This window comes from Microbacterium sp. ZKA21 (assembly GCF_050434165.1).
Lineage (GTDB): Bacteria > Actinomycetota > Actinomycetes > Actinomycetales > Microbacteriaceae > Microbacterium.
The window spans coordinates 114,835-172,505 of sequence record NZ_JBNPVV010000007.1; the positions used below are offsets into that span (position 1 = coordinate 114,835).

General features: G+C 68.4%; 52 protein-coding genes and 1 tRNA gene (2 of these 53 only partly in view). 13 read left to right on the forward strand and 40 right to left on the reverse strand.

Annotated elements, in window-relative coordinates:
* The 10 genes from M2317_RS14620 to M2317_RS14665 form a co-directional block, all read right to left on the reverse strand.
* On the reverse strand, positions 1–445 hold the 5' portion of the coding sequence (locus M2317_RS14620) for a hypothetical protein (RefSeq protein ID WP_429461351.1). It extends 245 nt beyond the left edge of the window; 445 of the gene's 690 nt are visible here — the first part of the coding sequence; the start codon lies at positions 443–445; its stop codon lies off the left edge, out of view.
* Entirely contained in the window at positions 445–1,200 is a 756-nt protein-coding gene (locus tag M2317_RS14625) for a terminase large subunit domain-containing protein (RefSeq protein WP_429461353.1), read from the reverse strand. Before M2317_RS14625 ends, M2317_RS14620 begins: the two co-directional genes overlap by 1 nt.
* Positions 1,197–1,616, reverse strand: coding sequence for a hypothetical protein (locus M2317_RS14630; protein ID WP_429461355.1), 420 nt, complete (start codon positions 1,614–1,616; stop codon positions 1,197–1,199). The genes M2317_RS14625 and M2317_RS14630 overlap by 4 nt, the downstream gene beginning before the upstream one ends.
* Before the next feature lie 64 nt (positions 1,617–1,680).
* Entirely contained in the window at positions 1,681–1,965 is a 285-nt protein-coding gene (locus tag M2317_RS14635; RefSeq protein ID WP_429461357.1) for a hypothetical protein, read from the reverse strand.
* Between the two features lie 107 nt (positions 1,966–2,072).
* Positions 2,073–2,507, reverse strand: coding sequence for a hypothetical protein (locus tag M2317_RS14640; protein WP_429461359.1), 435 nt, complete (start codon positions 2,505–2,507; stop codon positions 2,073–2,075).
* 19 nt (positions 2,508–2,526) lie between these two features.
* Positions 2,527–3,360, reverse strand: a complete 834-nt coding sequence (locus M2317_RS14645; RefSeq protein ID WP_429461361.1) for a helix-turn-helix domain-containing protein — start codon at positions 3,358–3,360, stop codon at positions 2,527–2,529.
* Positions 3,361–3,550: 190 nt separating this feature from the next.
* Entirely contained in the window at positions 3,551–3,781 is a 231-nt protein-coding gene (locus tag M2317_RS14650) for a hypothetical protein (RefSeq protein WP_429461363.1), read from the reverse strand.
* Positions 3,781–4,476, reverse strand: a complete 696-nt coding sequence (locus tag M2317_RS14655) for a hypothetical protein (RefSeq protein ID WP_429461365.1) — start codon at positions 4,474–4,476, stop codon at positions 3,781–3,783. The genes M2317_RS14650 and M2317_RS14655 overlap by 1 nt, the downstream gene beginning before the upstream one ends.
* On the reverse strand, positions 4,469–4,771 hold the full coding sequence (locus M2317_RS14660) for a hypothetical protein (protein WP_429461367.1): 303 nt from the start codon (positions 4,769–4,771) through the stop codon (positions 4,469–4,471). Before M2317_RS14660 ends, M2317_RS14655 begins: the two co-directional genes overlap by 8 nt.
* Positions 4,772–4,819: 48 nt before the next feature.
* A complete protein-coding gene (locus M2317_RS14665; protein WP_429461369.1) occupies positions 4,820–5,008 on the reverse strand; it encodes a hypothetical protein in 189 nt (62 codons plus the stop codon).
* A 127-nt stretch (positions 5,009–5,135) separates the two neighbouring features.
* Between M2317_RS14665 and M2317_RS14670 the strand changes: the two genes are divergently transcribed.
* Complete coding sequence (locus M2317_RS14670; RefSeq protein ID WP_429461371.1) at positions 5,136–5,804, forward strand: helix-turn-helix domain-containing protein; 669 nt, start codon at positions 5,136–5,138, stop codon at positions 5,802–5,804.
* A complete protein-coding gene (locus M2317_RS14675; protein WP_429461373.1) occupies positions 5,797–7,032 on the forward strand; it encodes a tyrosine-type recombinase/integrase in 1,236 nt (411 codons plus the stop codon). Before M2317_RS14670 ends, M2317_RS14675 begins: the two co-directional genes overlap by 8 nt.
* 41 nt (positions 7,033–7,073) lie before the next feature.
* On the opposite strand, the gene M2317_RS14680 is transcribed toward M2317_RS14675, so the two are convergent.
* Positions 7,074–7,155: transfer RNA gene (locus M2317_RS14680), tRNA-Tyr, on the reverse strand.
* 86 nt (positions 7,156–7,241) lie between these two features.
* Positions 7,242–8,165 carry a carbohydrate kinase family protein gene (locus M2317_RS14685; RefSeq protein ID WP_429461375.1) on the reverse strand — a complete coding sequence of 308 codons (924 nt, stop codon included), beginning with the start codon at positions 8,163–8,165 and terminating at the stop codon, positions 7,242–7,244.
* 68 nt (positions 8,166–8,233) lie between these two features.
* On the opposite strand from M2317_RS14685, the gene M2317_RS14690 reads away from it, so the two are divergent.
* Positions 8,234–8,881 (forward strand): hypothetical protein, encoded by a 648-nt coding sequence (locus tag M2317_RS14690; protein WP_429461377.1) that lies wholly within the window; start codon positions 8,234–8,236, stop codon positions 8,879–8,881.
* 325 nt (positions 8,882–9,206) lie between these two features.
* On the opposite strand, the gene rpoC is transcribed toward M2317_RS14690, so the two are convergent.
* The 6 genes from rpoC to M2317_RS14720 all read right to left on the reverse strand — a co-directional run bounded on the left by rpoC (position 9,207) and on the right by M2317_RS14720 (position 22,241).
* Entirely contained in the window at positions 9,207–13,082 is a 3,876-nt protein-coding gene (gene rpoC / locus M2317_RS14695) for a DNA-directed RNA polymerase subunit beta' (protein ID WP_429461379.1), read from the reverse strand.
* A 48-nt stretch (positions 13,083–13,130) separates the two neighbouring features.
* Positions 13,131–16,628 (reverse strand): DNA-directed RNA polymerase subunit beta, encoded by a 3,498-nt coding sequence (locus M2317_RS14700; protein ID WP_429461381.1) that lies wholly within the window; start codon positions 16,626–16,628, stop codon positions 13,131–13,133.
* 206 nt (positions 16,629–16,834) lie between these two features.
* The gene (locus tag M2317_RS14705) at positions 16,835–18,523 is read right to left on the reverse strand and encodes an ABC transporter ATP-binding protein (RefSeq protein WP_429461383.1); all 1,689 of its coding nucleotides are present in this window, start codon (positions 18,521–18,523) and stop codon (positions 16,835–16,837) included.
* Positions 18,524–18,543: 20 nt separating this feature from the next.
* Entirely contained in the window at positions 18,544–19,494 is a 951-nt protein-coding gene (locus M2317_RS14710) for an ABC transporter permease (protein ID WP_429461385.1), read from the reverse strand.
* Entirely contained in the window at positions 19,491–20,495 is a 1,005-nt protein-coding gene (locus tag M2317_RS14715) for an ABC transporter permease (protein ID WP_429461387.1), read from the reverse strand. Before M2317_RS14715 ends, M2317_RS14710 begins: the two co-directional genes overlap by 4 nt.
* 72 nt (positions 20,496–20,567) lie before the next feature.
* Positions 20,568–22,241 carry an ABC transporter substrate-binding protein gene (locus tag M2317_RS14720; protein ID WP_429461389.1) on the reverse strand — a complete coding sequence of 558 codons (1,674 nt, stop codon included), beginning with the start codon at positions 22,239–22,241 and terminating at the stop codon, positions 20,568–20,570.
* Positions 22,242–22,439: 198 nt separating this feature from the next.
* On the opposite strand from M2317_RS14720, the gene M2317_RS14725 reads away from it, so the two are divergent.
* Positions 22,440–23,258, forward strand: coding sequence for a hypothetical protein (locus M2317_RS14725; RefSeq protein ID WP_429461391.1), 819 nt, complete (start codon positions 22,440–22,442; stop codon positions 23,256–23,258).
* Positions 23,259–23,267: 9 nt separating this feature from the next.
* Entirely contained in the window at positions 23,268–24,155 is an 888-nt protein-coding gene (locus M2317_RS14730; protein WP_429461393.1) for a TIGR01777 family oxidoreductase, read from the forward strand.
* Here M2317_RS14730 and M2317_RS14735 read toward each other — a convergent pair.
* Genes M2317_RS14735 through M2317_RS14750 form a run of 4 tightly spaced genes read right to left on the reverse strand, consistent with a single transcriptional unit; the run spans position 24,145 to position 28,749 of the window.
* The gene (locus M2317_RS14735) at positions 24,145–25,611 is read right to left on the reverse strand and encodes a glycoside hydrolase family 3 N-terminal domain-containing protein (RefSeq protein ID WP_429461395.1); all 1,467 of its coding nucleotides are present in this window, start codon (positions 25,609–25,611) and stop codon (positions 24,145–24,147) included. The two genes, M2317_RS14730 and M2317_RS14735, sit on opposite strands and share 11 nt — an antisense overlap.
* Positions 25,608–26,441: a carbohydrate ABC transporter permease gene (locus M2317_RS14740; RefSeq protein WP_429461397.1), complete on the reverse strand. Its 834-nt coding sequence runs from the start codon at positions 26,439–26,441 to the stop codon at positions 25,608–25,610. The genes M2317_RS14735 and M2317_RS14740 overlap by 4 nt, the downstream gene beginning before the upstream one ends.
* A complete protein-coding gene (locus tag M2317_RS14745) occupies positions 26,438–27,415 on the reverse strand; it encodes a carbohydrate ABC transporter permease (RefSeq protein ID WP_429461399.1) in 978 nt (325 codons plus the stop codon). Before M2317_RS14745 ends, M2317_RS14740 begins: the two co-directional genes overlap by 4 nt.
* A 35-nt stretch (positions 27,416–27,450) precedes the next feature.
* The gene (locus M2317_RS14750) at positions 27,451–28,749 is read right to left on the reverse strand and encodes a sugar ABC transporter substrate-binding protein (RefSeq protein WP_429461401.1); all 1,299 of its coding nucleotides are present in this window, start codon (positions 28,747–28,749) and stop codon (positions 27,451–27,453) included.
* Positions 28,750–28,886: 137 nt separating this feature from the next.
* Between M2317_RS14750 and M2317_RS14755 the strand changes: the two genes are divergently transcribed.
* The 3 genes from M2317_RS14755 to M2317_RS14765 all read left to right on the forward strand — a co-directional run bounded on the left by M2317_RS14755 (position 28,887) and on the right by M2317_RS14765 (position 30,904).
* A complete protein-coding gene (locus M2317_RS14755; protein WP_429461403.1) occupies positions 28,887–29,747 on the forward strand; it encodes a spermidine synthase in 861 nt (286 codons plus the stop codon).
* 202 nt (positions 29,748–29,949) lie between these two features.
* Positions 29,950–30,369, forward strand: coding sequence for a hypothetical protein (locus M2317_RS14760; protein ID WP_429461405.1), 420 nt, complete (start codon positions 29,950–29,952; stop codon positions 30,367–30,369).
* Between the two features lie 46 nt (positions 30,370–30,415).
* Positions 30,416–30,904, forward strand: coding sequence for a SprT-like domain-containing protein (locus tag M2317_RS14765; protein WP_429461407.1), 489 nt, complete (start codon positions 30,416–30,418; stop codon positions 30,902–30,904).
* Between the two features lie 126 nt (positions 30,905–31,030).
* Here M2317_RS14765 and M2317_RS14770 read toward each other — a convergent pair whose 3' ends face one another.
* The 10 genes from M2317_RS14770 to M2317_RS14815 form a co-directional block, all read right to left on the reverse strand.
* The gene (locus M2317_RS14770; protein WP_429461408.1) at positions 31,031–31,693 is read right to left on the reverse strand and encodes a 2-phosphosulfolactate phosphatase; all 663 of its coding nucleotides are present in this window, start codon (positions 31,691–31,693) and stop codon (positions 31,031–31,033) included.
* Between the two features lie 122 nt (positions 31,694–31,815).
* Positions 31,816–33,285: an FtsX-like permease family protein gene (locus M2317_RS14775; protein WP_429461410.1), complete on the reverse strand. Its 1,470-nt coding sequence runs from the start codon at positions 33,283–33,285 to the stop codon at positions 31,816–31,818.
* Complete coding sequence (locus M2317_RS14780; protein ID WP_429461412.1) at positions 33,282–34,043, reverse strand: ABC transporter ATP-binding protein; 762 nt, start codon at positions 34,041–34,043, stop codon at positions 33,282–33,284. The genes M2317_RS14775 and M2317_RS14780 overlap by 4 nt, the downstream gene beginning before the upstream one ends.
* A gap of 81 nt (positions 34,044–34,124) precedes the next feature.
* Entirely contained in the window at positions 34,125–34,760 is a 636-nt protein-coding gene (locus M2317_RS14785; RefSeq protein ID WP_429461414.1) for a response regulator, read from the reverse strand.
* Complete coding sequence (locus M2317_RS14790) at positions 34,757–35,989, reverse strand: histidine kinase (protein WP_429461415.1); 1,233 nt, start codon at positions 35,987–35,989, stop codon at positions 34,757–34,759. Before M2317_RS14790 ends, M2317_RS14785 begins: the two co-directional genes overlap by 4 nt.
* Before the next feature lie 59 nt (positions 35,990–36,048).
* Complete coding sequence (locus tag M2317_RS14795) at positions 36,049–36,840, reverse strand: class I SAM-dependent methyltransferase (protein ID WP_429461417.1); 792 nt, start codon at positions 36,838–36,840, stop codon at positions 36,049–36,051.
* A gap of 110 nt (positions 36,841–36,950) precedes the next feature.
* A complete protein-coding gene (locus M2317_RS14800) occupies positions 36,951–38,096 on the reverse strand; it encodes an AMP-binding protein (protein ID WP_429461419.1) in 1,146 nt (381 codons plus the stop codon).
* A gap of 6 nt (positions 38,097–38,102) precedes the next feature.
* Positions 38,103–39,014, reverse strand: coding sequence for a 1,4-dihydroxy-2-naphthoyl-CoA synthase (locus M2317_RS14805; RefSeq protein ID WP_429461421.1), 912 nt, complete (start codon positions 39,012–39,014; stop codon positions 38,103–38,105).
* A 69-nt stretch (positions 39,015–39,083) separates the two neighbouring features.
* Complete coding sequence (locus M2317_RS14810; RefSeq protein WP_429461423.1) at positions 39,084–40,079, reverse strand: permease prefix domain 1-containing protein; 996 nt, start codon at positions 40,077–40,079, stop codon at positions 39,084–39,086.
* Position 40,080: 1 nt separating this feature from the next.
* A complete protein-coding gene (locus M2317_RS14815; RefSeq protein WP_429461425.1) occupies positions 40,081–40,413 on the reverse strand; it encodes a PadR family transcriptional regulator in 333 nt (110 codons plus the stop codon).
* A gap of 78 nt (positions 40,414–40,491) precedes the next feature.
* Between M2317_RS14815 and M2317_RS14820 the strand changes: the two genes are divergently transcribed.
* Both M2317_RS14820 and M2317_RS14825 read left to right on the forward strand, forming a co-directional pair.
* Positions 40,492–41,502, forward strand: coding sequence for a GNAT family N-acetyltransferase (locus M2317_RS14820; RefSeq protein WP_429461427.1), 1,011 nt, complete (start codon positions 40,492–40,494; stop codon positions 41,500–41,502).
* A 99-nt stretch (positions 41,503–41,601) separates the two neighbouring features.
* Positions 41,602–42,579 (forward strand): o-succinylbenzoate synthase, encoded by a 978-nt coding sequence (locus tag M2317_RS14825; RefSeq protein ID WP_429461429.1) that lies wholly within the window; start codon positions 41,602–41,604, stop codon positions 42,577–42,579.
* 50 nt (positions 42,580–42,629) lie between these two features.
* Here the strand turns inward: M2317_RS14825 and M2317_RS14830 are convergent, their stop codons facing one another.
* Complete coding sequence (locus M2317_RS14830; protein WP_429461431.1) at positions 42,630–43,259, reverse strand: TetR/AcrR family transcriptional regulator; 630 nt, start codon at positions 43,257–43,259, stop codon at positions 42,630–42,632.
* A 128-nt stretch (positions 43,260–43,387) separates the two neighbouring features.
* Between M2317_RS14830 and M2317_RS14835 the strand changes: the two genes are divergently transcribed.
* Both M2317_RS14835 and M2317_RS14840 read left to right on the forward strand, forming a co-directional pair.
* Entirely contained in the window at positions 43,388–46,144 is a 2,757-nt protein-coding gene (locus M2317_RS14835) for an efflux RND transporter permease subunit (RefSeq protein WP_429461432.1), read from the forward strand.
* Positions 46,141–48,297 (forward strand): YhgE/Pip family protein, encoded by a 2,157-nt coding sequence (locus tag M2317_RS14840; RefSeq protein ID WP_429461434.1) that lies wholly within the window; start codon positions 46,141–46,143, stop codon positions 48,295–48,297. Before M2317_RS14835 ends, M2317_RS14840 begins: the two co-directional genes overlap by 4 nt.
* 97 nt (positions 48,298–48,394) lie before the next feature.
* Here M2317_RS14840 and M2317_RS14845 read toward each other — a convergent pair whose 3' ends face one another.
* Together M2317_RS14845 and M2317_RS14850 are read right to left on the reverse strand one after the other, a co-directional pair.
* Positions 48,395–49,900 carry a leucyl aminopeptidase gene (locus tag M2317_RS14845; RefSeq protein WP_429461436.1) on the reverse strand — a complete coding sequence of 502 codons (1,506 nt, stop codon included), beginning with the start codon at positions 49,898–49,900 and terminating at the stop codon, positions 48,395–48,397.
* A gap of 31 nt (positions 49,901–49,931) precedes the next feature.
* A complete protein-coding gene (locus M2317_RS14850; protein ID WP_429461438.1) occupies positions 49,932–51,593 on the reverse strand; it encodes an AbgT family transporter in 1,662 nt (553 codons plus the stop codon).
* A gap of 105 nt (positions 51,594–51,698) precedes the next feature.
* Between M2317_RS14850 and M2317_RS14855 the strand changes: the two genes are divergently transcribed.
* Positions 51,699–53,261, forward strand: a complete 1,563-nt coding sequence (locus M2317_RS14855; protein ID WP_429461440.1) for an SLC13 family permease — start codon at positions 51,699–51,701, stop codon at positions 53,259–53,261.
* Between the two features lie 19 nt (positions 53,262–53,280).
* On the opposite strand, the gene ccsB is transcribed toward M2317_RS14855, so the two are convergent.
* The 5 genes in view from ccsB to M2317_RS14880 are tightly spaced (at most 52 nt apart) and all read right to left on the reverse strand, a layout consistent with a single transcriptional unit that may run on beyond the window.
* The gene (gene ccsB / locus M2317_RS14860) at positions 53,281–54,255 is read right to left on the reverse strand and encodes a c-type cytochrome biogenesis protein CcsB (protein ID WP_429461441.1); all 975 of its coding nucleotides are present in this window, start codon (positions 54,253–54,255) and stop codon (positions 53,281–53,283) included.
* A gap of 9 nt (positions 54,256–54,264) precedes the next feature.
* Entirely contained in the window at positions 54,265–55,989 is a 1,725-nt protein-coding gene (gene resB, locus M2317_RS14865) for a cytochrome c biogenesis protein ResB (RefSeq protein ID WP_429461443.1), read from the reverse strand.
* Positions 55,970–56,755 (reverse strand): cytochrome c biogenesis CcdA family protein, encoded by a 786-nt coding sequence (locus M2317_RS14870; RefSeq protein ID WP_429461445.1) that lies wholly within the window; start codon positions 56,753–56,755, stop codon positions 55,970–55,972. The genes resB and M2317_RS14870 overlap by 20 nt, the downstream gene beginning before the upstream one ends.
* Positions 56,752–57,399 carry a TlpA family protein disulfide reductase gene (locus M2317_RS14875; RefSeq protein WP_429461447.1) on the reverse strand — a complete coding sequence of 216 codons (648 nt, stop codon included), beginning with the start codon at positions 57,397–57,399 and terminating at the stop codon, positions 56,752–56,754. The genes M2317_RS14870 and M2317_RS14875 overlap by 4 nt, the downstream gene beginning before the upstream one ends.
* A 52-nt stretch (positions 57,400–57,451) precedes the next feature.
* Positions 57,452–57,671: the 3' portion of a MerR family transcriptional regulator gene (locus tag M2317_RS14880; RefSeq protein WP_429461449.1), read on the reverse strand. 185 nt of this gene lie beyond the right edge of the window; 220 of the gene's 405 nt are visible here — the last part of the coding sequence; its start codon lies beyond the right edge, outside the window — the gene reads right to left on this strand; it ends in the stop codon at positions 57,452–57,454.

The window sequence follows — 57,671 nt, forward strand, 5'->3', positions numbered from 1 at the left end:
CCAGCTGCAGCGGCGCTTGCACTGCCGCGAGGAGATCCATCTTCGGGACGTTCCACCCGTTGCGCTCCCGCCCCGCGGTGATCGTCACCGGCGCCGGCGGATAGCATCCGAACCGCTCCTCCCGGTACGCGCCGTAAAACATGTCCATGACGGCCCGTCCGACGCCCGTCGAATCGACGAACAGCATCCCGCCTTCCCGCATCTGCGGTGTGCGCATCAGCGTCGTCACATCGGCCACGATCGACGGATACGGGGTGCCGAGCTCCCAGCGCCTCAGGTGCCGCACATGCAGCTCCTCACGCATTGCCGCGCCGACCTCGGCCGGCTGCCGGTAGAACGTGCCGATCGACACCCTCGGCGGGAGCACCATCACCCGCTCAACGATCGTCAGCGCCGAATAGTCGAGCCCTTGCCCGAGATCCAGCCCCACAGTGAAACTTGCCATCAGATATCCAGCTCCAAAGGTCGAACGGTCATCGAGAAAGCGGCACGCACAGCCTCCGTGCCGAACAGCTGCGTCTCCGTGTCGCCGAACACGCACTCGTAGTCGGAGTTGAAGACGAACGACCCCAGCGCCGCGCGTACCTCAGCGATCCGCTGCGGGGTGTACTGCGCCGACTCGTAGACCGTCACCTTGTGACGCTCCCAGCCGTTCGCCGGATCTTGATGCAGGTCGTAGAACCACCCCCGCTGCCCCCACGGCGTCGACAGCGCCAGAATCATGCCGTCACTGGCCACCATCGGCAGCACCGACGCGAACACGTCATCAGGGATACGAGAAGCCTCATCCAGCACGAGCAGCTTCACGCGACTGAACCCGCGGATGCCGCCCTCACTCCCCGGCAGAGACACCACCCGCGAGCCATTCGACAGCCCCATCTCAGACGCGTTGTCGCGCTTCAACCGCGGCGCCTCCCGCATCCCCCGATACAGCGACGACACCCGCAGCAACATCTCATCCGACTGCCGCTGCGTCGGCGACACGATCAGCACGTCCCGCCCCGGATTGAACAGCGCCGTGTGCAGAGCCCGGAAGCTCACCGTCTGCGTCTTCCCGACCTGCCGAGCGCACAACACCAGCCCACGAGCCGCCCGCGACCGGAGCAGCCTCGACTGCCACGACTCCGCATCGAACCCCAGCCCCGCCGCGAACACCACCGGATCCAGAGCCGTCGCCAGATCCCCCGCCAGCACCGTCACGCCTCCACCGCCCGCAGAGCCTCAGAGACCGCCACCGCAGCCTCAGGGAAGGGCGCCAGAGCCTGCACCAGCACCGCCCGCGTCGACTGCCACTCAGGGGACACCGCCAGCGTCAGAACCTGCACCTGAGGCCGCTCATCAAGCTCACCGGACAGCTTCGCCAGCAACTCCACGATGCCCCTGAGCTCCCGCAGCGCGGCCAAGCTCAGCGATGCCTTCCCCTCCTCGGTAGCGGCATCCAGCACCGCCGACGCCTTCTCGTAGAGGAGCTCCGCACGATCGGCTGCCTTCACCGCCCCACCCGCCTCCCGCTGGGCGGCCACCGCCTGCAGGGCCTTCGACAGATGGGAGTCCCGATGCCGGCGCACGCTGTCCTTCGAGATCCCCCACCGCTCCCCCGCCTGCACGTTGCTCATGCCAGTAGCGATCGCAGCATCAATGGCCTCACGATCAGCGTGAGAGCACACCTTGCAGCGTGGCTCACTCATCGTCACCCCCGAGTGCATCGACCTGGCCTTCGAGGTAGGCGATGCTCCGATCAGCCTCCTTGAGCTTCACGCGGTACTCCGCGCACTCAGCGCGCAGCGTGCGCACATAGCCGCTCACCGCGCGCGCAGCCTCAGGCTGAGTCACCTCGAGCTCGGCGAGCACACTGGCATAGGTGGGCCGTGTGCGAGCACGGGCAACACGGGGAGCCGGGAGGTAGCCAGGTTCCGCCTTAGTCTCGGCCTCCCGCCTGAGGAACAGGATGTAGGCCTGCATCACCTCGGCTCCCTCAGGCCATGCCCGCCGTAGCCACGCCATCGTCACACTGAACGGCGAGCGGGTGTCGGACGTGAATGCGGGTGTGCGCGGTATTGCGCGCTCCTCAGTCACAGGACACCGCCTGATTGACTATCAGATGCCCTGCCGTTTTCCCGCGTGATTCCGCGGGTTTCTGGGGCGGTGAGCACAGCGTGAGCACACGGCTCCTCGGTCACTGCTCGGTCGCTGGGAGAGCCTGCGCCCAAAAGGACGTCGGGTCCGGTGGCTCCTGCGTGGGGGTGGCGGTTCACCACCTCCTGTGAGCTCGCATCTGGAATGCGGGCTGTCGGGTCAAGGGTGTCCATACTGTTGACACCCTTGGGGGTGTGCGGAGTGTGCACGTCCTTGGTGTCGTCGGTCTGGCGTACTGCGTCGGCTGCGGCTCGTTCGCCCCAGATGTAGGCGAGTTCGTGTTCGGTGATGACGCCTTGGCCTTCGAGGACGTAGGTGAGTTTCTGGACGGCGTTGTGGGTGTGCAGGTAGGCACGTTCGAGATCGGTCATGGTGGTGTCTCCTTGGTCGTTAGGCGGTGACGCTGTCGGGCATCCCTGCGGTGTCGGCGAAGTCTTTGCCGGCGGGGCTGAGTGCGTTGTATTCGGGCGTCCCGTAGTCGGGGTAGTAGATGTCGTCGGGCCTGCCGAGCGCTTTGAGGTATCCGCGGATCTGCTGGGTGGCGTCTGCCCGGGTGAGCTTGTGCCAGCGCTGGATCTGGGCTTCGTCGGGTGTGCCGCCTTGGCTGCCGTAGCTGAGGTGTGTGGCGAGGTCTTTGAGGTACGCCACTTGCTTCTCGCTTGCTCGGTCTTCTTCCCCGTCGAATGAGAATTGATCCCCGGCTTCGGACGGCCGCTCTTGCGGCTGTGTCAAAGCTTGTTGTTGGATCTTCTTCTTCTGGATCTTCTTAGGGCGACTGGGAGTCTGTGGGGGTACCGACTCGGAGTCTGTGGGCACAGACTGGGAGTCTGTGGGTGAAGGGTCGACCTCCGTACCCACAGACTCCCAGTCTGTGGGTCGGGGGCGCTTGGGGACACGACGTCCGCGCTTGCTTGTGGTCCAGATCTCGGCCGGCGTCTCGTTGGCGAGGGCGACTTCGTAGACGTTGGGCTTGTTCTCTGTGAGGGTGCTCCGTCGTCGCACGCGGATCATCCCTCGAGCTTCGAGTTTCGGGATGGCGCGTTCTACGCTCTTGCGTGAGATGCGGGCACGGTCGGCGATCGTCGTCATGCCGGGGAAGCATGTGCCGGTCTTCGGGTCTCGGAAGCGCACGAGCACGATGTACACCGCGAGCTCGTGGAGTGTGAGGTCGGCGTCGTCTATCAGCCAGTTGGGGAGTCGAACGAATCCGTCTGTCGGAGCCATGCAACCTCCTTCTCGGATCGGTCATCCGTCCGTCCCCTGCGAGGTTCGGTGATGTCGGGTGTCTCGATCGGGTCGAGGGGTCTGCTGCGGGTGTTGTGGCCGTCGTCGCGCCATCCGCAGCCGTTCACGCACCACCCTGAGACCGGGCTCCAGTTGTGGGCCCGGCCTCGGAAGCAGCGCGTGCGGGTGGTCACAGGTCGATGCCCCGTAGTGTTTCGTCGACCTCGGCGGATCGTCGGAGGGTGCGGGGTCGGTCTGCTGCGTCGGCGATCGTCACGAGTGCTGCGGCGAGCGCTCGAGCCTCATCGGGCCACATGGGGAACTCTGCGCCGGGCACGCTGAGGTGTACGGCGGTCTGGTCGAGGAACTCGGTGGTGTCGACTTCGATGGATCCACCGGCGAAGCGGGCGTCGAGGATCATTAGGCAGCCCTCCACAGGGTTCCGTCGGCATCCGCACCTACTGCGCCGGATGGGAGTGCCGTGCCGGTGCGGGTGGGGAGTCCGGTGATCTTCACACCGTCGCTTGCGATGCGCAGCTGTCGGGCGCCGTAGCGGACGATGACTTGCGAGCCGTCGACGGCGACACCGTTGTTCCCGTGCACGAGCCAGGTGAGGTCACCTTCGGATCGCAGCTCGGCGCCGGTGTTGAAGACGACAGCGCCGCCGCTCGCTGAGGGGTCGATGCGCATGGCGCCGGCGATGATGTTGCCCGTCGCGCCGTCGATCACGATCTGATTCGCGCCGGTGCCGACGTAGATCTTCCCGTCCTCGATGCGGACGTTCCCGGACGTGAAGACTCCGGTGAGGTCGAAGTTCCCGGTCAGGTCGACGTCGCCTGCGATGTCACCGGGGCCGTTGAGCTCCCACGAACCGTTCTGCGTCCACTTCCCCTCAGCGACGACGTCGCCGGTGATCGCGCCTGCGCCGACGAACCGCCACGTGCCGATGACCTCAAGCCGCCCGCCGCTGTCGATGCGGAGCAGCGCGCCGATGAGCCGGAGTCGACCGCTGCGGATGGCTGTGTTCTCGAGCGGTCGCGCGGACTGAAGGCGGATGATGTCGCGCCGCATCTTCTTGAGTGCGTCGGCGAGCTTGTTGCTGATGTCGTCAACCACGCTCAGCCTCCGTCTCCGTGAGGAGGGCGTGCGCACGCTGCAGGACTGCGATGAGCGCGGGGACGTTGCCGACGCTGACGGCGAACTCTTCCGGGGTGAGGCCGCCGGTCGCTCCCTGTTCGACCCACTTCACGAGGACGTCCGTGCCGAGGTCGATTTCGGCGATCGCGTGAGACAGGCAGACTGTGAAGTCACCGTCGACGTAGTCGCGTGTGTGGGTGGCCGTCGGGACTTCACCGTCCAAGTCGTCAACGGTCGTCTCGGTTGCCCAGTGGTCAGGTTGGATGGTGTTCATTTGTGAGCCTCCTGAGCTCGTTGGGCCCCTCCGGGGGGCCGGTAGTGGTTACTCGATTCCCAGCTGTTCCAGAACGCGACGGACGGGGACGATGAGCTTTCGACCGATGCGCAGAGTCGGGATCTCTCCACGGCGAGCAGCCCCATAGGATGCGGTCTCCCCCAGCCCGTAGAACTCGCGGCCGGCAGTCACCACGTCGGTCTGCGGGATCTGCTTCCACTCATCGATCGTTGGCATCGCGTTCACCTTCTGTCATGTTCAGAGCGACATGTCCGATGTCGCTTGACACGACCGTAACGGGCTAATCACCACTTGTCAACACGAAAGATACGTGTCATGCTGGATCCGACAGAAAAGAGTTCTGATGCCGAACCCCACACCACTCGAAGCCGTCGTAGGCGCGAACATCGCGCGACTCAGGGCTGATCGAACACAGGCCGCTCTCGGCGAAGCGCTAGGTGAGCACCTGGGAAGCCCGTGGTCACGACAGGCCGTCTCCGCAGCGGAGAAGGGCAAGCGATCGTTCACGGCCGCCGAGCTAGTTGCGCTCGCCCGCGCGCTCGACGCGTCCATTCCAGACCTTCTGCACGCGACCGGCCCGATCCTTGTCGGACAGGTCGAGCTCGACGGATCCGACCTTCTGCAACTGGCAACACGAATCGATCCGACAGAGAACGGGTGGTCTCGCTTTCTCGACGCCTGTGAGCATCTGAACAATGCCCGCGAAGAACAGAACAGCTACATCGTGAGCGTGCAGCGCTTGCGCGGGACGGTCGCAACGATGCCTGAGCTTCGAGCCCGGATCGAGGATCTTCTGACCACGACATTCGAGACGCGCCGCGCGGAGCTCGAGGCATGGGCGGCCGGCCGAATCAACGAGCGCACGCGAAAGCTCTACGAGATCGACGACGCCTTCGTGTGGGCGAACGCGACACCGCAGATGCGCACTGCGCGCGACGTGCTCGCTGAGCACTGGGAGCTCACAGAGCACCTGTTCGATTGGATCCCGGAGGAGGGTGATCAGAATGGCTGACATCATGCGGCGCTGTGGATGCCGCGATGAGAACGGCAAGCAGTACGGCGCCCGGTGCCCGAAGCTCAAGAACAGCCGGCATGGCACGTGGAGCTACCGACTTTCGGCCGGATTTGACCCGAAGACCGGTCGACGCCGGTACGTCTCCAAGAGCGGATTCGAGAGCTTCGAGGACGCGAAGACGGAGAAGATGGCAGCGGAGAAGAAGCTGCACACCGGCACGTACCGTTTCGAGAAGCAGAAGCTCAGCGACTACCTCACCCGATGGCTGGACAAGCTCGAGAGGAACGGCGATCTCAAGCCGTCGACGGTGCTCGGCTACCGCCGCTACATCGAGGACATCAGCGACCACATCGGACACCACCAGGTGAGCGCACTCAGGAAAGGCCACGTCGCGGAGCTCATCGACGCGCTTGTCGCTGAGGGCCGTGGCGCAACCGCCATCCGCCGACTGCACGCCACTCTCCGCAGCGCCCTGAACGATGCGCTCGAGCGCGACATGATCGACTACAACCCTGCAGCGCGCGTGAAGCTCCCGAAGACGGACAAGCAGACCGTGCGCCCGTGGGAGCCCGAAGAGGCCGGGAGATTCCTCGACGTGGCGTCCCAGCACCGACTGGGTGCCCTGTTCGAGCTCGCCATTCTCACCGGCCTCCGCCGCGGCGAGCTCGTGGGGCTCCGCTGGGAGGACGTCGACCTTCCGAACCGTCGCCTCACGGTCACCGTGCAGGTCGTCAGGGTCGGCAAGAAGGCGCTTGAGGGCTCGATCAAGACCGACGCCGGCCAGAACCGCATCGTGCCGCTGAACGATCGCGCCGTGGGCGCGCTTGTCGCGTGGCAGATCAAACAGAGCGCAGAGCGCGAGGAGTGGGCAGAGCTCTACGACGACAGCGGCCGGGTGTTCACCATGGCAGACGGCCGTGAGCTTCGCCCTGAGTACCCGTCACGCCTATTCGAGCAGCTGCAGGAGGGGATGCGCCCGCAGCGGTTCCACGATCTGCGCCACCTGTTCGCATCGCTCGCCCTGTCCAGCGGCGAAGACATGGGCGTCGTGTCGAAGATCATGGGGCACTCGACGTCGCAGATCACCCGCGACCTGTACGGCCATCTGGTCGGCGACAAGGCGCGCACAGCCGTCGCCGGCGTCGCGTCTCTGCTGCCGTCGCGCGGTGGTGTGCACACAACTGTGATCACCGGGCACGAAAAAGCCCCGGTCAGTACCTCCTGAGAGATCCTGCCGGGGCTGATAACCGCGTAATTCCGGGGCTGTGGCGAGTGAGGGATTCGAACCCCCGAATGCAGAGCAGTCTGATTTACAGTCAGATCCCTTTGGCCGCTTGGGTAACTCGCCAATGCACACCCGTCCGGCTTGTTCAGCCAACCGGGGGCGCGAAAATCCATCATACCTGCGCGAGGCGGGCGGGAGAAATCGAGCGATCAGGTGCTCAGACCGGCACCATCACGCGCGGTCAAGGACTCCGGCGTGCGCAGCAGTCCGCCCTCGGCACGGCACGTCGCGGCCGCGACCGCCATCGCCCGATCCAAGAGGTCCTGCCAGGCGTCGCCGTCCGACGGCGCTCCCCCGACGAGCCCCGCTGCCACGGCCGCGAGCGTGGAGTCGCCGGCCCCGACCGTATCCACGACGAGACCTGGGAGCGCGGCGATGGGAGCGTGGAACGTCCCGGCATCCGATACGAGGACGGCGCCGTCCGCTCCGGCCGTCGCGAGCACCGCAGCGGCACCGAGCTCGCGCAGGCGATCGCGCAGGGCATCGAGGTCGCCGTCGTACAGCAGCGCCGCATCGTCAGCGCCGACTTTGACGATCTCGGCGCCGGAGGCCAGTGGCTCGAACCCGGCGACGAATGCGTCGCGGTCGCTCAGCATCCCGGATCGCGGGTTCGGATCGATCGCGAGCCTCGCGCCCGGCAGCACCGCACCGAGAGCGGCGACTTCTGCCGGGACATCGAAAGGGAAGCAGCTGATCGCCACGAGGTCCGCCTGCGCGATCGCCCGCTTCGCCTCATCGTCGTAGCGGATCGTGCGCTGCTGCGCCGCGCGGTTGAAGACATAACTCGGCTCGCCGGAGGCTGAGCGCGTGACGATCGCGCGTGACGATCCGTTCGGCGCCGCCGTCGCGATCAGCCGCACGTCGTGATCGTGCACGTACTCGCGGATGTGCGCGCCGGCCTCATCATCGCCCACCATCGCGATCAACGACGTTTCGACACCCAGTCGCCGGAGTCCGACGGCGACGTTGAGCGCCGCTCCGCCGACCAGCTCCCGGATGCCGGCGTCATCACGGATCTCATCGATCAGAGCATCGCCGATCACGACGACGCGTCCTGCAGCCTGTGCACTCACGTGACGAACCTACCCTCTCCACGCCGCGCCGACGCCGTATCGCCCCCGCCCCGCGATACCGTGACGGCATGAACGCGCGCACCGCCCCGATCGCCGCGGCAGTCCTGTTGACCGTCGCACTGGTCGGATGCTCCCCCACCGCCCCCTCGGACGGTTCCGGCGCCGAGTCGAGCGCCTCGGCGGATCCGTCCACGAGTCCGTCCGAGTCGGCGACCCCGCGTCCGGTCCTCACACCTCCGACGATCACGATGCCGACGGACTGCCGTGCCATCCTGTCCGAATCGCTGCTGGATCTGCTCGCTGACGTGCCGCTCAACGACAAGGCCTTCGCACCGACAGGCGTCCAGGACGACGGCTCGCTGATCTGCGCCTGGGGCGACCCGAAAGCCGACACCACCGGCCTCGTGACGACGATCTCGGTCGTTCCCCGTGAGGAGGCGATGGCGGACCTCAACAAACTCGCCGAAGACGACGGCTTCACGTGCTACCAGCCGGATGCCGGAGTCCGCTGTGAGAAGACGTGGGAGAACGAGGACTACCCGGTCACCGACGGCCGCACCCTGTACTGGCGCGACGACGTGCTGATCGACACGAAGTACTCGAACCTGGCCCCTCCCGGCTACACCGCCGACATCGCCGTGCACCTGTTCGGCAAGTCCACTCCGGCGCCGACCCCCACGACGAGCCCGACTCCGACTCCGACGCCTGCGGCCTGACGAGCGGATGCCGCGGCATCCGCAGCTCTTCCTGCCTGCGTTCGGTCACACTTCGGGCGACCAGAAGCTGCGCGAACTCACCTGAAGCGCGACCGGACAGGCCGATCGGTCATGCTTCAGGCGACATCAGGCGCTCCGAACCCGCCTCAGGCGTGTCCGTGCCGGCGTGCACACAAGCCGAACACGGAACGACGAAGGCCCCGATCCCTTGCGGGATCGGGGCCTTGTCAGTGACTCAGCTCGGCTCAGTTGTATCGCGACTTCGTCGCTCTACAGCCTCATTCGGCGCGGCCGGACGAGCAAGCTCGCCCGGCTCTCGCCTCAATCAGTTGTAGGTGCCGGGCGTGACGTCATCGGTCGAGAACGCGTCGAAGTCGACGTAACCGAAGTCGCCGTCGGCGTACGCACCGTCGGACGCGAAGATCCGGTTCGGGTAGCGCTCGCTCTTGGCCTCCTCGGTGGCCTCCACCGTGATGTTGCGGTACTTGGACAGACCGGTTCCGGCGGGGATGAGCTTACCGATGATGACGTTCTCCTTGAGACCGACCAGCGGGTCGCGCTTGCCCTCCATGGCGGCCTGCGTGAGAACGCGGGTCGTCTCCTGGAAGGAAGCGGCCGACAGCCAGGACTCCGTGGCGAGCGACGCCTTGGTGATACCCATGAGCTCCGGGCGACCGGACGCGGGACGCTTGCCCTCGCCGACGGCCTCGCGGTTGATCCCCTGGTAGCGCTTGAGGTCCACCATCTCGCCGGGAAGCAGCGTGGTGTCGCCGTGGTCAACCACGGTCACCTTGCGCAGCATCTGACGGACGATGACCTCGATGTGCTTGTCGTGGATCGGCACGCCCTGCGAACGGTAGACGCCCTGGACGCCGCCGACGAGGTACCGCTGCACCTCGCGAGCACCGAGGACACGCATGACCTCCTTGGGGTCGAGCGTGCCGACCTGCAGGGGCTGACCGACCGTGACGTGCTGACCGTCCTCGACGAGAAGCGTCGCACGCTTCAGGACCGGGTAGATCACTGCCTCGTCGCCGTTGTCGGGCGTGAGGATGACCTTCTTGGCCTTGTCCGTCTCGTCGATCGTGATGCGACCGTCCGCCTCGGCGATCGGGGACGCACCCTTGGGGGTACGCGCCTCGAACAGCTCCTGCACACGGGGCAGACCCTGGGTGATGTCATCCGCCGACGCCGAACCACCGGTGTGGAACGTACGCATCGTCAGCTGAGTACCGGGCTCACCGATCGACTGAGCGGCGATGATGCCGACGGCCTCACCGATGTCGACGGTCTTGCCGGTCGCGAGCGAACGGCCGTAGCACTGCGCGCAGACACCGACAGCCGAGTCGCACGTCAGGACCGAGCGGACCTTGATGGCCTCGACGCCGAGCCCGACGAGCTTGTCGATCAGGACGTCTCCGACATCCTCACCGGCGGTCGCAACGACCTCGCCCTTCGCGTCGACGACGTCGGACGCGAGCGTACGGGCGAACACGGAGTTCTCCACGTTCGCGTCGCGCACCAGCTCGCCGGCCGAGTTCGCAGCGGCGATCGGGAGCTCAAGGCCCTTCGACGTGCCGCAGTCCTCTTCGCGGATGATGACGTCCTGCGAGACATCCACCAGACGACGGGTCAGGTAACCCGAGTCGGCGGTACGCAGAGCGGTGTCGGCAAGGCCCTTACGGGTACCGTGCGTCGCGATGAAGTACTCGGCGACCGACAGCCCCTCGCGGTACGAGGAGATGATCGGGCGAGGGATGATCTCACCCTTCGGGTTGTTCACCAGGCCTCGCATACCCGCGATGTTGCGGATCTGCAGCCAGTTACCACGAGCACCCGAGGACACCATGCGGTTGATGGTGTTGTCCTCCGGGAAGTTCGCCCGCATGGCGGCCTGAACCTCGTCGGTGGCCTCGGTCCAGATCTTGATGAGCTCCTGACGACGCTCGGCGTCGGTGGTGAGACCCTTCTCGTACTGGGACTGGACCTTCGCGGCCTGCTTCTCGTAGCCCGCGACGATCTCGGCCTTGTTCGGCGGCGTGAGGATGTCGCTCAGAGCAACGGTCACACCCGAGCGCGTGGCCCAGTAGAAACCGGCGTTCTTGATGCGGTCCAGCGTGGCGGCCGTCTCGACCTTGGGGTACTCCTCGGCCAGCTTGTTGACGATCTGCGACAGCTTGCCCTTGTCGGCCTGCTCGCGGACGAACGGGTAGCCCTTGGGGAGCGTGTCGTTGAAGATCGCCTGGCCGAGCGAGGCGTCCACGAGGCCGTGGCGCTCGTAGCCCTCGGGGGCTTCGCCCTCGAGGAAGGTCAGACCCGGGATGCGGATGCGGACCTTCGCCTGCAGGTCGAGGGATCCCTCGTCCTTCGCGAGCAGCGCCTCGGCGACGGAGCCGAATGCACGCCCCTCGCCCGATGCGCCGGCCTTGACCGTGGTCAGGTGGTGCAGACCGATGATCATGTCCTGCGAGGGCAGGGTGACCGGACGACCGTCCGACGGCTTCAGGATGTTGTTCGAGGCGAGCATCAGCACGCGGGCCTCGGCCTGGGCCTCGACCGACAGCGGCAGATGCACAGCCATCTGGTCACCGTCGAAGTCGGCGTTGAAGGCCGCGCAGACGAGCGGGTGCAGCTGGATGGCCTTGCCCTCGACGAGCTGCGGCTCGAACGCCTGGATGCCGAGACGGTGCAGGGTGGGTGCACGGTTCAGCAGCACGGGGCGCTCGCGGATGATCTCCTCGAGCACGTCCCAGACCTCGGGACGCGTGCGCTCGACGGCGCGCTTGGCCGCCTTGATGTTCTGCGAGTGACCGAGGTCGATCAGACGCTTGATCACGAACGGCTTGAACAGCTCGAGCGCCATCTGCTTGGGCAGACCGCACTGGTGCAGGTTCAGCTGCGGGCCGACGACGATGACCGAACGGCCCGAGTAGTCGACACGCTTTCCGAGCAGGTTCTGGCGGAAACGACCCTGCTTTCCCTTGAGCATGTCGCTCAGGGACTTCAGGGCGCGGTTGCCGGTACCGGTGACGGGGCGACCACGGCGGCCGTTGTCGAACAGTGCGTCGACGGCCTCCTGCAGCATGCGCTTCTCGTTGTTGACGATGATCTCGGGAGCACCGAGGTCGATCAGACGACGAAGACGGTTGTTGCGGTTGATCACGCGGCGGTACAGGTCGTTCAGGTCGCTGGTCGCGAAGCGGCCACCGTCCAGCTGCACCATCGGGCGCAGCTCCGGCGGGATCACCGGGACGACGTCCAGCACCATCGCGGCCGGGCTCATGCCGGTCTCGAGGAACGAGCTGACGACCTTCAGGCGCTTGATCGCACGGATCTTGCGCTGGCCCTTGCCCTCGGAGATCTGCAGACGCAGGTTCTCGGCCTCGGCAGCCAGATCGAACGCGGCCAGACGGCGCTGGATCGACTCGGCGCCCATGTAGGCCTCGAAGTACTGACCGAACCGGTCCTGCAGCTCGTGGAAGACGTCGTCCTCGGGACGGAGCGCGCCGACCTCGAGCGTGCGGAAGTCCTCCCACACGCGCTCGAGCTTGGCGATCTGCTCGTCGGTGCCCTTGCGGACGAGGCCCATCTCCTTCTCGGCGGCGTCCTTGACCTTCTTCTTGGCGTCCGCCTTGGCACCCTCGGCCTCCAGGGCCGCGAGCTCCTCCTCCAGCTTGGCCAGACGAGCCGCGATCTTGGAGTCGCGACGGTCGGCGAGCGTCTTCAGCTCGAGACGGATGTTGTTCTCCTGCGTGGCCAGGTCGCGGTGACGAGCTTCCTCGTCGACCGAGATGACCATGTAGGCCGCGAAGTAGATGACCTTCTCGAGGTCCTTGGGCGCCATGTCCAGCAGGTATCCGAGGCGCGACGGGACGCCCTTGAAGTACCAGATGTGCGTGACGGGCGCCGCCAGCTCGATGTGGCCCATGCGCTCACGGCGGACGGAGCTCTTGGTGACCTCCACGCCGCAGCGCTCGCAGACGATGCCCTTGAAGCGGACTCGCTTGTACTTGCCGCAGGCGCACTCCCAGTCGCGGCTGGGTCCGAAGATCTGCTCGCCGAAGAGGCCGTCCTTCTCGGGCTTGAGCGTGCGGTAGTTGATGGTTTCGGGCTTCTTGACCTCACCGTACGACCATCCGCGGATGTCGTCTGCGGTGGCGAGGCCGATGCGAAGCTCATCGAAGGTTGTTGCGTCGAGCACTAGTTCTCCTGTGTCGAAATTCTTAAGGAATCAGGTGATCCGACGAGATCAGATCTCGTCGATCGAAGCGGACTCGAAGCGGCTGGAGATGTTGATCCCCAGCTCCTCAGCTGCGCGGAAGGCCTCGTCGTCGGTGTCGCGGAGGTTGACCGCCGTGCCGTCGGCCGAGAGGACCTCGACGTTCAGGCAGAGCGACTGCATCTCCTTCATGAGCACCTTGAACGACTCCGGGATGCCGGGCTCCTGGATGTTCTCGCCCTTGACGATGGCCTCGTACACCTTGACGCGGCCGAGGATGTCGTCGGACTTGATCGTGAGGAGCTCCTGCAGCGCGTAGGCGGCGCCGTAGGCCTCGAGGGCCCACACCTCCATCTCGCCGAAGCGCTGTCCACCGAACTGCGCCTTACCACCGAGCGGCTGCTGGGTGATCATCGAGTACGGACCGGTCGAACGCGCGTGGATCTTGTCGTCGACGAGGTGGTGCAGCTTCAGGATGTACATGTAGCCCACCGAGATCGGCGCCGGGAACGGCTCGCCGGAGCGGCCGTCGAACAGCTGCGTCTTTCCGGAGCGGTCGATCAGGCGCACACCGTCGCGCGTCGGCAGCGTGGAGTCGAGCAGACCTGCGATCTCCTGCTCCTCGGCACCGTCGAACACCGGGGTGGCGACCTTCGTGCCGGGCGCAGCCTCGAAGGCATCCTTCGGCAGGTGGACAGCCCACTCCGGGTTGCCCTCGACCTTCCAGCCCTGCTTGGCGATCCACCCGAGGTGGGTCTCCAGCACCTGGCCGAAGTTCATTCGACCCGGGATTCCGAGCGGGTTCAGGACGATGTCGACGGGAGTTCCGTCCGCGAGGAACGGCATGTCCTCGATCGGGAGGATCTTCGCGATGACACCCTTGTTGCCGTGGCGGCCGGCGAGCTTGTCGCCCTCGGTGATCTTGCGCTTCTGGGCGATGTAGACCACGACGCGACGGTTGACGCCGCTGCCGAGCTCGTCGTCGCCGTCCTCGGCGTTGAACTCCTTGACCGCGATGATCGTGCCCTGCTCGCCGTGGGGCACCTTCAGCGACGTGTCGCGGACCTCGCGGCTCTTCTCGTTGAAGATCGCGCGGAGCAGGCGCTCCTCGGCGCTGAGCTCGGTCTCGCCCTTCGGCGTGACCTTGCCGACGAGGATGTCGCCGGGGCGGACCTCGGCGCCGATGCGGATGATGCCGCGCTCGTCCAGGTCCTTCAGCAGCTCAGGGCTGACGTTGGGGAGATCACGGGTGATCTCCTCCTTGCCGAGCTTGGTGTCGCGGGCGTCGACCTCGTACTCCTCGATGTGGATCGACGAGAGGGTGTCGTCCTTCACCAGGTCCTGGCTCAGGATGATAGCGTCCTCGAAGTTGTAGCCCTCCCACGTCATGAACGCGACGAGGAGGTTCTTTCCGAGGGCGAGCTCGCCGTTCTCGGTCGCGGGGCCATCGGCGATGACCTCGCCCTTCTCCACGCGCTCACCGGCGGAGACGACGACCTTCTGGTTGTAGGACGTGCCCTGGTTCGAGCGGTCGAACTTGCGCAGGTAGTACTCCTGCGTCCCGCCCTCGTCGAGCATGACGACGACGCGGTCGGCGGAGACCTCGGTGACGACACCGGCCTTGTCGGCGGTGAGCACGTCACCGGCGTCGATGGCGGCGAAGCCCTCCATACCGGTTCCGACCAGCGGCGAGTCGCTGCGCAGCAGCGGCACGGCCTGACGCTGCATGTTGGCGCCCATGAGCGCGCGCTGCGCGTCGTCGTGCTCGAGGAACGGCACGAGCGAGGTCGCGACCGACACCATCTGGCGCGGCGAGACGTCCATGAAGCCGATCTCCTCGGGGTGGAACAGGTCCACCTCGCCGTCGCGGCCGCGGCGGGCGAGAACGCGCTCGTCGACGAAGTGGCCGTCCTTCTTCAGGAGGGCGTTCGCCTGGGCGACCACGTGCTCGGCCTCTTCGGATGCCGTGAGGTACACGATCTCCGCGGTGACGACACCGTCGACGACCTTGCGGTACGGGGTCTCGATGAAACCGAACGAGTTGATGCGCGCGAAGGTCGCGAGCGAACCGATCAGACCGATGTTCGGGCCTTCAGGCGTCTCGATCGGGCACATGCGCCCGTAGTGCGACGGGTGGACGTCACGGACCTCGACACCGGCGCGGTCACGCGAGAGACCACCGGGGCCCAGCGCCGAGAGGCGGCGCTTGTGGGTCAGACCAGCGAGGGGGTTGTTCTGGTCCATGAACTGCGACAGCTGCGACGTTCCGAAGAACTCCTTGATCGCGGCGACGACGGGGCGCACGTTGATCAGGGTCTGCGGCGTGATCGCCTCGATGTCCTGCGTGGTCATGCGCTCGCGGACGACGCGCTCCATGCGGGACAGACCGGTGCGGACCTGGTTCTGGATCAGCTCGCCGACCGCGCGGATGCGACGGTTGCCGAAGTTGTCGATGTCGTCGGTGGCCAGACGGATCTCGGCCTTCTTGCCGGCGCGCGTGCCCTCGAAGGTCTCGTCGCCGCGGTGCAGGCGGACGAGGTACTTGATGGTCGCGACGATGTCGTCGACGGTCAGGACCGACTCGTTCAGCGCAGCCTCGAGGCCGAGCTTCTGGTTGATCTTGTAGCGGCCGACCTTCGCCAGGTCGTAGCGCTTCGCGTTGAAGTAGAAGTTGTCCAGCAGCGCGCGGGCGGCCTCGGCGGCGACCTGCTCGCCCGGACGGAGCTTGCGGTAGATGTCGCGGAGCGCGTCTTCCTTGGTGAGGATGGTGTCCTTCGCCAGGGTCTCCTCGATGGAGGGGAAGCCGGCGAACTCGGCGAGGATGTCCTCGCTCGACAGGCCGAGAGCCTTGAGGAACACGGTGACGGACTGCTTGCGCTTGCGGTCGATGCGCACGCCGACCTGGTCGCGCTTGTCGATCTCGAACTCGAGCCAGGCGCCACGGCTGGGGATCACGCGAGCGGAGACGATGTCCTTGTCGCTGGTCTTGTCGGGCGTCTTGTCGAAGTAGACACCGGGCGAGCGGACCAGCTGGGAGACGACGACACGCTCGGTGCCGTTGATGATGAACGTTCCCTTGTCGGTCTGCAGCGGGAAGTCGCCCATGAAGACCGTCTGGGTCTTGATCTCACCGGTCTGGTGGTTCATGAACTCGGCCTCGACGTACAGCGGGGCGGCGTAGGTCTTGCCGCGCTCCTTGCACTCGTCGATCGAGTACTTCTCCGGCTCCAGGTACGGGTTCGTGAAGCTCAGCTGCATGGTTTCGCTGAGGTCTTCGATCGGAGAGATCTCCTCGAAGATCTCCTCGAGCCCTGAGACCTCGTTGACGTCCTTGCGGCCGGCCTCGCGGGCCTCGGCGACGCGGGCCTTCCAGGCCTCGTTGCCGACGAGCCAGTCGAAGGACTCGGTCTGCAGCGCGAGAAGGTCGGGGACCGTCAGCGTGTCGGAGATCTTCGCGAACGAGAGGCGGGATGCTCCGCGTCCGTTCTTGGTGGTGGTGGATGTGGATGCGTTGCGAGCAGCAGCCAAGGGAATAACCTCCGTGAGCCCCGCAGGGCTTCTCGATTCCTTTGTCGTCAGGTGGAGTGCGTCCGAGAGCTCAACATCTGCCGACCACCATATGAGGGCAGGGAGATACGAACGCAAAGATCAACTATACGTCGGATTTCACGACATGTCCAGTCGGTCCTTGACCAATTTCGGATGCTGCGGTAAAAGCCCCGGCATCCGCTGGTTCAGGACGCGATGTTCAGCTCGTTCCCCGGGATCGACGCGAGGAGCCGGCGGGTGTACGGATCGCGCGGATTCGTGAAGATCTCCTCCGAGCTCGCGGCCTCGACCAGCGCGCCATCCTTCATGACGCAGACGTAGTCGCTGATCAGCCGGACGACCGCGAGGTCGTGCGAGATGAACAGGTAACTCAGCCCGTACTCACGCTGCAGGTCGCCCAGCAGGGTGAGGATCTGATCCTGCACGAGCACGTCCAGAGCGGACACCGGTTCATCGCACACGACGAGGTCGGGAGCCAGCGCGAGAGCGCGCGCGATCGCGACCCGCTGCCGCTGCCCGCCGGACAGTTCGGACGGGTACCGCCGCAGCATCGACTGCGGCAGTGCCACGTCGTCGAGGAGCTTGCGCACCCGCGCCCGGCGTTCGGCACGACTGCCGCGCTTGTAGAAGTCCAGCGGCTCCCCGATCAGGCGTTCGATCGTGAACATCGGGTTCAGGCTCGAGTAGGGATCCTGGAAGATCGGCTGCACGCGCTGGCGGAACGAACGGGTCTCCTCCCGGTTCATCCCGGCGATATCGGTGCCGTCGAACCGGATGACGCCGCTGGTCGGTTCGACCACCTTCAGCAGCATCCTGGCGGTCGTCGTCTTGCCCGACCCCGACTCCCCCACGATCGCGACGGTCTCGCCGCGCGGGATGGCGAGCGAGACGTCGTTCACCGCGACGAAGTCCTCGCGGCGTCCGCGGACGGGATAGACCTTCGTGAGGTTCTCGATCTCGACGATGTTGTCGGCGCCCTTCGACAGGCTCGGGGAACTCTGCGGCAGGCTCGAGGTTCTGTCGTCCGCTGAGCCTGCCGAAGCGTCGACGCTCGGGGCCGACTGCGGAATCAGCCGAACGGCTGCGACCGACGGCGCCGCCTGCACGAGCGACTGCGTGTAGGGATGCTGCGGGTTCTCGAGGATCTGCTTCGCGGGACCCTGCTCGACGACCTTCCCCCTGTGCATCACGATCACGCGCTCGGCGCGTTCCGCGGCGAGGCCGAGGTCGTGCGTGATCAGCAGCACGGCGGTGCCGAGTTCGCGGGTCATCGCCCCGATCTGGTCGAGGATCGTCTGCTGCACGGTGACGTCCAGCGCGCTCGTCGGCTCATCGGCGATGAGCAGTCGCGGCTTGCAGGCGAGTCCGATCGCGATCAGCGCGCGCTGGCGCATGCCGCCGGAGAACTCGTGCGGGTACTGCTTCGCGCGTCGCTCCGGATCGGGCAGCCCGGCGGCCGTGAGCGCCTCGACGACCTTGGCCGCCACGTTCTGTCTGGTGGCCAGCCCGTGCGCGAGCAGCGTTTCGGCGACCTGCGTGCCGATCTTCGCGACCGGGTTGAGATTGGACATCGGGTCCTGCGGGACGAGCCCGATGTGACGCCCGCGGATCGTGCGCATCTCATGCTCGGCGGCGTGCGCGATTTCCCGACCGTCCAGGCGGATGCTGCCCGACGTGACATGTCCCCCGCCGGCGAGAAGCCCGATGATCGCCATGGCCGTCGTCGACTTGCCCGATCCGGACTCGCCGACGATCGCGACGGTCTGTCCGGCCGCGATCTCGAGATCCACGCCCTCCACGGCGTGCACGACGCCGTCCGTGGTGGTGAAGTCGACGGTGAGCCCGTCGACCTGCAGCAGGGGCTGCGTGTTCATGACGTTGTCCTTCATGGCGCTCACCGCGCCCTTGTCCGTGGGTCCATCGCTTCACGCAGCGCCTCGCCGAAGAGCGTGAAGCCCAGCGCGGTCACCGCGATGCAGATGCCGGGGAGGAACGCCAGCCAGGGCGCGATCGACAGCTCCGCCTGCGCGTAGGTGAGCATCCGCCCCCACTCGGCCGTCTCCGGGCGTCCACCGCCGAGACCGAGGAAGGAGAGCGCTGCGGCGTCGATGACGGCGGTCGCCAGCGTGAGCGTGCCCTGCACGATGACCGGCCCGATCGCGTTCGGCAGCACGTGCGACATCGTGATGGTGCCGCGACCGAGACCGAGTGTCTGCGCTGAGAGCACATACTCGCTGGAGCGCTGCTGCAGCATCGAGGCCCGCAGCAGTCGGGCGAAGATCGGCACCTGCGACGCCCCGATGGCGATCATCACGGCATACGGGGTCTGTCCCAGGATCGCGGCGATCGAGACGGCGAGCAGCAGGTTCGGCACCGAGAGGATGATGTCCACGATGCGCATGATGAGCGTGTCCACCCAGCCGCCGAAGGTCCCGGCGAGGAGGCCCAGCACCATGCCGCCGACCAGACCGAGCGCGGTCGAGACGACGCCGACCATGAGCGACGCCTGCGCACCCCAGATCAGCTTCGACAGCACGTCGCCGCCGAAGCGATCGAGCCCCAGCGGGAACTGCGCCAGCTCACCGGGGCCGGGGATGTGCGTCGGCGTGATGTGCTTCGCGCCGGGCAGCGCGGTCTCGGGATAGGGCGCCAGCAGCGGCGCGAACAGGGCGATGAGCAGGAAGATCAGCACGATCGCCGCGCCGATCCACGCGGTCGGGTTGTGCCGGAGGCGGCGGAAGACGTCCTGCCAGAAGCCGCCGCTGCTCTTCAGCCCCTCCTGCGCGACGGCGACGGTGTCGATGATCCCGGCGCCCTGCGCCGGGGGAAGGATGGGCGAAGTCATTGGACCCTCACTCTCGGGTCGATCACGCTGTACGAGACGTCCACCGCGAGGTTGATCAGTGCGTAGGCGATCGCGATGAAGATGATGAAGCCCTGCAGCACCGGGAAGTCACGGGTGAAGATCGCCCTGGCCAGGAAGGACCCGATCCCCGGGAAGGCGAACACGGTCTCGGTCAGGACCGCACCGGAGATGAGCAGGCCCGCCTGCAGCCCGATCGTGGTGATCACCGGGAGCATGGCGTTGCGCAGGATGAACCGGCCGCGCAGCACGCCGGGTGCGACGCCCTTGGCCCGGCCCGTGCGCACGTAGTCGGCGTTCTGCACCTCGAGCACACTCGCCCTGGTGATGCGCACGATGATGGCGAGCGGGATGGTCCCGAGCGCCAGCGCGGGCAGGATCAGGTGCAGGATGGCGTCCCACGAGGCATCCAGTTCGCCGGTGATGATGCCGTCCCAGACGTAGAATCCGGTGGGGTGCGTCGCGTCTATCCGGGGATCCTGCCTGCCGTCGGCGGGCAGCCAGCCGAGCTGGACGGCGAAGATGTATTTGAGGATGAACGCGAGGAAGAACACCGGGATGGTGATCCCGACCAGGCTCAGGACGACCGAGGCGTGATCGCTGAGCTTGCCGTGGCGTCGCGCGGCCCAGTAGCCGAGCGGGATGCCGATGCCGATCGCGATGATCAGCGCAGCGACCGAGAGCTCGAGGGTCGCGGGGAAGCGCCGCAGGAACTCCTCGGTGACGGGTCGGTTCGTCTGGATCGAGGTTCCGAAGTCGCCCTGCAGGAGCCGTCCGATCCAGGTGAAGTACTGCTGGATCAGGGGTTCGTTGAATCCGTAGAGCTCGTTGACACGCGCGATCGATTCCGGCGTGGCCTTTTCGCCGAGCAGGGCGACCGCGGGGCCGCCGGGGAGGGCCCTGACCCAGGCGAAGAGCAGGATGCTCAGCCCGAACAGGGTGGGGATGAGAAGCAGCAGTCGCCTGCTGATGGTGCGCAGCACGGATATGTCTCCGGTTTCCGGGTGCGTCCGGCTCCCGTCGTGCGCGGCACGACGGGAGCCGGACGCGCGATGTCACTCGGTCAGGACGATGTCCGTGAAGACCTCGTCATTCACCGGGCTGGCCGGATAGCTCTCGACCCGCGGGTCGAACGCCAGTGTCGGAGCGGGGTGCGCGAGCGGCACGCCGGGGACGAACTGCGCGACGTCCTCGTTGATCTGCTCGTACAGCGGCGTCTGCTCCTCGAGGCTCGAGACGCCGCGCGCCTCGGCCAGCTTCTGGAACAGCTCCGGGTTGTCGAAGCCCCACTCCGAGCTCTGCGCTCCGAAGAAGACGCCGACGAAGTTGTCGGTGTCGTTGTAGTCGCCGGTCCATCCGAGCAGGTGGATGCCGTGATCGGCGGTGCCGGTGGTGCGGTCGAGGTAGTCGATCCACTCCTCGGAAACGGGGGTCGTCTCCACTCCCACCTCGGCGAGCTGGGTCGACAGCACCGTGAAGATCTGCTCGGGGTCCGGCATGTACGGCCGCGAAACGTTGACCGGGTAGTTGAAGTTCAGCTTCAGCGGGTTGGCCTCGGTGTACCCGGCCTCTTCGAGCAGCTGCTTCGCCATGTCGGGGTCGTAGTCGTACGTCGTGACGTCCGGGTTGTAGCCGTTGACGGTGTCGGGCATGAACTCGATCGCCTTCTCCGTGCCCTCCGGAAGGACCTGCGTGATCAGGGCGTCCTTGTCGATCGCGTAGGACAGCGCCTGACGGACCTTGATGTCCTGCAGCTCGGGGATCGCCTGGTTGAAGGCGAGGTACAGGATCGTGAACGGCGGACGCGACACCATCGTGAAGCCGTCCTCCTCGAGGGCCGCCGTGTCGGCGGGGCCGACCAGGTCGTACCCGTCGATGTCGCCCGCTTCGAGGGACTGCCGACGCGCGGTCGGGTCGTCGATCGTGCGGAAGATGATCTCCTCGATCTGGCCCTTCTCGCCCCAGTAGTCGTCGTAGGAGGTCAGTGTGACCTGCTCGCCAGGTGCCCACTCGTCGAACTGGAACGGACCGGTGCCCGCCGGGTGCCCCATGCCGTACTCGGACATCTGCGGCGCGTCGGCGGTGCCGCTCACCTCGTCGGCGCCGAACTCGGCCATCGCGGTCGGGCTCTGCATGGCGAATGCCGGCAGCGACAGCGCAGGGATGAAACCGGCGAACGGCTTGTTCAGCGTGATCGTCGCGGTGTACTCGTCATCGGCGGAGCACGACTTGTACACGGCATCCGCCGCGTTGGACGCATAGCCGTGGAAGAGCTTGGCGTAGTAGTACCCGAAGGCCTCGCTGGCGGCGAGACCGGTCCAGTTGTACCAGCGGTCGAAGTTGGTGCACACGGCCTCGGCGTTGAACGGCGTGCCGTCGTGGAACGTCACGCCCTCCTTGAGGGTGAAGGTGTGCGACATGCCGTCATCGGCGGACTCCCACGACTCGGCGAGCAGCGGGGCGGGGTCGGCGGTGCCGGGTTCGGTGCCGACGAGCCCCTCGAAGATCTGGCGGGAGACGCGGAAGGTCTCGCCGTCCTGCGCGAAGGCGGGGTCGAGGCTCGCGGGATCCGAGGATGCCGCGAAGATGAAGGTCGCGTCGACCTCGCTCGATCCTTCGCCGGTGTCGTCGCCGCGTTCGCTGGCGACGCATCCCGCCAGGAGCAGTGCTGCGGCTGCCGTGCCGGCGACGGCGAGGATTCCTCGACGTCGCAGAGGTGTCTGGTGCATGGGTGATGCCCTTCCCTGTATAGCGCTTCGTTGCGCGCACCGGGAGCGCCGTCGCTCTCGGATACGTGATCCTTAGACGCTACCCAGCCCGCTTCAGGAATCCAATCCCACGCTCATTGCGATCCGGTATCGGCTGTGTAACAGGTGGCGCACGTGCTGCTCACCCGGACCCGACGGCGATGCCGCTAGCCTGCGCTCATGACGCAATCGCGCGCGGGAGCCGACGGGACACCGGTGAAGAACGGCGAGCGCACCACGCCGGCGCAGGCAACGGCGACGGCCGTCGCCGGCTGGGTGGCGTTCGTCGGAGGCTCGCTGCTCTACAGCGCGGTGAGCGGCCGAACACCGACTCTCGTGGCTGCGCTCTGGCTTCTCGCGAGTCCTCCGGTGCTCATCTGGGTCGTACTCGTGCTCGTCCTGGGCCTGCTCCTCCGTCGGGGATCCGGGGTCGTGTTCGCCGTCGTGGCGATCGCGCTCGCTCCGGTCGCGACAGTCATCGCGGCGCTCCTCCCGTTCGGCCAGGGCATGACGGCGACGGGCGCAGTCTGGGTGGCGCTCGTGTGGCAGGCGGCAGGACTCGTCGGGGCGGCCGTCGTCGGTGCGCTGGCAGGCTTCGCCTTCCGCCGACGCACCGATGGGCACCCGGCCCTCGTCACGGCGGCCATCGTGCTGCTCGCAGTCGGCGGCACGTTCGCATTCACACTGCCGATGCTGTGGTTCTCGACGTACTTCTCGATCTGGGAGCCGGCGCCGGCACCATCGGCCGAGGCGATAGGCCGGTATCAGTTCGCTGCAGCGTCCGCTCTCTTCCTGCTGGCGCTGTCCCTCGTCTTCGCGCTGGTCGCACGGCGACGCGGCCTCGCCTGGCTCGTCGGTGGTGCCCTGGTGCTGACGCTGCTGGCGGCGTTCGTGTTCCAGATCCCGCAGGGGCGCTTCTGGCCGAGCGAGCCGGACGTTCCCGAGCCGCGCAATACGCACGTCTGCTTCGGAACGACGGGCGACTGTCCCGGAGGCTAGATTCGAGCCATGCGGATTCTCCTCATCGGCGCTTCCGGCCTGATCGGCTCGGCCACGGCATCCCTCGCCCGAAGAGGGAACGAGGTGCGCGCCCTCGTGCGGAGGGATCCGGTCGATGCGACGGAGCATCGCTGGGATCCGGCATCCGGTTCGGCTCCGGCAGAGCCCATCGCGTGGGCGGATGCTGTGATCAGCCTCTCGGGAGCGAGTCTGTCGCACCTGCCCTGGACGGCGCGGTATCGCGACGAGATCCTGCGCAGCCGGGTGCAGGCGACGTCGACGCTCGCGCGCGCGATCGCGGAGTCCGACGCGCCCCCGGACGCGTGGGTCTCGGCATCGGCGGTCGGGATCTACGGCGACCGGCCGGGTTCCGAACTGGACGAGGATGCCGGGCGCGGATCGGGTTTCCTCGCCGATGTCGTCTCGGCGTGGGAGGAGGCCACGCGTCCGGCTGAGACGCGGACGCGGGTCGTCCACGCCCGCACCGGTCTGGTGCTCGCCGCCGGTGGTGCTCTCGCACCGCTGATGCTGACCACGCGGCTCGGACTCGGCGCGACCGTCGGCGATGGAACGCAGCACTGGCCGTGGATCGCGCTCGAGGACGAGGCGAGAGCGCTGCTGCATCTCGCGACGGAATCGACGCTCGACGGCGCCGTCAATCTCGTCGCGCCCGCGTCGTCGACGTCGTCCGAGGTCACTCGGGCGCTCGCGCGCGCGATGCATCGTCCGCATCTGCTGCGGCTGCCGACGTTCGCGCTGCGCGCCGGCATGGGCACGGCGGCGGAGGAGCTGCTGCTCGCCGATCAGCGCGCGGTCCCCGAGCGGCTGCTCCAGGACGGCTTCGTCTTCCGCTGCACGACGGTGGATGCCGCGATCGCGGCTGCCCTCAGCGGATGAGGAGTTCCCGGACGACCTCGGCGGAGACCCGACTCGCGGCCGCCGCGTCGATGAACGGCAGCGGCAGTTCTCCCCGCACCGGAAGTCCGACGTTCACCACGACGGCTCCGGCGTCCCGTCCGGCCACCTGGTCGATGAGCGCGCGCTGAGCCGGTTCCACCTCGGGTCGATCCACGAGCAGCACCACGCGGCCCCCAGCGGCGGATGCGGCGTCCAGGGCGGCGTCCCTCTCGGCATCCGACGCCCGTTCGACATCCAGCCGCACGCGGAAGCCGTCCCCAGCCAGCGCCTCCGCGACGTATCCGGCCGCGCTGTCGACGGCGAGGGTCGATCGCCGCCGCGCATCCACGACCGCGAGAGCGGATGCCGCGGCATCCGCCTCCCCGACGACGCGCAGCGCACGGCGGACGATCGCCGCCGCGTCGTAGGGCGCCGCGGCGGTCGGCGTCGCAGCCTGCAGCTTCGCGGCCAGCGCCCGCACGCGGTCGCGCGCCTGCTCGACGCGCTCGCGCGGCAGCGTTCCATCCCGCAGTGCCGCCACGATCGTCTCGCGCGCGGCGAGGAAGTCGCGCTCGTCCTGGTCGGGCAGCGCGGCGGATCCCGGGTTGGTCGGATTCCCGATGCAGAGCAGGTCGGCACCGGCGGCGAGCGCCTGCACGGCTCCCCCGCCGATGCCGACGCTCTCCCGGATGGCCGCCATGTCGAGGGCATCCGTGATGATGACGCCGTCGAAGCCCATCGCCCGCAGCTTCCCGAGGACGACCGGATTGAGCGTCGCTGGTTTTTCGCCCCAGGCCGGGACGACGATATGCGCCGTCATGACGGCGTCGACACCGGCCGCGACAACCGCACGGAACGGCTCGAGGTGCACATCCTCGATCACGGACGTGTCCAGCGTGATCACCGGCAGCGCATGATGCGAGTCCAGATGCGTGTCGCCGTGCCCTGGGAAGTGCTTGACGCACGCCGAGACGCCGCCGGACTGGATGCCGTCGACGGTCGCCACCGCGTGCCGGGCGACGAGCGCGGCGTCCGCACCGAACGAGCGCACCCCGATGACGGGGTTGCGCGGATCCGTGTTGACGTCGGCCACCGGGCCGAGGACGACGTCGACGCCCGCGGCACGCGCTCGCCTGGCCAGCTCTGCCCCGGTCGCCCGGCTCGCCTCGATGTCGTCGACGGCTCCGAGTTGAGCCGCACCGGGCAGGGTCGATCCGGTCGCGGACTCGAGGCGCGTGACGCTGCCGCCCTCCTCGTCGATGCCGATCAGGGCACCCGGGTTGGCTTCGCGGAGCGCGGCGCTCAGCTCCGGCATCCCATCGGAGATGTTCTGGCCGAAGTACACGACTCCGGCGAGTCCGTCGCGGAGCTCGGCGAGCAGCCACTCCGGCGCCTCGGTACCGAGGAAGCCGGGCCACAGGACGGAGTTGGCGAGGCGGGTGAGCTCGTCGCTCATCCCTTCACCGCGCCCGAAACCAGGCCAGCCGACAGACGTCGCTGGACGATCACGAAGAAGATCATGACGGGGATCGTGATGATCGTCGAAGCCGCCATGATGCTGCCCCAGTCGTTGGAGTGCAGACCGAAGAAGGACTTCAGGCCGATCGCGACCGTGTACTGGTCGGACGCACCGCCGAGCATCGTCATCGCGAAGATGAACTCGTTCCAGGCGGTGATGAAGCTGAACACGCTGGTCGCGACGAGCCCCGGCATCACGAGCGGCAGCAGCACGGACCGGAACATCCGCCACCAGCTCGCCCCGTCGATGTAGGCCGCCTCCTCGAGCTCCACCGGAACGGCGGCGACGAAGCTCCGCAGCATCCAGATGCCGAACGCGAGAGAAAGCGCGATGTAGACGATGATCAGCCCGAGCAGAGTGTTCAGCAGGCCGAAGCTCTTCACCTGCAGGAACAGCGGGATCACGAGGGCCTCGAGCGGCACCATCTGCACGACAAGGATCATCATGAGGATCGTGGTGCGGAACTTGAACCGGAACCGGGCCACCGCGACGGCGGCGAGCAGGCACACGAGAGCGCTGACGAGCACGGTCGCGATCGCGACGATCGCGGAGTTGCGCAGGTACACCGCGAACCCGCCGTCGGTGAGGACGTAGGCGAAGTTGTCCCAGGTGAATTCCTGCGGCAGGAACGACTGCCCGCCGCTGGACGCCTTCGCGTCGAACGCGCTGGAGATCATCCAGTACACGGGGAACAGCGTGAAGATCAGCACCGCCGCGACGGCGATGCCGACACCGGTGCGGGAGAGGACGGACCGACGGGTGCTCACAGTTCGTCCTCCTTCATGAGCGAGCGGATGTACACGATCGTGATGCCGATCAGCACCAGGGTCAGCAGGACGGCCAGCGCGGCGCCGAAGCCGTAGCGGTTCTGGCCGAACGATTCGACGTACGACCACACCCCGAGATTCAGCACGGTGCGATTCGAGCCGGAGCCGCCCGGCATCAGGTAGACCTGCGCGAAGACCTTGAAGTCCCAGATCGTGGACAGGATGATCACGACCGAGAAGACCGGACGCAGCGTCGGGAAGATGATCTGCCAGAAGCGGCGCCAGGCGCCGGCGCCGTCGAGCGCTGCCGCTTCGAGCATCTCCTTGGACACGCCGAGCAGGCCGGCGAGCACCGTCACGGCAACGAAAGGGAAGCCGTGATGCACGACGTTCAGCAGCACGATGGCGTAGAACGACCACTGGTTCGTGAACCAGTTCACCGGACCGTCGATGAGGCCGAGGTCGAGCAGCATGGCGTTGAAGATGCCGTGGTCGGCGTCGAAGATGAAGGTCCAGACGTACGTTCCGGTCACGGCCGGCATCGCCCAGGCGATCATGATGCAGCTGGAGACGATCGTGCGCCAGAGAGTGCCGAGGCGGGCCAGCAGCAGCGCGACGAGCGTGCCGAGGGCGACGGTCGTGAACACGGCGACGGCGGCGAAGCCGACGGTGTTCGGCAGGACGACGCTCCACAGCGTGGAGTTCGTCAGCGCCTCGATGTAGTTGTCGAGCCCGATGAAGTTCGGCTCGCCGGTGTTGATCTCGCGCAGACCGTAGTCCTGCAGCGAGTACAGGAACACCTGCACGAGCGGCCAGAGCATGAGTCCGGCCAGGAGGATGAGACCGGGGGCCAGCAGGACCCACGGTCGCGCCTTCGCCCACGTGAGGACTCGGCCCGTTCGGCCGCCGGCCACGGAGGCGGGGGTGTTCCCCGCCTCCGTGGTGGTCGGCACTGGTGCTTGCACCATCGACATGAAGGAAGACGTCCTTTGGTAGCTGTGCTGCTGGATTACTGGTTGAGCAGCTCGGTCATCTCGGTGGCAGCGTCCTTGGTCGCGGTTTCGACGTCCTTCTGTCCGCTGAGGATCGACTGCATCATGGCGTTGGTGGTCTTCTTCGCCTGCACGGCGCCGAAGTTCGGAGTCACCGGGACGGATGCGCCGCCCTCGACCATCTGCTGCGCGAACGGCGCCACGAGCGGGTCGGTCGACGCGAGCGCCTCCTCCATGGCCGACTGGACACCGGGGAAGTAGCCGGTCTCGTCCGCCCACTTCTCGGCGAACTCGCCCGTGGTCATGAGGTCCACGAGCTGCCAGGCGAGGTCGGCGTTCTCGGTCGTGTTGAAGATCGACAGGTGGGATCCGCCGAGGACCGACGGGGCGATGTCGCCGTCCTTGCCGGGGATGACCGCGGCTCCGAGCTTGCCCTCGAGGTCGGGGTTGGCCTCGAGGATGGCGTTCGGCGTCCACGAGCCGGAGAGCATCATCGCGACGTTGCCGGCGACGAACGCGTCACGCAGATCCGTCTCCTTCCACGTCGTCGCACCGGCGGACGAGAAGCCGTGCTTCGTGGCCAGGTCGGTGTAGAACTGGATGCCCTCCTGGGACTCGGCGCTGTCCAGCTCGCTGGTCCAGGTGTCGCCGTCGAGCGTGGCGATCTCGCCGCCGGCGCCCCAGACCCAGGGGTAGACCTGGAACTCGGCGTCACCGGGAACGGGGAACGGCATGATCTCGGGGTGCGCGGCCTTGATCGCCTCGCCAGCCGTGACGATGTCGTCCCACGTCTTCGGCGCCTCGAGTCCGAGCTCCTCGAAGATGTCGGCGCGGTAGATGATCGAGCGCACGCCGGCGTACCAGGGCATGCCGTACAGCTCCTCGTCGTACGTGCCGGCGACTTCGAGCCCTTCGACGAGGTCGTCGCGCAGGCCGTCCTCGGCGTCCACGTACTCGTCGATCGGGAGCAGCGCGCCCGCGTCGGCGAACTCCGCCGTCCAGGTGGTGCCGGTCTCGGCGATGTCGGGCGTCGTGCCGCCGGCGATCGACGTCACGAAACGGTCGTGCGCGTCGGCCCACTGGACCTCTTCGAACTCGACCTTCGCACCGGTCTCCTCTTCGAACGCCGCGGCGACCTCATCGAGGAATGCGGTGGAGTCCGGGTTCGTGCCCTGCATGATCCAGACGTTGAGAGTCTTGCCTTCGCCGTCAGCGCCGTCGCCGGAGCCGCTGTCTCCGCTGTCGCCGGCGCAGGCGGCCAGGCCCAGCGTCGCCGTGACGCCGAGCGCCACGAGGGGAAGAATGCGCTTCTTCATCGGGTGAATCTCCTCATTGAAAACGTCCTCGGCACGCTGGGATGCATGTCGATCAGGAAAAAGTATCCACGACTAACAAACCCGCTGCAACTTCTCGCGAGGATCGTCACAGAGCCGTAACACGTACGCTGGGATGCATGGGTCGATCGCGCACACGGGATGTCGAGCATCCGACGGCGCGCCTCGACCACGGCGGAATCGCGTCGATCGAGCCCAGCGATTTCACCAGCGGATTCGAGCTCATCGTCGACGGGACGCCGCAGTCGCACGTCGATCTGGACGACCCCACGCACCTGCACTTCGAGTACATCCTGCGCATGGGCGCCGTGATCGATCAGCTGCCCGGCGCGGCGCTGACGGCCGTGCATCTCGGCGCAGGCGCATTGACGATCCCCCGCTACATCGAAGCCACGCGGCCGGGGTCGCGGCAGCAGGTGATCGAGCTCGAGGCGCCGCTCGCGAGCCTCGTCCGCGAGCATCTTCCGCTGCCGAAGGGCGCGGCGATCCGCATCCGCATCGGCGATGCGCGCGAGGGCGTGACACGTCTGCCGTCCGCTCTGAGCGGCGCGTGCGACCTCGTCGTGTCGGACGTCTACTCCGGCGCGCAGACGCCGGCCCACCTGACCAGTGTCGAGTTCTACCGCGAGCTGTCCGGACTGCTGGCGCCGAGCGGCGTGCTGCTCGTCAACGTCGCGGACGGTCCCGGCCTCGCCTTCGCGCGCCGCCAGGTCGCGACGATCGCGGACGTCCTGCCCGAGGTGGCGGTGCTCGCGGACACGCAAGTGCTCAAGGGACGCCGGTTCGGCAACCTGGTGATCGCGGCATCCGCTTCTCCCCTGCCGACGGAATGGCTGCCGCGGATGCTGGCGGCAGGGCCCCACCCGGCCAAGATCGCGCAGGGCGCCGAAGTGTCCGCCTTCGCCCAGGGGGCTCGGATCGTGACGGATGCCGATGCGACCGCCTCCCCGAAGCCCGACGCGTCGATCTTCCTGCGCTGAGCCGCGTCCGATCTCGGCATCCGGGGCGTGCCGACTCGCAGGTATCGCGAGTGCCAGGCAGACTGGATGATGGCGCTGCGGAAGGGAGAGCACATTGAGTTACATCCGGGGTTATGACTCCGAAACCCTTCGGGAACGAGTCGATCCGCTCGAGTGCGAACGACGCCTCGCGGAGATCGATTCCCAGCGGAGTCTGCCGGCGATGCTGGAACGGGTCTGGCTGCTGAAGGTGCTCGATCGCCTGGACGAGTCGCTCGCGCTCGCGGACGAGGCGGTTCGTCAGGCGCGCATGGCCGGCACGCGCAAGGACGTACTGCGCGCCCGGGTGCTGCATGCGACGATCCTGCAGTATCGCGGGGCGCACGCCGCCGCCGACCAGGAGCTGGCCACGTGCGCGGATGAGGCCGAGGGGCAGCGCTGGGCATCGATCGCCGCATTCGCCCACCAGCATCGGGGCAAGAACGCTCTCGAGGCAGGCGATTTCGAGCAGGCCAAGGAGAGCTTCAAGCGCTCGCTGTTCCTGCGGCGCGAGACCGGCGCCGAGGACCGCGATCTGGAGACGGTGCTGCTCGCGATCGAGACGGTCGAACGACGCCGCGTGGAGTCTCCGGTCGCCATCTGACGCGCCCAGCGCGGCCGATGTCCGCGGCGTGATCTACCCTGAGCGTATGGCGGAATTGGACCGTGTGCGCATCTGGGCTGACGCGCTCATCCGGATGCATCTGGACGACACCTGGACGTTCGGATTCGACAATGCGAAACGCCGTGCCGGGCAGTGCGATTACCGCACCAAGCGCATCACGGTGTCACGCTACCTCGCCGCCCGATTCGATGACGACGAGATCCATCAGGTGCTGCTGCACGAGGTCGCGCACGCCCTCGCCGGCCACCAGGCGGGGCACGGCGCGCGGTGGCAGCGGGTCGCCGGCGAGCTCGGCTACGTCGGCGGCACGACGCATCATGGCGAGACGGCGACGGAGCTCGCCCCCTGGGTGGGCCGGTGCCCCGCCGGGCATGTGACCTACCGGCACCGTCGCCCGACCCGCGCCACGAGCTGCGCCAAGTGCTCGCGCAATTACGACCCGCGGTACCAGTTCGAGTGGACGCGGCGCGAGATCACCGCCGCGACCAAGCTCGCCGCGCAGACACCGCGCTGACCCGTGCGCCCCTCGGCCTTTGCCACACCTTTCTGAGTATGCGCCAGTTGTTTCGTGGCGCATTCTCCGAGAAGTGTCGCAGAACCGCGGTTCGCCTCGTGCTGACGCTCGACCTGACCGAGAAACTCAGCGGGTGAAGGCGACGAAGACTCCGTCGCGCAGCACCGGGACGACGTCGACGGCATCCAGCTCAGCGGCAGCGGCTGTCGTCGCCGGCGCGATGCCGGATGCCTCCATGCGCGCGGTCGAGGCGACGCCCTCCACGAGCTCGCGCCCCGAGCCGGATGCCGACAGCAGATGGCGCAGCGCGCGACGGAGCCCGCGCGCAGACTCGGCGGCGACGGCCGCCTCGGGCGACGTGTGATCGATGCCGAGATCTCCGAGCGCCGCGATGATGGCTCCGGCGCCGAGCTGATCCTCGATCGCGAACCGCAAACCGCCGTCCGGAGTCTGCTCCCCGGCGGCGATCACCGCGACCGACGTCCGCTGCCGGCGCTGATCCTGGATCGCCATCACCGCACGCGCGACGGCTGACGCGTTGCGCAGACCACCGACGAGCACCGTCTCCGCAGCCGATGCGGCCGCGACCACGGCGGCGCCGTTGGACGACCATCCCATGGCGTCGGCGAGTTCGACCTCGACCCCGGCTGCGACGACATCCGGAAGCGTCGACGAGAAGCGCAGCACGTCGACGACGACCACGATGTCCGCCGCGGCCAACCGCTCCAGCCCCGGAGTGCCCCAGTCGAGCCGGACCTGGTACGCGGACTGGTCGAACGGCTGAGGCATCCCTCCACCCTATTCGCCCCGCGAGACCTACTTTGTGAGGCGAGACCGACCTGGGCAGGCCGAGTGTCACCCCGCAAAGTACGTCTCGCGGTCGGGATCGGACAGGACAGGACAGGTGAACGTCAGTCGACGGCGAGGGCCTCGACCGGAGCGACGCCGGTGGCGAGACGGGTCGGGGTCGCGGCGGCGACGAGCGTCAGAACCGCGGTCGCGACGACGATCACCACCACCGGGATCCACGGCACGGCGGGCGCGATGAGCCCAGCGGTCTGCTCGAACGTCGGAGGCATCCGCACCGATCCCAGCAGCGACTGCGCGGCGATCCAGCCGTACAGCACGCCGAGCACGAGGCCGGTGACGGTCGCGGTGATCGTGATGTGCGCCGCCTCCAGCAGGATCATCCGGCGCACCTGCCGGTTGGACAGCCCGATCGAGCGCAGCAACCCGAGTTCGCGGCGCCGCTGCACGACCCCGATCGTCAGCAGGTTCACCAGCCCGACGGCCGCGATCACCGCGGAGATCCCGACGAGCACCATCATGACGGCGGCGAAGCTGTCCATGATGATCGTGAACTGCGCATCCAGTTCACCGCCGGCCGCCTTGGTCAGCAGAACCTTCACCGATTCCAGGGCGACCGCGAACATCGTCACGAGCGTCACGCCCATGACGACGCCGATCGCCATGCGGCTCGAGCGCTCCGGGTACCGATGCGCGTTCTCAGCGGCCAGTCGGGCGGTCGCCGAACCGCCGAAGAGCCGACCGACCAGGCGCAGCACCGGGGGCATGAACAGCACCGCGCCGAGCGACAGTCCCGTGAAGGACAGCAGTCCCCCGAAGAACGCGATGACCACACCGAGCGGCTTGACGAGTCCGACCATGATCCCGAACACGAGCAGTGCCGCACCGACGAGCAGGAGGATCAGCGCGCCGACGTGCCGGGCGGGGCGCGCCGCGGCATCCGCATGGGTGCGCTCGACCGAGCCGCCGATCGCCTGCAGCGGCGTCACGGACAGCACCCGGCGGGACCCGGCCCAGGCCGCGGCCCAGGTCGTGAGCGCGACGCCGACGGCCGGGACGACGATTGCGGCCTGAGCGAGAGAGAACTCCGGAAGCGCTCCCAGTAGCCTGTCGGCGACGACGATGCCGAGCACCGAGATCAGCATCCCCACTGCGATGCCGACGACGGCGCCGATGAGACCGACGACGAGACCCTGGCGCGCCACCTCCGATCGCTGCGACTGCGCGGTCGCGCCGATCAGCCGCATGAGCGCGATCCGGCGGGTGCGCCCGGCGATGATGGTCGAGAACGTGTTGGCCGTGACGATCGCCGCGACGTACAGCGCGACGCCGATGAGCAGGACCGTCAGGATCGCGACGACGACGGCGAGCGTTCCGCTGTCGCCGATGTAGGGATCGGCCTTCAGCATCACCCCGATGTACGCGGTGGCTTCGACGAGCACGACGCCGAACGCCGACGCGAGGCCGGCGACGAGCACGCTCGCCCCCATGCCCCGGTCGCGCAGCCAGCCGAGCCGGGGGCCGGTCCGCGCGGTGTCCGCGATCACGGCCGGGTTCGTCGCGACGACGGTCATGCCGCCACCTCGGCCGCGAGCATGTACGCCGCGATCTGCTCGGCGCTCTGCTGGGGGTGATCGGCCACGATCCGCCCGTCCCCGAGGTACAGCACGCGATCGGCATGGCTGGCGGCGATCGCGTCATGCGTCACCATTGCGATCGACTGCCCGTGCTCCCGGCTGGCTGCCGAGAGCAGTTGCAGCACCTCGCGGCCGGTCTTCGAGTCGAGGTTGCCCGTGGGCTCGTCGGCGAACACCAGGTCGGGCGCGGTGGCGAGGGCGCGGGCGATCGCGACGCGCTGCTGCTGTCCACCGGACAGTTCGTGCGGACGATGCCGCAGGCGCGAGGTGAGACCGAGCGTCTGGACCAGTCCGTCGATGCGCGCGCGCTCGATCGCACTCGGGCGGCGCCCGTCGAGCTCGAACGGCAGCATGATGTTGCCGATCGCGTCGAGCGTCGGCACGAGGTTGAACGCCTGGAAGATGAAGCCGACCCGGCGGCGGCGCAGGATCGTCAGGTCGAGGTCGCCGAGACCGGTGATCTCGGTGTCTCCGATCCACGCGCGGCCTTCGGTGGGGGCGTCGAGGCCGGCCATGATGTGCATCAGGGTCGACTTGCCCGAGCCGGACGGCCCCATGATGGCGGTGAACTGCCCCCGGCGGATGCCGACGCTCACGCCGTCGAGCGCGTGCACCGCGGCGTCGCCGGAGCCGTAGGACTTCTTCAGATGCTGGACGCGGGCGGCGAGCCCCAGGTCGCTGGTCGTGATCTCCATGCTGACCACGTTAGGAATCCGGCATGCTCCCGCACATCGCCCGCCGGACCCATCCCGCGTACATCGGAAGGATGATCCCGTTCAGGTCAGGCCGTGCTCGAATGCGAAGACGACCAGCTGCACGCGGTCGCGCAGGCCCAGCTTGGTGAGGATGCGGCTGATGTGCGTCTTCACGGTCGCCTCGCTGAGGAACTCCCGCGTCGCGATCTCGGCATTCGAGAGCCCTCGGGCGGCGAGTGCGAAGATCTCCCGCTCACGGTCGGTGAGCTCTCCGTAGGATGCCGGGACGGGCTTCGTCTCCTCCGCGAAATGCGCGAACAGGTCGCGCGTCGCGGATGCCGCGATCACACTGGATCCCGCGTGCACGGTCCGGATCGCGGCGAGCAGGAACTCCGGATCGGCGTCCTTGAGCAGGAACCCGCTGGCCCCCTGACGGATGGCCTTGGCCGCCGCCTCGTCGAGATCGAATGTCGTGAGCATGACGACCTTCGGCGGATCCGGCTGGGCGAGCAGTTCGCCGGTGGCGGTGAGTCCGTCCATCACCGGCATCCGGATGTCCATCAGGACGACGTCGGGACGGGTCGCGGCGATGACCGCGAGCGCCTCGCGCCCGTCGCCGGCTTCACCGGCGACCTCGAGGTCCGGCTGCGAGTCGACGAGCATCCGGATGCCGGCGCGGAACAGGCCCTGGTCGTCGACCAGCACGACGCGGATCATGAGTCCCCTCTCCCGGCGCCGGAGGCGCCGGTTCCATCCTGCCCGGCATCCGCGGCCGCGACCGGCAAGCGCGCCCGGACCACGAATCGCCCGCCCTCGTGTTCGGCGCGCAGGACGCCGCCGACGAGCTGCGCGCGTTCGCGCATGCCGATGATCCCGTGTCCGCCGCCGAGACTCGGCGCCGATGACCCGTCGACGACGTTCGCGACCGTGATGTCCACGAACTCCCGGTGCCAGGCGAGATGGATCTCGACCGACTTGCCGTCTCCGTAACGCAGGGCGTTCGTGAGGGCCTCCTGAAGGATCCGGTACACCGCGAGCTGGAGGCCGCCCGCAAGCCCCTCGGGCGGCATCGGATCCACGGTCACGCGCGGCTCGATGCCCGCCTGGCGCACCTGCGCGAACAGCGTCTCGAGGTCGGCGAGCGTGGGCTGCGGACCGTCGCCCTGCCGGTGGCGCAACTGGGTCAGCAGCATCCGGACATCCGACAGCGCCCCGCGCGCGGTCTGCGCGATCGTCGTCAGCGCGGCCGGTGCGGCATCCGGATCCACCGCGGAGGCGTACCGGGCGCCGTCCGCCTGTGCGATGACCACGGCGAGCGAATGGGCGACGATGTCGTGCATGTCTCGGGCGATGCGCACCCGCTCCTGCTCCTCCGCCGTCGCGGCTTCGGCGCGCATCTGCGCGTCGCGGATGCGGCGGGAGCGCAGCACCATGCGCCATCCGAACCCGGCCACCCAGGCGAAGCCCAGGGCCATCACGGAGAGCAGGATGAGCAGGACCGCGGCACCGAAGGTGATCCCGAAACCACCGGACGAGGCGCCGTTGAAGAACGAGATGTAGACACCGGCGACCACGGCGCCGATGCCGGCCGAGAGCAGGCCGGCCCACATCACCCGGCGCGACCCCCACGCCGCCGTGGCATACAGGACCATGAGGATCGCGATGTTGAACGGCAGCGGAGACAGCCCCGCCGCCATCTGCACGATCGCACCGGTCCAGGCCACGGCGAGCGCGATGCCCGGCGCGAGCCGGCCGATCGCCACGGCGCCGCACTGGATCGCTCCGGCGAGCACCATCGCGGCGATACCGGCGGCCTCGGAGATGCCGATGAAGCTCAGGCTCCCCGGCCCGTAGAACGCCAGCGCCATGGGCGTCAGGGTCACGAACAGCAGCGCGGCCCCGACGATGTCGAGGACGAGCGCGGTGCGGGACAGCGGGCGGATCACCCTCTCACGCTACGCGAGGGCGTCAACGCGGGCATCCATCTGCAGATGTACCCCGTGCGTCAGGCTCGCGCGATGATCTCGCCGTGTGGGACGAGGTACCAGCCGTCCTCGGCATCCGCCCATGCCTTCCAGCCGGCGCTCATGCGTTCGAGATCCGCTCGGGTGGCGAGCCCGGTGTCGACGGCCTGGCGCGCGAGCGCCGACTCCAGGATGCGGTCTGCCCACATGCCGCCCCACCAGGCGCGCTCCTCCCGGGTCGCATAGCACCACGTCGAGACGGTCGCGGTGACGTCGACGAATCCGGCCGCCTTCGCCCAGGACAGCAGCCGGCGGCCGGCATCCGGCTCTCCCCCGTTCGCGCGTGCGGCCGCGTGGTACAGCGCCAGCCACTCGTCGAGCGCGGGGATCAGCGGGAACCAGATGAACCCGCCGTAGTCGGCGTCGCGTGCGGCGACCATGCCGCCGGGCTTCGCGACCCGGCGCATCTCGCGCAGCGCCTGCACCGGGTCGGCGACGTGCTGCAGCACCTGATGCGCGTGCACGACGTCGAAGCTGTCGTCGGCGAAGGTCAGGGCGTGCACGTCTTCGACCGAGAAGTCGAGGTTCGTCAAGCCGCGGTCGGCGGCGGCGCGCTGCGACAGGGCGAGCTCCGCTTCGCCGATCTCAGTCGCCGTCACGTGCGCGACCTGCTCGGCGAACTCCACCGTGATCGTCCCTGGGCCCGCACCGATGTCGAGCAGCGACGCATCCGGGGTCAGGTACGGCCGGAGATACTCCGCCGAGTTCGCGATCGTGCGGTTGTTGTGGGAGCGCAGCACCGTCTCGTGATGCCCGTGCGTGTAGGTCGCCATCGCCCCAGTCTGCCGCCTCTCGCGTCCACCACCCGTCCATACGGCGCCCGTGTACGCGACACGCCGATATTCGCGTGCACACGCGCCATGCAGACGGGCAGGTGAGCGGGTCAGCGCAGCTGCGCGGCCAGACTCCCGATCGCGTCGCGGTCGGGCTTGCCGCTCGGCAGCGTCGCGAGCTCATCGACCAGCACGAGGCGCGCGGGGCGCGCGTGCTTGCCGATCTCGGCGGCGACCGCCTCGCGCGCATGCTCGAGCTGCTCGGATTCGCTGCGTCGCAGGGCCTCGCCGCGCACGGCGACGATGACGGATGCCTCGCCCCACCTGTCGTCCTCGACGCCGACGACCACGGCCGAGGTCAGCCCGGGAATCCGACGCACGACGTTCTCGACCCGATCGAGCGACACGTTGATGCCGCCGGAGACGATCACGTTGTCCGCGCGCCCGTGGACCCGGACGACCCCGTTCTCGACGATCCCGAGGTCGCCGGTCCGGTACCAGCGGATGCCGTGCTCATCGCGCTCGAACATGCGGCCGGTGAGCACAGGGTCGTCGAGGTACCCGTCGGCGAGCATAGGGCCGGCGATCCGCAGTTCGCCGTCCACGCCATGCACGCTCACGGTCTCCAAAGGGATGCCGTCGTACACGCACCCGCCGCTCGTCTCCGTCGAGCCGTACGTGCGCACGAGGGGCGCCCCGGCATCCGCCGCCCGCTCGCGCAGCACCTCCGGCAGCGCCTGTCCGCCGACCAGGATCGCTCGGTACGCCTGCAGCGCCGCGCGCACGCCCGGTTCGCCGATCGCGTCGAGGAGGCTGGCGACCTGGGCGGGCACCAACGAGGTGAACAGGGCGTCATCGCGCGCCGTGCGCAGGTTCCTCAGCGTCGCCTCGGCGAACGCGAGCGGCGAGAACGCGCCGGAAAGGACCACTGGCTCGGTCCCGGCGAGGATCGACCGCACGAGCACCTGCAACCCCGCGACATAGCCCCCTGGTAGCGCCAGCAGCCAGCGCCCTGAGCCGACCCGCTCCGCTGTGGCCTCGGCGCCGGCCCGCAGCGCTTCCCCGCTGAGGACGACGCGCTTCGGGATGCCGGTGGAACCGGACGTCCCGATCACCACCGCGGTGCCGTCCGGGACGGCATCCGGCTGCTCACCCAGCATCCCGAGCCCGAGTGCCGGGCCGCCGTCGAGTGCGCGCCGCAGTTGATCGGCGAGGACGAGAGGATCCTCTGCGGAGGTGGCGATCAGAGACGTCATGGCGGATCAGAAGTGGTACGGGAACGCGGACCAGTCGGGGTCGCGCTTCTCGAGGAACGAGTCCCTGCCCTCGACGGCCTCGTCGGTGCCGTACGCGAGGCGCGTCGCCTCACCGGCGAACACCTGCTGGCCCACGAGGCCGTCGTCGACCGCGTTGAACGCGAACTTCAGCATCCGGATCGCCGTCGGCGACTTGGTGAGCACGGTCCGAGCCATGCTCAGCGCCTCGCGCTCGAGCTCCGCGTGCGGCACGACCCGGTTGACCGCGCCCATCTCAAAAGCGCGCTGCGCGGAGTACTCTTCGGCGAGGAAGAACACCTCGCGGGCGATCTTCTGCCCGGTCTGGCGCGCCATGTACGCCGAGCCGTAGCCGGCATCGAACGATCCGACGTCAGCATCCGTCTGCTTGAACCTCCCGTGCTCGGCGGAGGCGATCGTCAGATCGCACACGACGTGCAGGGAATGACCGCCGCCGGCGGCCCATCCGGGGACGACCGCGATCACCACCTTGGGCATGAAGCGGATCAGCCGCTGGACCTCGAGGATGTGCAGGCGGCCGGCGCGAGCCGGGTCCGCCACGACGGTCTCGTCGTCGGAGTACTTGTACCCGTCGCGCCCGCGGATGCGCTGGTCGCCGCCGGAGCAGAACGCCCAGCCGCCGTCCTTCGGACTCGGACCGTTGCCGGTGAGCAGCACGGCGCCGATGCGCGGGTCCTGCCTGGCGATGTCGAGCGCGCGGTAGAGCTCGTCGACCGTGTGCGGGCGGAACGCGTTGCGCACCTCCGGCCGGTTGAACGCGATCCGGGCGACGCCGCCGTCCACGGACACGTGCGCGGTGATATCGGTGTACGCCTCGGCCCCGGGCGCGAGCGTCCACTCTGAGGGATCGAACAGGTCGGAGACGAATGCGTTGTCCACGGCATCCAGCCTATTCCCCGGCAGCGCACTTCCCCGAGGAGCATGTCGCTCCCCCGGGAAGTGCGACCGTCAGACCAGCTCTGCACGCCCTGCCCGACGCGCCTTGCGCCATCCGTCCACGATGTCCCAGATCACGCCGACGGCAACACCGAAACCGAGCAGGACTCCCAGGATGCCGAAGAGGCCACCGTTTTCGGCCGACTCCGCCTGCCCCTCGGCGAATTTCTCGCCGCCCGCTTCCGTGACGAAGGCCAGGAAGTCGGGGTTGACGAGCTCGCCGCGCAGCAGCGGGATGAGCACCCAGGCGGCGAACGCCAGCGCGAGCACGGTGTTCAGCACCGCCAGCGTCGTGGTCCAGCGGCGCCGGCGGAACAGCGCGATCGCGAACACGGCCTCCACGACGATGAGGGCGAACAGCGCACCTATCCACCACGGCCACAGCTGCGGGTTCAGGATCGCGATCGGATCGCCTCCTGTCGGGAAGAAGCCGCGGATCCTGTCCCACACCACGGCGACGGCCGCGATGCCGAGGAACACCAGCGACGCGATCAGCTCACTGCGGCCGGCACCGTCCTCCTGGATCTCCGGCAGCTGGTCGACATCCCACCTGACACCGGTGTCGGCACCCGTCCGCTCGAAGACGACGAAGACCAGCGTCGTCCAGAAGCACAGGTGCACGATGACCTGCAGAACGACGGGCACGACCTGGCCGATCGTCTCGCCGACTCCCTCGCCCGACAGCAGCAGCCCCAGCGTCATACCGCCGACCACGCAGATCGGCACGATCCACAGCAGCAGCTTCAGCAGGCGCCACCAGGTCAGATAGTACTTCGGACCGATCAGCTGCAGCGGTCGCTCGGCGTAGCCGGCGGCGAGGATGTCGGGGTCGCCGAGCCCGGTCAGGACGGCGCGCTCGGCCTCCGCCGGCGCCTCGCCCTGGTCGACCCGCGCCTCGACGGCGTCGGCGATGGAGGCTGCGAGCTCGGCGCGGACGTCGTCCTGCGTGTCGGGCTTGAGGCTGCGGATGGTGGCCGAGATGTAGCGCTCGGACAGCGTGGCGGTCATGTCAGTGCTCCTCTTCGGTGAGCGAGGTGATCGCCGCGGTGAGCGATCGCCATTCCTGGGTCAGTGCGTCGGCGAGACGGATGCCGTCGGCGGAGGTCCGATAGAACTTGCGGGGCCTCGCCTCCTCGGTGTTCCACTCGCTCGTGAGGTATCCCTGCTTCTCCAGCCGCCGCAGCAGCGGGTACAGGGTGTTGGCGTCGGTGCTGAAGCCGTGCCCGTCGAGCTGCTCGAGCAGGCTGTAGCCGTATCCGGCGTCGCGCAGCAGCTGCAGACACGCGAGCACGATGGTGCCGCGTCGCAGTTCCTGCAGGTGCGTGTCGAACTCTTCGTTCATGTCGATCACATTACTGTGCGTCGCACACTATTGTCAATCGCACATCGCTGTCTCGGCTGCCAGCGCTAGCGTGAACAGGTGACCATCACGATCAGCCGCATCGATCCGTTCGACGACGACGCCTACGACGCATGGTGGGAGGCCTACGCCGCCGCCCGCCGCGTCGACATGGGCGAGAACGCCGTGATCTGGTCGCGCGACGAGAGCCGTGCCGAACTGCAGCAGCCCTCGGCGACGACCGAGCGGCGCGCGTTCGTCGCCCAGGAGGGCGCGGTCGTCGGCTCGGCATCCATCGGCCTACCCCTCAAGGACAACGTGCATTCGGCCGGCATCGGCGTGAACGTGCCGCCGGAGCACCGTCGCCGCGGCGTGGGCTCCGCCCTGCTCGCGCATGTCGAAGCCGAGGCGGCGGCCGCCGGACGCACGACCCTGCGGGCGGACATCTTCTGGCCGGCATCCGCGTCGGCAGACGGCACAGGCGAGCCGGGTTACGAGTTCGCGCGTCGGCACGGTTTCGCCGTCGCGCTCGGTGACCTGCAGGGTCGGCTCGATCTCCCGGTGGCGGATGCCGCGATCGAGGAGCTCCTCGCCGAAGCACCAGCGCCCGGGTACACGATCCGCAGCTGGGCGGGCGCCGTGCCCGAGGACGTCGTCGTCGAGTGGGCCGCACTGGACGCGTCCCTCGACACCGAGGCGCCCACCGGCGACCTGGACATCGAGACCGCATCGGCGGACGTCGCCGACTTCCGCGCCGACGAGGCGCTGGTCGCACGCCAGGGCCGCACGTCGTACGGCACGATCGCACTGACCGCGGACGGCCATGTCGCCGCCTATACGCAGATCGTCGTCTCGATCGATGACAGCAACGCCTATCAGTGGGGCACGCTCGTGCGCAGAGAGGACCGCGGCCACCGGCTCGGCCTGCGCATCAAGCTGGAGAATCTGCGGATGCTCCAGCAGCACTCCCCCGGCACGACGCGCGTCTACACGTTCAATGCCGACTCGAACGCTCACATGCTGGCTGTGAACACGCGTCTCGGCTTCCGCACCACCGCCCGCATGGCGGAACTGCAGAAGCGTCTGGGCTGAGGGTCAGCACCCTCGGCCGAGAAACCACGTCGTGCGCGAGAAACCACGACCGCGGTGGTTTCTCGCGCACGAAGTGGTTTCTCGCGGGATGATGGGGCGATGACGCCGCCGCTTGCCGACATCCTCGCCACCGCCCGAGTGGTCGCACTTCCGATGACGACCCGCTTCCGCGGCGTCGACGTCCGTGAAGCGCTGCTGCTGGAGGGACCCGCCGGTTGGGCGGAGTTCTCACCCTTCGTGGAGTATTCGGATGCCGAGGCATCCACGTGGCTCGCGGCAGCGCTCGATTTCGCGTGGAACGAGCAGCCGGCGCCGCGGCGCACGACGATCGGCGTGAACGCGACGGTGCCCGCCGTGCCGGCCGCCGATGTCGCCGCGATCCTCGCGCGCTTCCCCGGATGCCGCACCGCGAAGGTCAAGGTCGCCGACCCCGGCCAGGTGCTCGCGGACGACGTCGCGCGGGTCCGCGCCGTGCGCGAGGCGCTGGGCCCGGAGGGCCGGATCCGCATCGACGCGAACGGCGCCTGGAACGTGGACGAGGCGGAGCACGCGATCCATGCGCTCGCCGCGTTCGACCTCGAGTACGCGGAGCAGCCGTGCGCGAACGTCGACGAGCTGGCCGAGCTGCGCGCGCGCGTGAAGTACATGGGCATCCCGATCGCTGCGGACGAGAGCGTGCGCAAGGCCTCCGATCCGATCGCGGTCGCCCGTGCCGGCGCGGCCGACCTGCTGGTGATCAAAGCGCAGCCGCTCGGCGGAGTCCGCCGCGCACTCGCCATCGTGGCGGAGGCCGGGTTGCCGGCCGTCGTCTCGAGTGCTCTGGACACGGCCGTCGGCCTGTCGCAGGGGGCGATGCTCGCGGCATCCCTCCCGGAGCTCGAGTACGACTGCGGGCTCGGCACCGGGGCGCTGTTCGTCGAGGATGTGGCCGATCTCCGTCCGCGCGACGGCGCGATCCCCGTCGGCCGTGTCGTCCCGGATCCCGCGCGGCTCGATCGCCTCGCGGCGTCCGACGAACGCCGCGACTGGTGGCTCGCGCGTCTGACGCGGTGCCACGCCCTGCTCGCGTCCGCCTGACCAGCCCCGCTGAGCTCGCTCCGCAGCTGGACGGGCTGTGGTGACGCGGGCTATTCCGTCGGCGCGATGATGAGGTCGACGAGCTGTCCGAGGGCTTCGGCTCCGACATGGTGCAGGCTCTCGCCATCCAGCCCGTCGAGCGCGGCGCGCGCCATGCAGCCCTCCCACTGGACCATGAGCATCCGCGCGGCCGACGGGACGTCGATCCGCAGGGCGAAGAGACCGGTGTCGATGAGCCCCTGGATGATGTCCTCGATGCTCGTCACCATGGCGCGATCCTGCTCGCGGTAGGCCTTGGCGAAGCCCTCATCGCGCAGGGCGCGGATGCGGATCTCGCTCATCATGAGCACGCCGAGCCGGTCGTCCAGGCCGGAGTCCATGATCCGCTGCACGAGCGCTGTGGGATCCGCGTCGCCGGCGAGCACGCCCGACGCGACGAACTCGTCGATGCGCCCGCGGACCGACGAGAGGCGCTGCTCCGCGACGGACGAGGCGAGTGCCAGGAACAGCTGGTCCTTCGACTCGAAGTTCGAGTAGAAGGCGCCGCGGGTGAAGCCGGCGCGCTCGCAGATCGCCTCCACGCTCGCCCCCTCGAGGCCGATCTCCGCGAACACCTGCGCCGCGGCATCCAGCAGGCGAGCCCTGGTGTTCTCGCGGCGTCTGGTCACCGGAATCGTCATCGAAGCCTCCACAGTCCCACTCTCACACCTCGTCCACAGTTTCGCACGCCCGACTCACCTTAGGATACAGAGTTGTATCGGATACGCTTATGTATCCAACCTGCGCCGGCCCCTCACGGAGGATCCTCGTGTCCACACTCCTGTCGTCCCTCGGACGCTGGTCGTTCCGCCACCCCTGGCGAGTGCTCGTCTCCTGGCTGCTGGTGCTCGGCATCGCCGGCGGCGGCGCCCTCGTGCTCGGCACCGGAACGGACAATTCGTTCTCCATCCCCGGCACGGAATCGCAGGCCGGCCTCGAGCAGCTGTCCCGCTCGTTCCCCCAGGTCAGCGGCACGAACGCGCAGTTCATCGTCGTGGCCGCCGACGGCGACAGCATCACGGACGACGCCTACCGCGAGGACATCGAGGATGCCGTGGACGGCCTCGAGGGTCTCGACGGCGTCCTCGCCGTCACCTCGCCGTACGACGAGATGGTCGACGGCATGATCAACGACGACGAGACCGCCGCGATCGTCCAGCTGCAGTTCGACGGGCAGTCCACCGATGTCTCCCAGGAGACCAAGGACGAACTGGGCACCGTGGTGGACGATCTGTCCGCGGCTCTGCCCGACGGCTCGCAGACGGCACTCGGCGGGGACCTGTTCGCGACCTCGATCCCCGGCGTCACGCTGACCGAGGCCGTCGGCCTGCTGATCGCGCTCATCGTCCTCATCGTCACGTTCCGCTCGTTCGCGATGGCCGGCCTGCCCCTCGCGACCGCGATCCTCGGCGTCGGCATCTCGATCGCCGGGATCTTCGCGGCCACGGCCTTCGCCACCGTGTCGTCGACGACTCCCCTGCTGGCCCTGATGCTCGGTCTCGCTGTCGGCATCGACTATGCCCTGTTCATCATGGCCAGGCACCAGGACCAGGTCCGTGACGGCGTCGATCCGGAGGAGTCGGCAGCGCGTGCCGTCGGCACCGCGGGTTCCGCCGTCGTGTTCGCCGGCATCACGGTGCTCATCGCCCTGATCGGGCTCGGTTTCGCCGGCATCCCGTTCCTCACGACGATGGGCATCGCTGCGGCCGTCGCCGTCGCGATCGCGGTCGTCATCGCCGTGACGCTGACACCGGCGCTGCTCGGCTTCATGAAGGGCCGCGTCGTCGGCTGGAAGCGCACCCCGCGCCCGGCGAAGGAGGGCACCGCACCGCGCCGCTCGTTCAGCGGACGCTGGGTCGGCGGCATCACGAAGCGGCCGATTCTCACCTCGCTCGCCGTCGTCGTCGGCCTCGGCGTCATCGCCATCCCGGCGCTCAGCCTCAACCTCGCTCTGCCCAACGCCGGCGTGCTGCCGAAGGACTCCGAGGCTCGGCAGAGCTACGACCTCGTCGCAGAGGAGTTCGGCCCCGGGTTCAACGGCCCGCTCATCCTCACCGGCACGATCGTCACCTCGACGGATCCGCTGACCCTCATGGAGGACCTCGGTGAGGCCGTGGCCGACATCGACGGCGTCAAGGAGGTCGCGCTCGCGACGCCGAACGAGACCGCCGACACCGGCATCGTGCAGGTGATCCCGGAGACGGCGCCGGACGACCCCGCCACCAGCGAGCTCGTGCGCGAGCTGCGTTCGCATCACGACGAGTGGCTGGACGAGTTCGGAATCGATGTGAAGGTGACCGGATTCACGGCCGTCGCGATCGACATCTCCGACCAGCTCGGCGCCGCGCTGCTGCCGTTCGGGATCTTCGTGATCGGCCTGTCGCTCATTCTGCTGACGATCGTGTTCCGCTCGATCTGGGTGCCCGTCACGGCCGCGCTCGGCTACCTGCTCTCCATCATCGCGGCGTTCGGCGTCGTGGGCGCAGTGTTCGAGTGGGGCTGGTTCGCCGACGCACTGCACGTCGCCAAGACCGGCCCGATCATCAGCTTCATGCCGATCGTCCTCATGGGCGTGCTGTTCGGCCTCGCCATGGACTACCAGGTCTTCCTCGTCTCGCGCATGCGCGAGGACTTCGTGCACGACCCGGCGTCGAAGAGCGCGGACCGCGCCGAGCGCCGGACCGCGGCGATCCGCGCCGTCCGGTCCGGGTTCAGCGGCTCGGCGAAGGTCGTCACCGCCGCCGGACTCATCATGTTCGCCGTCTTCGTGGCGTTCGTCCCCGAGGGCGATTCGTCGCTCAAGCCGATCGCGCTCGGCCTCGCCGCCGGCATCGCGATCGACGCGTTCCTCGTCCGCATGACGCTCATCCCGGCCCTCATGACGATCCTCGGTGAGCGCGCGTGGGAGCTGCCGCGCTGGCTGGAGCGGATCCTGCCCAGTGTCGACGTCGAGGGCGAAGCCGTCGAGCGCGAACGGCACCTCGCGTCCTGGCCCGGCGATGATTCCGTCATCGCCGCAGACGATCTGGTGCTCCGTGCCGATGCGCCGATCCTCGAGGGCGTCACGCTGCGTCTCGCCCCGCGCGCCGCGCAGATCGCCACGGCTCCGGATGCCCGGGTGCGTCGCGCGCTCGCGCTGGCCGTCGCCGGTCGCATCGCCCCCGACGACGGCCGCCTGCGGGTAGCCGGACATCTGCTCCCCGGCCGCGCCGCCTGGGTGCGCGCCCATGTCGGCTGCGTGCTCGTCGACGACACGGATGCCGCACTCGCCGACCTGCGCGAGGCACTGCGGGGGCGTTCCGAACTCGTCGTGATCGACGGCATCGACCTGCTCGGCGGCGCGCAGCGCGACCAGGCGACGGCGATGCTCAGGGATGCCGCGGCATCCCGTGACCTGGCCGTGTTCGCCACGGCATCCGATGCGTACGTCGGCCGCGCGATCCTGGCGGATGCCGGATGGCCGGACGCCGACGTCGTCGACACCCGCTTCCCCCACCGCACCGAGACCACCGAGGTGACCGCATGACCCTCTCCGCCGAACGGACGCGTTCCCGCACGAAGATCACCTGGCTGACTGTGCTCGGCGTGCTGCTGCTGCCGGCGATCATCGGTGGACTACTGGTCGCGGCGCTGCAGAATCCGACCGAGCGCCTCGACTCGATGACCGCGGCGATCGTCAATCTCGACGAGCCGGTCACGATCGACGACCAGTACACGCCGCTCGGGCGGCAGCTCGCCTCGGGTCTCGTCGAGGGTTCGGACGAACTCGACTCCAACCTGACGTGGGTGATCTCGAACGAGGACGACGCGGCCGAGGGCCTCGCCGACGGCAGCTACCAGGCCGTCATCACGATTCCGGAGAACTTCTCCGCGGCCGCGACCTCCTCGGGCACCGCGATCGCCGATGGCGGCGGCGAAGCCGAGCAGGCGACGATCACGGTCACCACACCGGATGACGGCCGCGTCGCCGACGACCTCATCACGTCCCAGATCGCCACCGCCGCTACATCGACCATGGGCACGATGCTCAGCGAGGCGACCATGGAGAACGTGCTGGTCGGCTTCACGACGCTCGGCGACCAGCTCGGCGAGGCCGCGGACGGCGCGACGACGCTGGCCGACGGTGCGTCGAAGGCCGCGGACGGGGCGACCGCTCTGCCGGATGGGGCGACCCAGCTCGCCGACGGCGTCAGCCAGCTCGGCGACGGAGCGTCCCAGCTCGGCGATGGGGCATCCGAGATCTCGAACGGAGCGACCCAGCTCGCGGACGGCGCGACGCAGCTCAGCGGCGGCGCGAGCTCGCTCGGAACCGGACTGGACACGATCGCAGCGAAGACCCGCGAAGCGGGTTCCGGGGCGACGACGCTCGGGCAGGGGCTGCTCTCCGGCGCGGCTGCGATGGCCGACCCCGCTGGCGACATGGGCCGGCTCGTCGGCGCGGCGGGCACGGTCGCGTCGGAGTCCGCCGCCGCCGCGGAATCGACCGTCACGACGGCGACGCAGGTCGGTGAACTCGCGGCCACGCTCGGCGCGCTGGCCGCGCAGTGCGATCCTGTGGTGTCCGGCGACCTCTGTGCGCAGCTCGCCACGGCCGCTGAGGATGCCGGGACCGCTGCCGCATCCGCCGGCGACGCCGCGACGGCGGCCGGCACCGCGTCCGGTTACGCCGGTCCGCTCGCGGAGGGCATCGGCGCGCTGCCGCAGACGCTGTCCGCGCAGCTCAGCGAGGCCGGAGGTGCCGCGGTCGCGCTGGGCGACGGCCTGAACCAGCTCGCCGGCGGAGTCGACCAGTCGGCGGCCGGCGCCCGCGAGCTCGCGAACGGGGCGACCGGCCTGTCGACAGGTGCGACCGGGCTCGGCCAGGGAGCGGGGCAGCTCGCGACCGGAGCCGACGAGCTGAGCTCCGGCGCCGGACAGCTCGGCGACGGCGCCACGCAGCTCGCCGATGGCGCGACCGAGCTCGTCGACGGTCTCGACCAGCTCGCGGACGGCACCGGGGAACTCGCGAGCGGTCTCGACACGGCCGTGGAGTCGATCCCCTCGTTCTCGGAGGACGAGTCGTCCTCGCTCGCCTCGGTGATCGCCGACCCCGTGTCGTCGAACACGGCGGCATCGACGATCTTCGGGCCGACGGCGATCCCGCTGCTGACGGCCGTCGTGCTCTGGTTCGGCGCGCTCGCGACCTTCCTCGTGCTGCGACCGCACACGGCGCGCACGCTCACCTCGCGCCGTCCGTCGATCGCGCTCGCTCTGCGGGCATTCGCTCCGGCCGCGCTCATCGGCGCGGGTCAGGGCCTGCTCGTGTCGCTCATCGTGCAGATCGTGGCGCAGTACGACGCTGCGACCTGGTGGGTGTTCGCGGGAACGGCCGTGCTCGCCGGCATCGCCTTCGCCGCCGTGAATCAGGCTCTGGTGGCCGTGCTGGGCGGCGTCGGCCGTTGGATCAGCGCACTCGTCGGCGTCCTGGCGATAGCCACCGGGCTCATCTCGACCGTGCCGGCCTGGCTCGCCTCCCTCGGTGCCGCTCTGCCGACCCAGGCGGCCTACACCGGACTGATCGCCGGCAGCGGCGCGGCAGTGGCCGCGCTGATCGTATGGAGTGTGCTGGCGCTGGGCATCACGACGCTCGCGGTCGCACTGCGCCGGACGACGTCAGCGAAGGCCGTCCTCGCCACCTGATTCCGCGCGGCCGCAGCGAAGAAGACAAAAGCCGGTTCATCGTCCCTGGAACCGGCTTTTGTCTTCTCTCTCCGGACCGAAAGACCAGGCTCCCCCCTCACCGCGCAGTGAAGCTCCGCGCGGACTCCAGCAGGATCCGGGCGCCGAAACCGGTGGCCCCGGCCGTGCGCCAGGAGTCGTCCTTCTCGGTCTGCATGGTGCCCGCGATGTCGAGGTGCGCCCACGGGGTCGTGCCGACGAAGTGTGCGAGGAACAGGGCCGCCGTCGTCGCGCCGGCGTACGGTCCGCCGAGGTTCGCGATGTCCGCGATGTCGGAGTCGAGCTGCTTGCGATACTTCTTCTCGAGCGGCAGCTGCCAGACCGGCTCATCGGTCGCCGCCGAAGCCGCGCGGACCAGGTCGATCGTGGACTGGTCGTTGCCCAGCACGGGTGCGGTCGCAGGTCCCAGGGCGACGAGAGCAGCGCCGGTGAGCGTGGCGATGTCGATGATCGCGTCGACGCCGTCCTCGTTCGCGAGCACGAGGGCGTCGCTCATCACGAGCCGCCCCTCGGCGTCGGTGTTCTTCACCTCGATCGTGGTGCCGCCTCGGGCGGTGAGCACATCGCCGAGCTTGTAGGACGTCCCGGACGGCATGTTGTCCGTGCACATCAGCCACCCGGTCACCTTCGCACCCGCGCCGGCATCCCGCAGCGCGGTGAACGCGCCGAGGACCGCTGCGGCGCCGCCCATGTCCATCTTCATCAGCAGGTGCATCGGATCGCTGGGCTTGAGGCTGATGCCGCCCGAGTCGTACATGATGCCCTTGCCGACGAGTCCGAGATGCCCTGATGCCTCGCCGGTCGGAGTGTAGCTCAGCTTGATCATGCGGGGCTCTTCCACCGAACCCTGATTGACGCCGAGCAGTCCCCCGCAGCCCAGGTCGATGAGCGCCTGCTTGTCGAACAGCTCGACGTCGAAGCCGAACCGGGCGCCGAGATCGACGGCGATGTCTCCCATGTCGGCGGCGGTCAGGTGGCCCGGAGGGGTGTTGGCCAGGTCACGGGCGACGATCGTGGCGCGCGCGGCCACGATGGCGGATTCCACGGCAGCCGCGGCATCCGCAGCGCCCGCCGCGTCGATCGTCAACGCCGACAGTTCCACATGCTTGCTCACGTTCGACAGTTCCGTGTAGCGGTAGCGCGCGAGCAGCGCCCCCTCCACGAGCGCCCGTACGGCGTCGTCCGGGGCGACCGGACCCGAGGCGGCCAGTTGGATGGCGACCTTCGACCGACGGGCCGCCGCCCGCACGACGCCCGCCGCGGCGTCCCGGAGCACGGCAGGGGTCACCTCGTCACGAGCCCCCAGCCCCACTGCCACGATGTCGGCTGCGCCGGCCCGAGCAAGCAGCAGGGTCGATCCCGCTTCCCCGGTGAAGCCGGCCTCTGCCAGTTGTTCCCGGCTGAACCCGACCGCATCGGGCACCTCGCCGTCCGTGTGGATGCCGATGCCGATCGCCTCGGCATCCGTCGGCGCACCGAGCTGAACGCTCGTCGCCTCGAGCGCATCGAGACCCGGCACGGTGCGGAAGTCGGCGGGGATCAGCTTGTTCGGGCTGCGGGTCATGGTGGTGCTCCTTCAGTCGAATCGGAAAGGGTCAGCCGGCGATGTCCACCGGGGAGCCGGGGCCCCACGGGATGCCGAGCGCGAACCAGACCACGTACAGGGCGGTCCAGGCGAGCAGCATCCAGACCGCGTACGGGATCATCAGGGCGATGATCGTGCCGATACCGGCGTCCTTCTTGTAGCGCTGGGCCACGGTGACCATGAACGGCAGGTAGACCATGAGCGGCGTGAGGACGTTCACCGGGGAGTCGCCGACGCGGTATGCGGCCAGCAGCGTCTGCGGTGCCACATCGAGCGACGCGAAGATCGGGATGAACACCGGCGCGAAGATGACCCACTTGGGCACCAGGCCGGGAAGGATGAAGTCCAGGATCACGATCACGACGATGAACGCGAGCAGGAGCACGATCGCGGGAACGCTCGCCTGCTCGAGCAGCTCGGCGGCCGAGATGGCGGCGACGGTCGGCAGGTTCGTCCAGTTGAACAGGGCGATGAACTGCGCGATCATCAGGAACATCACGAGCAGTCCGCCGAGCGTGCCGAAGGTCTTCGCGATCGCGCCGACCGCGGCATCCCCGCCCCGCAGCGTCTTGGCGCCGGCGCCGTATGCCACGCCGCAGACGAGGAACGCGAGCGAGATGATGAAGACGAGGCTCGCCATGAACGGCGTCGTCCCGATGATGTCGCCGGTCTCCGGGTCGCGCAGCGGTGCACCAGGCGGCAGGGTGAGTGCGAGGATCACCGCGACGAACCCGAGCAGCGCCCAGAACGAGAACTTCAGGCCGCGCGCCTCCGCATCGTGGTCGATGTTCTCGGCGTCGTCGGCGATCGTCATCTCGCTGCGGTCGTACGTGCCGAGCCGCTTCTCGGTGATGAACATCGTCACCAGAAGAGCGACGGCCGTCAGCAGGAACGTCGACACGATGCCGAAATAGAAGTTCTGCGTGACCTCGATCGGCTCCATGCCTGCGCTGACGAGCACTTCATTCGTGACCTCGGTCAGCATGCTGTCGCTGGGGGTGATGAGCAGGTTCGCACCGAACGCCGCGCCGACGCCCGCGAAGGCCGCAGCGAGACCCGCGAGCGGGTGACGACCGACCGTGATGAAGGCGGCCGCCGCGAGCGGGACGAGGATCAGATATCCGGCATCCGTCGCCACTGACGAGAGCACGCCGACGAAGATCAGGATCGCCGCGATGAGTCGGCGCGGTGCGACCTTGACGACCCGGCGGATGAGCGCCCCCATGAGGCCCGCGTGCTCGGCGACGCCGACGCCGGCCATCGCGATGAGCACGACGGCGACGACGCCGAAGCTCGCGAAGTTGTCGACGAACGACGAGAAGAAGAAGCGGATGCCCTCGACCGAGATGAGGTTGCGCACTTCGAAGGTGCGCTCCTCGATCGTGTAGTCCGGGACCACGGCCGGCTGTCCCGTCGTGGTGTCGTAGATCGTCCAGCCTCCGCCGAACTGCTCGTTGAGCTGGGTGAGCTTGTCCTGCGGGCCGGGGATGACGACCTCATCCGTGACCGAGACGCCGACCCACGCGAGGATCGCCGACAGCACCGCGATGAGCGCGATCAGATAGACGAACATGATCGTCGGGTTCGGCACCCTGTTGCCGACTTTCTCGATCCAGTTCAGGAAACCCTTGTTCGCCGTATCCGGGGCACTCGCCGCCGTCGCTTCTGACATGGCTCTCATACTGTCGATGCAGCGTCGTATCGTGCAACCCCGCGCCGAGGAACGCGCGGAAACCCGCGCGCCGCGCGGACGACCGTTGGCCTATGTTTGACGCATATGGACCCGATCATCACCACCCTCGTGATCCTGCTGTGCGCGGTGATCGCGTTCGTGTCGAACCGGATTCCGCTCGGCATCGTCGCGGTCGGGGTGTCCGTCGCGCTCTACCTCACCGGCATCCTCGACCTGAACAGCGCACTGGCCGGCTTCGGGGATCCGACCGTCATCTTCATCGCCGCACTGTTCGTGGTGAGCGAGGCACTGGAGTCGACGGGCATCGTGGCGTGGGCGGGGCAGGAGGTGATCGCACGCACGGGCACGAGACGCGGACCGCTGCTGCTGACGATCGGGCTGCTCACCGCAGCGCTGACCGCGGTCATCAGCGTCAACGGCTCGGTCGCGGCTCTCCTGCCGCTCGTGGTCGTCGTCGCGGCACGCGCCGGCATCCGCCCGTCGCAGATGCTCATGCCGCTGGCGTTCTCGGCGCACGCGGGGTCGCTGCTCGCGCTCACCGGGACGCCGCTGAACATCATCGTCTCGGGGATGGCCGAGGACAACGGCGGACGCCCGTTCGGCTTCTTCGAGTTCGCGCTCGCGGGGCTCCCGCTGGTGATCGGCACCCTGGTCATCATCCTGCTGTTCGGCTCGCGGCTGCTGCCCGATCGCACCCCGGCATCCGCGCCGGTGGATCTCGAACAGTTGGCGGCCACCCTGCGCGAGGACTACGCGATCGCTCCGGACCGCGCCCTGATGTCCCGCTCCCGCGGCGTGGCCGAGGTCGTGGTTCCGCCGCGATCGTCGCTGATCGGGCTGCACGTCTTCCCCGGCATGACGACTCCGAGCGGGGACCTGGTCGTGCTGGGTGTGCGCCGCGGCACGGAAGCCCTCGACGACGCAGGCACCGACCTGCAGGTCGGCGACGCCCTGCTGCTCGACGGCTCCTGGGATGACCTGCACCGCCACACGGCGAAGCGCGAAGAGGTGCTCGTGGTCGACGCTCCCCTCACGCTGCGGCGATCCGTGCCGCTGGGCGTCGGGGCGAAGCGGACGATCGTGATCCTCATCGCCATGATCGTCCTGCTGGCGAGCGGCATCGTCCCGGCATCCATCGCCGGGCTGCTCGCCGCCGGCGCGCTGATCCTCACCCGAGTGGTCTCGATCACCCGCGCGTATCGCGCGATCTCGTGGACGACCGTGATCCTCGTCGCCGGCATGATCCCCCTGTCGACCGCGTTCCAGGAGACCGGGACGGCTCAGCTCATCGCAGACGGGCTGCAGTCGATGCTGGGGGATGCCGGGCCGCATGTCGCGGTCGCCGTGGTCGTGCTCATCACGCTCGTCCTCGGGCAGCTCATCAGCAACACCGCCACCGTGCTGATCGTCGCCCCGGTCGCGATAGCGCTGGCGAGTGCGATGGAGGTGTCCGTGATGCCGTTCATGATGGCGCTCACGGTCGCGGGTGCCGCAGCTCTGCTCACCCCGGTCGCGACGCCGGCGAACCTCATGGTGATGGAGCCGGGCGGCTACCGCTTCGGCGATTACGCCCGACTGGGGCTGCCGCTCATGGCGCTGTACTTCGTCGTCGCCGTGTTCTATGTGCCGCTGATCTGGCCGTTCTGATCCACTGCGGGCACTGAACTCAGCTCAGGCCGGAGTACGCGTGCAGACCCTTGAAGAAGACGTTCACGACCGTGAAGTTGAACAGCACGGCGGCGAAGCCGACGATCGACAGCCACGCTGACGGGCTGCCCCGCCAGCCGCGCGTCGCGCGCGCGTGGATGTACCCCGCGTAGAGCACCCAGATGATGAACGTCCAGGTCTCCTTGACGTCGAAGCCCCAGTAGCGGCCCCAGGCGTCCTGCGCCCAGATCGCACCGGCGATGAGCGTGAACGTCCAGAAGATGAAGCCGATGATCGCGAAGCGGTAGGCGAGGGCTTCCAGCCGCTCGGCCGTGGGCATCGTCGCGAGGAAGCGCGGCCCCGTCTTCTCCGCGTGCTCCGCGATCCTGCGCTCGCGCCGCGCCTGCAGCAGCTGCAGGACCGACAGCGAGCAGGCCAGTGCGAGGAACGCGGTGGCGAGCGAGGCGACGAACACATGGACGACGAGCCAGACGCTCTTGAGCGCGTCCTGCAGCGGGACGACCTCGACGTAGAAGTTCGTCGAGGCGACGCCGAGCAGCACGACCACGAGGCCGATGATGAAGGTGCCGAGGTAGCGCACGTCCACACGTGTCAGCACCACGAGGTAGACCAGCACGATCAGCGCCGTCCCGATCATCGCGAACTCGTAGAGGTTGGCCCACGGCACGCGCCCCGCGGCGACGCCGCGCATCACGAGCGCGGCGACGTGGAACAGGAACGCCAGTACGGTGAGTGCCGTACCGATCCGCGCCATGACGAAGCGCGGCTTCTTCGGCGCTTCGGATCCGGATGCCGCGGCGAACGCCTCCCCCGGCGAACCCGCCCCGACCGAGACGAGCTCGCGCTCGAGTCGCGCATCGGCGGACGCGGACGAGCGGCCGGCGAGATCGAACGCGTACGCGATGAATGCCGCGGCGTAGATCGCGATGGCCGTCCAGATGCACAGCAGCGAGTAGTCGTCCAGCGCTTCCATGGTGTCAGTCTACTTTCGGGGGTCGGTTCGGGAATCGAGCAGTCGTTCGTGGCCTTCGGCGAGGTCTTCCACAGCCTTCGCGAGGGTCGGGTCCTCGCCGCGCGCGAGTCCCGCGTATTCGAGGCGTACGACGCCGTCGCCGGCCGTCGCCTTGACCCACATGCGTCGCCGCGGGACGAACAGCGCCAGCCCCAGGCCGGCCAACGCGAGCAGCGCGAACACCAGGACCCATGTCGCCGACGCATCGTGATGCACCTGCAGCGAGGCATAGCGCTTGACCGACTCGGTGAAATCGCCCTCCGCCGTGCCCGCGGGCGACTCGTCCTCGAAGGTGACCGTGCCCAGACCGTTCGGGAGGTCGGCGGTCTCCCCCGGCTGCAGTTCGAGGGATTCGACGCCGGAATCGCCGCCCGCGATCTCGGTCAAGTCGGTGGTGTCGAGCGTGTAGACCGAGCGCGGTGTTCCGTCGTCGATGCCGAGGTCGCCCTGATAGACGCGCAGCGTCAGCAGCGGTGCGTACGTGTCGCCGTAGATCGAGGTGAACGCGCCGGATTCGAGCTGCCCCTGCGTCGGGTAGAAGAATCCGAGCATGCCCAGCTGCTCGGGCATCCCGTCCGTGACCTTGACGACGCCGAGCGAGGTCATGTTCGTGTCCTGCGGCAGGAACTCGACCGAGTCCCGGAAGACGACCGTGCCGTCCGCGTTGCGGACGGTGATGGTCGGTGCGTAGCCGTTTCCGAGCAGGTAGATCTTGTCGCCGGCGATGCTCAGCGGATGGTTCACCTGGACCGAGCCGTCCCACTCGGAACCGTCCGTGTCGCGCACCGACACGTTCGCCGAGTAGTCACCCGCCTGACCGGATGCCGTGGAGCCGAATTCCTGATAGGTCACGTCGAACGAGTCCAGCGTCATGGCGTACGGCGCGAGGGCGTCATCTCCGACGAAGCGTCCGCGGTTCATCGAGTTGTAATCCACCAGGGAGTTGACGAAGGTCTCGCCCTCGACGACGACCTTCTGCCCGGTGTACGCGAACCCGCCGCCGACGCCGACGGTCACGAGGACTCCGACCAGTGCGAGATGGAACAGCAGGTTGCCTGTCTCGCGCCAGTAGCCGCGTTCGGCCGAGACCGAGTAGGTCTTACCGGCGTCGTAGCGCTCCACGCGGTAGCCGAGCGCCTTCAGCTGCTTCTGCGCGACGTCCGCTGCCCGGGATGCTTCGGCTGCGGCATCCTCGGTCGAGGCGGTTTCGCGCTCGACCTCGAGGTGGTCGGCCAGGCGCTGCAGCCGCGCGGGCGTCCGCGGCGGCCTCGTGCGCAGCGCCTTCGCATGGTGCTTGATCCGCGGGATGACGCATCCGACGAGCGACGCGAACAGCAGCAGGTAGATCGCCGAGAACCAGGGCGACAGGTACACGTCGAACATGCTCAGCGCGTCGAGCACCGGGAACATGTCGGGGTTGTTGGCCTGCCACTGCGTCACGCCGTTCGGGTCGGCCATGCGCTGCGGGAAGACCGAGCCGGGGATCGCCGCGATCGCGAGGATCAGCAGCAGCACGAGCGCGGTGCGCATCGACGTCAGCTGCCGCCATCCCCAGCGCAGCCAGCCGACGAACCCGAGTTTCGGCTGGTTGATCGCGGAATCGTCGCCGTCGATGTGATCGGACGGACGCAGGGGGTCGGAGGACTCGGAGCTCACGGCATCCTTCTCGGTCGAACTAGAGCGGGAGGTAGACACTGCCCATCACCGCCTGCAGCCGGACCATCAGGGTGGTCCAGACGCCCGTCACCATCAGGATGCCGAGAATGATGAGCATCGCTCCGCCGATGACGTTCACGGTGCGGATGTGGCGGCGAAGGAACCCGACGGCGCGGGTCGCCCAGCCGAACCCGAGCGCCACGAGCACGAACGGGATGCCGAGGCCGATCGAATAGGCGATGCCGAGGAATCCGGCGCGAACGGGGTCTCCGACGTTGAACGACAGGGCGACGATGGCGGCGAGCGTCGGCCCCATGCAGGGCGCCCACCCGATGCCGAGCGCGACCCCGAGCAGCGGGGCGCCGATGATCCCGGCCTTGGAGTCGACGTGGAAGCGCCATTCGCGCTGCGCGAACCCGAACAGGCCGATGAAGACGAGCCCCATCAGAATGATCACGACGCCGAGGATCCGGGTGATGAGATCGCCCCACTGCAGGAAGAAGACTCCGGCGGCACCGCCGAGCACCGTGAACGCGACGAAGACGACGGTGAACCCGAGGATGAACAGCAGCACGCCGAGCACGAGGCGGCCGCGCGTCGCGGTCGTCGTCGCGGTCGTCGTGCCCGTCGCCGTGGCCCTCGTCGTCGAGTCGCTGCGCTGCGGAACGGCGGCACCGAGGAACCCGAGATAGCCGGGCACGAGCGGCAGCACGCATGGGGAGAGGAAGGCGGCGAGTCCGGCGAGCATCGCCAGCGGCACCGCGACCAGCAGACTGCCGTCCCCGATCAGGGCCTGGACGTTCACGCGCTCTCCGCGAGCGCGTCCTTGACCAGGGTCTCCAGAATCGACGCGCTCTCGAGCTCGCCGAGCACACGGGCGGCGACGCGTCCCTGCTTGTCGAGCACGAGCGTCGTCGGGGTGGCCTGGATGGGGATGACCCGTGCGAAGGCGAGCTTCGCCTCCCCCGTCTTCGCGTCCATCACGCTCGGGTACGTGACGCCGTAGGTCTCGGCGAATGCCTTGGCGGTGTCGGCCTCGTCGAGAGTGTTGACGCCGATGAACGTCACGCCCTCGTCCTGATAGTCCTGCCAGACGGATTCGAGATCGGCGGCCTCCACCCGGCACGGCGGGCAGCCGGCGTACCAGAAGTTGACGACGGTGACGTCGCCGGCGAGATCGGCACTGTCGAAGTCCTCGCCTTCCTCGGTGACGCCCGAGAACTCGATCGGCGCCTCACGGTCGTCCGGTGCGATCTCGAGCACGGTGAACCCGTTGGCGGCGACGTAGCCCTTGTCCTCTCCGTTCAGGTACTGCTCGGCGACCGGGTCGGGCGCGCAGGCCGTCAGGCCGACGGCGAGCACCGCGGCGAGCGCGGCTCCGAGCAATCCCCGCGAGCGGGAACGGGAGGTCTGGCCGGCGCGGTCGGAGAGAACCGTGGGATCGGGCACGAGCCCAGTCTACGTGGCGGATTCTATGGGTACTCTGAGCCTTCTGCCAGCCTCAGAACCGCGCCAGGACGTCCTCCACCCCCAACCGGAACCGTGGGCACGTCGTGATGTCGTGGGCGCTGCAGCGCAGCGCGTGCTCGGTCATCTCCCGCGACCGGCGCATCTCCTCCATCCGCCGATCCAGGTCGTCGAGGTGAGCGTGCAGCACCTCGTGCCGGCCGGAGCGGCCGTCATCCAGCAGCACGCCGATCTGCTCGAGCGACATGCCCGCG

Excerpts from the sequence above, each read along its gene's own strand:
- M2317_RS14730 (WP_429461393.1), top strand. The coding sequence starts at position 23,268 with ATGCGGATTCTCCTCATCGGCGCTTCCGGCCTGATCGGCTCGGCCACG.
- M2317_RS14780 (WP_429461412.1), bottom strand. The coding sequence starts at position 34,043 with ATGGAGATCACGACCAGCGACCTGGGGCTCGCCGCCCGCGTCCAGCAT.
- ccsB (WP_429461441.1), bottom strand. The coding sequence starts at position 54,255 with ATGGAAGCGCTGGACGACTACTCGCTGCTGTGCATCTGGACGGCCATC.
- M2317_RS14840 (WP_429461434.1), top strand. The coding sequence starts at position 46,141 with ATGACCCTCTCCGCCGAACGGACGCGTTCCCGCACGAAGATCACCTGG.
- M2317_RS14765 (WP_429461407.1), top strand. The coding sequence starts at position 30,416 with ATGGCGGAATTGGACCGTGTGCGCATCTGGGCTGACGCGCTCATCCGG.
- M2317_RS14690 (WP_429461377.1), top strand. The coding sequence starts at position 8,234 with ATGAACGCGCGCACCGCCCCGATCGCCGCGGCAGTCCTGTTGACCGTC.
- M2317_RS14775 (WP_429461410.1), bottom strand. The coding sequence starts at position 33,285 with ATGACCGTCGTCGCGACGAACCCGGCCGTGATCGCGGACACCGCGCGG.
- M2317_RS14755 (WP_429461403.1), top strand. The coding sequence starts at position 28,887 with ATGGGTCGATCGCGCACACGGGATGTCGAGCATCCGACGGCGCGCCTC.
- M2317_RS14770 (WP_429461408.1), bottom strand. The coding sequence starts at position 31,693 with ATGCCTCAGCCGTTCGACCAGTCCGCGTACCAGGTCCGGCTCGACTGG.
- M2317_RS14735 (WP_429461395.1), bottom strand. The coding sequence starts at position 25,611 with ATGAGCGACGAGCTCACCCGCCTCGCCAACTCCGTCCTGTGGCCCGGC.
- M2317_RS14785 (WP_429461414.1), bottom strand. The coding sequence starts at position 34,760 with ATGATCCGCGTCGTGCTGGTCGACGACCAGGGCCTGTTCCGCGCCGGC.
- M2317_RS14705 (WP_429461383.1), bottom strand. The coding sequence starts at position 18,523 with ATGAACACGCAGCCCCTGCTGCAGGTCGACGGGCTCACCGTCGACTTC.
- M2317_RS14830 (WP_429461431.1), bottom strand. The coding sequence starts at position 43,259 with ATGACGATTCCGGTGACCAGACGCCGCGAGAACACCAGGGCTCGCCTG.
- M2317_RS14725 (WP_429461391.1), top strand. The coding sequence starts at position 22,440 with ATGACGCAATCGCGCGCGGGAGCCGACGGGACACCGGTGAAGAACGGC.
- M2317_RS14795 (WP_429461417.1), bottom strand. The coding sequence starts at position 36,840 with ATGGCGACCTACACGCACGGGCATCACGAGACGGTGCTGCGCTCCCAC.
- M2317_RS14710 (WP_429461385.1), bottom strand. The coding sequence starts at position 19,494 with ATGACTTCGCCCATCCTTCCCCCGGCGCAGGGCGCCGGGATCATCGAC.
- M2317_RS14850 (WP_429461438.1), bottom strand. The coding sequence starts at position 51,593 with ATGTCAGAAGCGACGGCGGCGAGTGCCCCGGATACGGCGAACAAGGGT.
- M2317_RS14760 (WP_429461405.1), top strand. The coding sequence starts at position 29,950 with ATGCTGGAACGGGTCTGGCTGCTGAAGGTGCTCGATCGCCTGGACGAG.
- M2317_RS14825 (WP_429461429.1), top strand. The coding sequence starts at position 41,602 with ATGACGCCGCCGCTTGCCGACATCCTCGCCACCGCCCGAGTGGTCGCA.
- M2317_RS14810 (WP_429461423.1), bottom strand. The coding sequence starts at position 40,079 with ATGACCGCCACGCTGTCCGAGCGCTACATCTCGGCCACCATCCGCAGC.
- M2317_RS14815 (WP_429461425.1), bottom strand. The coding sequence starts at position 40,413 with ATGAACGAAGAGTTCGACACGCACCTGCAGGAACTGCGACGCGGCACC.
- M2317_RS14855 (WP_429461440.1), top strand. The coding sequence starts at position 51,699 with ATGGACCCGATCATCACCACCCTCGTGATCCTGCTGTGCGCGGTGATC.
- M2317_RS14650 (WP_429461363.1), bottom strand. The coding sequence starts at position 3,781 with ATGATCCTCGACGCCCGCTTCGCCGGTGGATCCATCGAAGTCGACACC.
- M2317_RS14665 (WP_429461369.1), bottom strand. The coding sequence starts at position 5,008 with ATGCCAACGATCGATGAGTGGAAGCAGATCCCGCAGACCGACGTGGTG.
- M2317_RS14800 (WP_429461419.1), bottom strand. The coding sequence starts at position 38,096 with ATGACGTCTCTGATCGCCACCTCCGCAGAGGATCCTCTCGTCCTCGCC.
- M2317_RS14845 (WP_429461436.1), bottom strand. The coding sequence starts at position 49,900 with ATGACCCGCAGCCCGAACAAGCTGATCCCCGCCGACTTCCGCACCGTG.
- M2317_RS14675 (WP_429461373.1), top strand. The coding sequence starts at position 5,797 with ATGGCTGACATCATGCGGCGCTGTGGATGCCGCGATGAGAACGGCAAG.
- M2317_RS14630 (WP_429461355.1), bottom strand. The coding sequence starts at position 1,616 with ATGAGCAACGTGCAGGCGGGGGAGCGGTGGGGGATCTCGAAGGACAGC.
- M2317_RS14745 (WP_429461399.1), bottom strand. The coding sequence starts at position 27,415 with ATGTCGATGGTGCAAGCACCAGTGCCGACCACCACGGAGGCGGGGAAC.
- M2317_RS14720 (WP_429461389.1), bottom strand. The coding sequence starts at position 22,241 with ATGCACCAGACACCTCTGCGACGTCGAGGAATCCTCGCCGTCGCCGGC.
- M2317_RS14750 (WP_429461401.1), bottom strand. The coding sequence starts at position 28,749 with ATGAAGAAGCGCATTCTTCCCCTCGTGGCGCTCGGCGTCACGGCGACG.
- M2317_RS14670 (WP_429461371.1), top strand. The coding sequence starts at position 5,136 with ATGCCGAACCCCACACCACTCGAAGCCGTCGTAGGCGCGAACATCGCG.
- M2317_RS14640 (WP_429461359.1), bottom strand. The coding sequence starts at position 2,507 with ATGACCGATCTCGAACGTGCCTACCTGCACACCCACAACGCCGTCCAG.
- M2317_RS14645 (WP_429461361.1), bottom strand. The coding sequence starts at position 3,360 with ATGGCTCCGACAGACGGATTCGTTCGACTCCCCAACTGGCTGATAGAC.
- M2317_RS14660 (WP_429461367.1), bottom strand. The coding sequence starts at position 4,771 with ATGAACACCATCCAACCTGACCACTGGGCAACCGAGACGACCGTTGAC.